Raw genomic sequence first — 57,671 nt, forward strand, 5'->3', positions numbered from 1 at the left:
CCGGGTATCGCCCAGTTCACAGTCCCCAAACATCTGTCGTGACCATTCCAGTGCGTCCTTGGGTATCATCGTAATCCATCGGTTTTTTGTTTCAGAGAATTTGAAACTACTTCTCAGTGGAAATGTGATCAAGAGACAGGCCCTCGCGGGGGAGGGTTAGGGTGGGGGGTGAGTTGAATGGGTTTTTGCGGTTGCTGTTAATCCCCGTGTGGCGCATTCCGAGCATCGGAGCTTTTGGCCTCGAGCGCGCAGGAGGCGCGCGTCTGGCTCAGTACAGGGATGTACTGTGCCAGACATAGTTAGTCGCCAAAAGTGAGAAGCGGAGGAAGGTTTTGCGCCACCCCGGGGGGTGCTTTCTTTTGGTTACTTTTCGGGTGCTGTACCGGGACGTACGAATGTCGCGAGCGCAGGATGCGCAGGAGCGACCACAAGCAAAGAAAAGTAACCCTGGGCGGCGGGGCGGAGCATCCCGCTGATGACATTTATTACCTCGACCGGCATCGCCCCTACGGGGCGATTCAACCTCTACTCCGGCTCATACCCCAAGTTCGACGATAACCAACGCTCGATCGTCGCTAACTCCATCCCTTTACGTCGGGCATAATCCTCGACTTGATCGCGCCCCAACTTGCCGACCGCGAAGTACTGCGAATCCGGGTGCGAAAAATAAAAACCGGAGACCGCCGCTGCCGGCCACATCGCATAACTTTCCGTCAGCTCGATACTGGTGTGGCGCGTTGCATCGAGCAACGCAAACAGCACGCCTTTCTCGGTATGCTCGGGGCACGCAGGATAACCGGGTGCCGGGCGAATGCCGGAATACGCTTCATGGATCAGCGCCTCGTTATCCAACTGCTCATCCGATGCATGCGCCCAAAACTCTTTGCGCACACGTTCGTGCAGGCGTTCGGTAAACGCCTCGGCTAAGCGATCGGCCAAGGCCTTTACCATGATGGCGTTGTAATCGTCGTGTTGGCGCTCGTACTCGCGGGCGATGTCGTCGGCGCCGAGGCCGGCGGTGACGGCGAAGGCGCCGATGTAATCGACCAGACCGCTGTACTTCGGCGCGATGAAATCGGCAAGCGCACGGTTCGGTTTGCCGGCCGGCTTCTCGTCTTGTTGGCGCAAGGTATGGAACGTAGTCAGCAGCGTTGCGCGCGATTCGTCGGTGTATACCTCGATATCGTCGTCAACGCTGTTCGCCGGGAACAAGCCGATCACAGCTTTGGCGCGCAAACGTTTTTCCTGAATAAGCTGGGCGAGCACGGCCTTGGCATCATGATAAAGCTTGGTCGCTTCGACGCCGACTTTGTCATCGGTCAAGATCGCCGGAAATTTTCCGCTGAGCTCCCAGGTTTGGAAGAACGGCGTCCAGTCGATGTAACGCGCGAGTTCGTCGAGCGGGTAATCGTCGAACGGCGTGATGCCGGGCCGCTTCGGTACCGGCGGCACATAGGACGACCAATCGATACGCGCTTTGTTGGCGCGCGCCCGTTCGAGCGGCAACATCGGCAGCGCCTGTTTATGTTGATGGCGGCTGCGAACTTCGTCGTATTCGGTTTTTATTTTTTCGATGAAACCGGCTTTGAGGTCGGTGCTGAGTAGATTGCTGGCAACGCCGACGGCGCGCGAGGCGTCTTTTACCCACAGCGTTGTACCTTGATAACCGGGGGCGATTTTGATCGCCGTATGCACGCGCGAGGTAGTAGCGCCGCCGATGAGCAGCGGTACGGTGAAGCCTTGCCGCTGCATTTCCTTGGCGACGTGCGCCATCTCTTCCAGCGATGGCGTAATCAAGCCGGATAGACCGATAATGTCCGCCTGCTTTTCGCGCGCGACCTCAAGAATCTTCGCCGCCGGCACCATCACGCCGAGATCGATCACTTCGTAATTGTTGCAAGCGAGCACGACGCCGACGATGTTCTTGCCGATGTCGTGGACGTCGCCTTTGACGGTGGCGGTGACGATGCGGCCCTTGGCGCGGGTGTGGCCGTCCTTCTGCGCTTCGATGAACGGAATCAGGTAAGCGACCGCTTTTTTCATCACGCGCGCGCTCTTGACCACCTGTGGCAGAAACATTTTGCCGGCACCGAACAAATCGCCGACGACGTTCATGCCGTCCATGAGCGGACCTTCGATGACATGAATCGGGCGCTCGGCTTGTTGGCGTGCTGCCTCCGTGTCCTGATCGATGTACTCGTCGATGCCATGCACCAGCGCGTGCGTCAAGCGCTGTGCCGCCGTTCCCTGGCGCCAGGAAAGATCCGGCGGTTTGGTTTGCTCGCCCTTGCCGGCGTATTTCGAGGCGATTTCGAGCAGGCGCTCGGTCGCATCCGGTCGCCGATTGAGCACCACGTCCTCGACGCGCTCGCGCAGCTCGGTAGGAATGTCCTCGTACACCGGCAGTACGCCGGCGTTGACGATCGCCATGGTCAAGCCGGCGCGGATCGCGTGATACAGGAACACCGAGTGGATTGCCTCGCGCACCGGATTGTTACCGCGGAACGCGAACGACACGTTCGATACACCGCCGGACGTGTGCGCCAACGGAAAGCGGCGTTTGAGCTCGCGGGTCGCGTCGATGAAGTCGACGGCGTAGTTGTTGTGCTCGGCGATGCCGGTAGCGATGGCGAAGATGTTCGAGTCGAAGATGATGTCTTGCGGTGGGAAACCGACGTTCTCGGTCAACAACCGGTAGGCGCGCTCGCAGATTTCAACCTTGCGGGCGAGACTATCGGCCTGACCTTGCTCGTCGAATGCCATGACGACAACGGCAGCGCCATAGCGGCGCACGGCGTGCGCCTGCTGCAGAAATTTTTCCTCACCTTCTTTGAGTGAGATCGAATTCACCACGCCTTTGCCTTGTACGCATTTGAGGCCGGCTTCAATCACGCTCCACTTCGACGAATCGACCATCACCGGGATACGGGTGATGTCGGGTTCGGAGGCGATGAGATTCAAGAACGTATGCATCGCCGCTTCACCGTCGAGCATGGCTTCGTCCATGTTCACGTCGATCAGCTGCGCGCCGTTCTCGACCTGTTGGCGGGCGACGTCGAGGCCCTTGCTGTAGTCGTTGTTGAGGATGAGCTTCTTGAACGCGGCCGAGCCGGTGACGTTGGTGCGCTCGCCGATGTTGACGAACAGCGTGTCGGCGCCGATGTTGATCGGCTCGAGGCCGGAAAGCCGTAACCGCGGCTCGATCTTCGCTTGCTTGCGCGGCGGCACGTTGGCGACGGCAGCGGCGATCGCCTTGATATGTGCCGGCGTCGTGCCGCAACAACCGCCGACTATATTGAGGAATCCGTGCTCGGCCCAATCGCGGATCTCCGCGGCCATGAATTCCGGTGATTCGTCGTAACCGCCGAAAGCATTCGGCAGGCCGGCGTTCGGATGACAACTCGTGCGCACGTCGGCGAAGGTTGCGACCTCTTCGACGTATTGCCGCAACTGTTTGGCACCGAGCGCGCAGTTCAGGCCGACGCTCAACGGCCGCGCATGCGCGATCGAATTCCAAAACGCTTCGGCGGTTTGGCCGGAGAGCACGCGGCCGGCGGCGTCGGTGATGGTGCCGGAGATCATCACCGGCAGGCGGAGGTGATGGCGCTCGAAGTAGTCTTCGACCGCGTAGATCGCCGCTTTGCAATTCAGCGTGTCGAATACCGTTTCGATCAGAAGAATATCGGCGCCGCCGTCGACCAGCCCGCGCGTCGCTTCGGTGTAGGCCGCGACCAGCTGGTCGAACGAGACATTGCGAAAGCCGGGATTGTTCACATCGGGCGAAATCGATGCGGTGCGATTGGTCGGTCCGAGCACGCCGGCGATATAGCGCGGTCGCGTCGGCTCGCGGCGCTCGAAGGCATCGGCGCAAGCACGGGCGAGCCGCGCCGCTTCGCGATTCAATTCGTACACCAACGATTCCAGCCGATAGTCGGCCATGGCGATCGAGGTGGAGTTGAAGGTGTTGGTTTCGAGGATATCGGCGCCGGCATCGAGATACGCCGAGTGGATGTCGCGGATGATTTGCGGCTGCGTCAGTACCAGCAGATCGTTGTTGCCTTTGAGGTCGGCCGGGTGGTCGGCGAAACGTTCACCGCGGTAATCGGCCTCGGTCAGGCTGTGCTGTTGGATCATCGTGCCCATGGCGCCGTCCAGGATCAGTAGGCGCTGGTCGAGCAGGGCAGGGAGCCGTTGCAGGCGCTGTGTGCGCCGGTCGGGGGTGCGGTCGGTCGTATCTAAGGGCATTGTTCGGCGGTTTCCTTTGCCACTTCACTAATTTCAATCGTCGTAATAGGAGCGAATTACGAGCTCCCAGCGAGCGGCCACCTTACCATCGGCCGTCAGGAGCGTCATACCGTGACAGCTGTGAGGGCACTGCTAAACTTTTGTATCCGCTCGAGATTGGTTGCGGCAAGCGCTTACAAATGGCAGTCGAGCCTACGTCGGTTAGCCGTTTGAGGCATGAATCTTGCGAGAAATACGTCGATTCGTCCACGAGGGGCGTTTTTGTATGTTGGGGTCCACGGAGAAGGGCAAACCCTTCGCCAGCAGCATCCGCCGGTCGAAGGGGCGATCGCTCAGTCGGCGGGTCGTCACTGCTATTTTATTATGCAGCACTGTTTTTGCGCTGATCGCGACCGGCGTACAGCTGCTATTGGATTACCGGCGCGACGTTTCCGAGATCGAAGTGCGCATGCTCAACATCGAGCGTTCCTATGTCGAGAGTGTCTCGGTTGCGTTATGGGACTTCGACATGCGGCAGATTCGTACGCAGATTGAAGGCATCCGTCGCTTGCCGGACATTCGCTTCGTGTTGTTGCGCGACGCCAGCGGCGACATCGTCGATCAGGTGGGTGCGCGGCCGGAAAAGTTCGACATTATCCATCGGGAAATGCCGGTGGTGTTCATCAAAGATAATGCGGCGCGGGATCACGTTCCGTTGGGTACGCTGATAATCGACGCCTCGCTCGACGATGTTTATCAACGTCTAGGCGACAAGGTCCTGGTCATTCTCGTCACGCAGACCATCAAGACATTCGTCGTTTCGCTATTCATCCTTTTTATTTTCAATCGACTCGTCAGTCAGCATTTGACGGTGATGGCGCGTTATGCCAGCCGGCTCGATATGAGTAATTTGGGCGAGCAGTTGGTGTTGCCGAGAAAAAAATTGCCACAGCCGGATGAGTTCGACGTGTTGGTATCGGCGATCAATAACATGAGCGCTTCGATTCGACACGATGTCGATGAGTTAACGCGCTATCGCGCGCATTTGGAAGAAGTGGTGACCGACCGCACTTCCGAGCTGGGACAGAAAGTCAGCGAGCTGAAGACAGTGGTGCACCGGCTCAATAATGAAATCAACGAGCGCGAGTTGGCCGAGCGCACGTTGCGTGAAGGTGAGGAACGCTATCGCCAATTGGTCGAGATGTCGCCCGACGCGATCATGATCGAGCGCGACAGTAGTATCGTTTTCGCCAACGGCGCGACGTTGCGTTTGCTCGGCGCAGCATCGGCCGAGCAAGTGCTGGGCCGGCCGACGTTGGAACTGGTGCCGCCGGAATGGCACACGGCGACGTGCGAGCAGATACAAAAGTTATTGCAGGGCGGACGCGAGTTGCGGTTGATGGAGGCGAAGATGCGCCGGGTCGACGGTACCGACATCGACGTCGAAGTGACGCGCGCGGCGTTTCAGTATGCCGGCCAAGCGGCGATTCAGACGGTGGTTCACGACATCACTCGCCACAAGCAATTCGAAGAGCAATTGCGTCATCAGGCGTTGTACGACGCCTTGACCGGTTTACCGAACCGCACATTGTTGATGGACCGGTTGCAACAGGCGATGATCTTGGCCGAACGGCAGCGCCGTCACATCACTGTTGTCTTCATCGATCTCGATCGCTTCAAGCTGGTCAACGATAGCCTCGGCCACGACGCCGGTGACGAGCTGCTGCGTACGGTTACGCGGCGGATGTCGGCGCATATACGCAAGAGCGATACGCTGGCGCGTTTGGGCGGCGACGAATTCATTCTGTTGTTAGCCGATGTCCTGGACGAAGCGGCGTTGTCGAATTTATTGCAGCGTTTCACCGGCGCCATTTCCAGCCCCATCATTCTGCATGGCCAAGAAATCACGCTGACCTGCAGCATCGGTTGCAGTACCTACCCGCAAGACGGTAACGACGCCGGTACCTTGCTCAAGCACGCTGATACCGCGATGTATAAGGCCAAGGAAAGCGGGCGCAACAACGTCAAATGTTATCGCGCCGACATGTATACGCGCGTCAGCGAGCAACTGGTCATGGAATCCGGCCTGCGCCGCGCGTTGGAGCGCGACGAGTTGTTACTGCATTATCAACCGCAACTCGATCTGCGCAGCGGTGCCGTCGTCGGTATCGAAGCGCTGATTCGCTGGCGCCATCCCGAGCTCGGTTTAGTCGCGCCCGGTCGGTTCATTCCACTGGCCGAAGAAACCGGCCTGATTGCGCCGATTGGCGAATGGGTCATTCGCACCGCCTGTGCGCAGGCGCGTGCCTGGCAACGAGCCGGCCTGGCGCCGATACGCATGGCGGTTAATCTGTCGATGCATCAGCTGGTACAGGCGAGCCTCGAGGCTCAAGTCGGGCGTGCGTTGGTCGATTCCGGTTTGGCGGCCGAATATTTGGAATTCGAAATCACCGAAAGCATGTCGATGAACGACCCCGAGCTCACGCTCCATATCCTGACGCGATTGAAGGCCATGGGCACCAGCATCGCCATCGATGATTTCGGTTGCGGCTACTCCAACTTGGGGTACTTGAAACGTTTTCCGGTCGATCGAATCAAGCTCGACCGCTCGTTCGTGTCCGATCTGGTACGCGAATCCGATGACGGTGCGATCGCCAAAGCCATTATCGGTATGGCTCACAGCCTACATCTGCCGGTTGTCGCCGAAGGCGTGGAGCATCGTGAGCAGCTAACATTGTTGTTGGCGTACGGTTGCGATGAAATGCAGGGCTATTATTACAGTCCACCGCTGCCGGCCGATGAATGTGCGAAGCTGCTGCGTTCGGGCAGAATACTCGATGTTTCGGTGGCCCGGCGTGGCATTCTTAAATGATGGAATGGAGAAACCCATGTTGACTCAGCGCTGTCGTTCGGTCGTTGCCTGTTTAGCGTTTTTTGCCGCAGTGCTATTCGCATTTCCGGCGTCGGCCGCGGATTCGCTGCGACTGGTTTCCACCGAATTTCCGCCCTATACCGGCAAGTCGTTAGCGCACGGTGGTATCGCCACCGAGATCGCCACCGAAGCGTTCAAACGTGCCGGCTATAGCGTGAAGGTGGAATTTCTTCCGTGGGCGCGTGCTTTGCAGGTGGGCCAGACCGGCAAGGTCGACGGCATCGTCGGTATCTGGCACAGCAAAGAGCGCGAACAATGGTTCGATTTTCGGGAACCGCTGTTGCCGAACTCCATCGGCTTTTACAAGCGCAGCGGTACCTCGGTGGCATACCAGTCAGTCGCCGATCTCGCGTCGTACAGCGTCGGCGTAGTCCGCAGCTACGCCAATCCAGAAGTGTTCAACAATGCCAAAAAATTGCGTGTGGAAGAGGTGGTCGATGACGAAACGAATCTGCGCAAGCTCGGCGCCGGTCGCATCGACCTGGTCTTGATCGACAAGGGGGTGGCGCGCTATCTGCTCGACACCTCGTTGCCCGACCTTAACGGCAAGATCGAATGGATCGGGCCGGCCGTTGCCGAAATGCCGCTGTATGTCGCCTTTTCAAAGAATGCCGCCGACCATGAAAAGAAATCGGCTGCCTTCGACCGCGGGTTTAAAGCGTTGCAGAAGGATGGAACGTTGAAGAAGCTGCTGAGCAAATACGGCTTATAGTTGCCGCGGCCGATCGTCGCCGGTCTTAAGCTTCCATTGTTGCCGGCCGGCTTGCCAGCCCGAACACCAGCAGCCGTTGAATAAATTCCTCGTAGCTCATACCGGCCTTGACGGCCGATAGCGTGCAGTCCTCATCGCGGGCGATGCCGGGGTTGGGGTTGGCCTCGAGCACGTTTAACTTGTCGTCCGGTGTCAGCCGTAGATCGATGCGGGCATAGCCGTTCAAGTCGAGCGCGCGGTAAATGCGCTTGCACAGTTGTGTGACTCTAGTGGCGATCGGCGGCGCCAAGCGTGCGAACTGGTATTCGATCTGCCAGCGCGAGCGATATTGTTCGTCCCACTTTACTTTATAAGTCGCAAGCTTCGGCACGCCTTGGCTGTTGTCGCCGAAGACCAGCTCGCGCACCGGCAGCACTTCGAGCTTGCGATTGCCGATTACGGTGACGTACAGCTCGCGCCCGTCGATGTACTGCTCGGCGATGGCGTCGCCCTTGAACTTCTCGTGGATCAATTGCACGCGCTCGCGCAGCTCGCTTTCGTTCTCGACGTACGACGCCTGGGCGATACCGACCGAGCCTTCCTCGAGTAGCGACTTGACGATCATCGGAAAGCGCAACCGGCGCATGCGACCGATGCGCTGGCCGTAGGGGAAGACAATGAAATCGGGTACGTTGACGCGATGGTAGGCAAGAATTTTTTTTGATAGCGCTTTATCGCGCGCCAGCAGTAGGCCGCGCGGATTACAACCGGTGTACGGCAGCTTCATCATCGCCAGATAACTGACGACGTAGTAATCGAATGCGCTATTGCCGGCGAAATCTTCGAGCAGGTTGAAGGCGATGTGCGGTTTCCATTCTTCGATGGTTTTGCGGATCGGCGTAAGGTCGTCGTATACGCCGACGACTTTTACCTCGTGTCCAAGCTTGAGCAACGCCTGCTTGACGTCGAACTCGGTGCGAAATTTCTCCATGCGCGGATCGTCCGCGTCCTTCAGATCTTCCGGCGGCACCAGCGAGTAGTGCACCAGCATCAGCACGCGCATCTTCTTCATAAGGTGACGCGAAAACCGCCGGTGTGTAGTTTGTTCATGACGACCGTCGTCAAGTAGACGGTAATATCGGGTTTCATAGCGGTATCGTCCTTGGCAACGCGCAATCCGAGTGCGTCGCAACGTGCGACCATCTCCCTAAGTACTTCGCTGATGCGGTAGTTATATTCCGATGTCCAGCGCGAGACGATGTCGATTATCTCCGAGCGGTTCCGGCGAATATAGTGCGACGCGCGCTCGTTGTGCTTGTGTTCATCGGTGGCGGAGAACAAGCGCGACAGGTCGGCGTCGAAGAATTCGGGTTGATCTCGGCGGTAGCGTTTTTGTTTGTCGGTGTAGTATTCGCGCAGCGTCATCTTCAGCTCGCGCAGCGGCAACACCAAGCGACGATTACTGAGTCGCGGTGTCTTCGTTTGAATTTCCGGCATCAAACGATCGACGTACTCGAGTTTTTTCAGCGCCGGCCAATCGCGATAGCGTTTGCGCCAATCGAGGTTGGGCGTGAGCCAGACGGCGAAGGTCTCGGCCCAATCTTCGTGCGGGTGACTTTGCGCGTACCAGTTCGGCAGGTGCGCGACGAAGCGTTTGCTGTGCGGTCGCGGAACGTAGGTGTCCGGGTACCGTTCGCTCGAGCGACCGAAGTGCTGCTGCCAGTCGCGCCGACGGTGCAATTCATAAGCGTTGAGCAGGGCGTGACCGGCCTCGTGGCGCAACAACTTCAGACAATCGTTGTGCGAACCGCCTTCGACTTCGAGCATGCGTTCTTGCTCGAGCCGTTTGAGCCGCGGGTGCGCGAGAAAAAACGGAATGGCGATGCCGGGCACGCCGTCCGGACTGAACCACTCGTCCGACAGCCAACAGTGCGGCCGAAACTTGAAGCCGCGGCGCTTGAGCTCGGCGTGCAAGCGACGGACGCGTCTGGACAGCTCGGTGCCTTCGATACGCAGCGGTAAATCTGCGATGCGCAGATCGAGCAGGCGCTCGATCGATAAGTCGGCCCATAGCCGCGGAACGCGACGCGCCCGGCGGACGACGCGCTTACGTGCACGCTTCGGCCGACGCTTGCTGACGCGGCGGCGGGTGGTGGTACGGCGTACCCGTTTGCGCGCACGCACGCGCTTGCGCGGACGGCGGCGCGTGCTGGGGCGGCGAGGGCGGCGCTTGCTGGCCACGCGGCGATTAGTAAACCATAGTGACGCGATAACCTTTGCGTTCGAGCAGCGCCAGCACACCGTCGGCGCCGCCGAGATGGGCGGCACCGATGGCGATGAAGGCGTTGCCTTCTTTGAGACGCGGTTCCATGCGCTCGACCATGCGCGGGTTGCGATCTTGCAGCAACCGTTTCATCAGCGCGTCGTGCATGTGCGCATCTTGCGGCCGGCTGTCGTTCATCAGCGCGGCTATGCCGGCGAGATCGCGTGCGAGGTAAGCGCGTGTCAGCTGTTCCATCTGTGGTTTGATGGTGGCGCGATCACGCACTGTTTCTTTCAGCAGTTGCACTTGGTCCGCCTCCGACAGTCCATCGAACACCGCCACTTGCTCGGCGATGGTCTCTAAACCGTACACCGGTTTACCGGCGGTTGTCGCCTGTTGTTGCAGCTGCAAATCGAGCGCGACACCGCTGGGTGTGAGGAACATCGTCGCTACGACCCAGGGTTTTTGTTTTTCGAGCAGCTCGGTCGACAACCCGAATTCTTGCATCGCCCGACGAGTCTCGGTATATAGCGCCTCGCCGAGCACCGACGGCAGGGTACGCTCGTCGAGATAAAGCATGCGCTCAGCCAGTGTCGTTATGGCGGCGGCATCGAGCAATGCTTCGATGGTCAAGCTGGTGGTCTGTGCCAGCGATTGCTGTACCGGTGCCGATAGATTGAGTACACGTTGATCGGCGCTGTGCAGCGTACCGAAAACGAAGCTGGGTTTACCGATCGGCGGTGTGATGCGCCAAAGCAGGCCCTGCTCGAAACGCTTGGCCGCTTCGACACGGGTCGTGGCGGTCGCCGTCGACGTCGCCAGCACCGGCATGCCGCTCGACATCCCTAAGAAGGTTGCGCTGAGCCACAGCAGCAGTGCGCGCGCGCGGGTGTTCATAACGACCGTCCCTTTTGGTTTATTAGCATTATAGGCAGGTGATACGTAACATGCGGAATATGCACAAAATAATCATTCGCTGTGGGTTGCTGTTGGTGGCGCTGTCGTCATTGGCCGCACACGGTGCCGAGCTGCCGCTGTGGGAGGCTGGACTCGGTGTTGCCGGTCTTAGCATTCCCGATTATCGCGGCTCGGACGAGCGCTCGCAGTTCCTGCTGCCGTTGCCTTATGTGGTCTATCGCGGTGAGAACTGGAAGGTCGACCGCGAAGGGCTGCGCGGCGACCTATTTCGTAGCAACCGGCTACGGCTCGACCTGAGCTTCAGCGCCGGGCCGCCGTCGAAAAGCGACGATGACGACGGCGCGCGTGCCGGTATGCCCGAACTCGACCCGACGTTCGAGGCCGGACCGGCGCTGCGCATCCAGCTCGACGATCGCGAGCAAGACGACCAGCGCTGGTCGCTGGTGCTGCCGGTGCGCTGGGTGGCGGCGAGCGATTTCCGGCATGCCGAATCGCTCGGCTGGGTATTCTCGCCGTACCTGCGTTATGCCCGGCGCGATCTGATTCCCGGTTGGACGCTCGATAGCTCGATCGGTTTTATGTACGCCGGCGAGCGTTACCATAATTATTATTATGATGTGACCGACGAATTCGCTACGCCGGCGCGCCCGGCCTACGACGCCGGCCGCGGATACAGCGGCAGCCGCGTGACTGCTGCTATCAGTAAACGCTTCGATCGTTTCTGGGTCGGCGGTTTCGTGCGTTACGACTATCTCGGCGGTGCGGTTTTCGACGATAGCCCATTGGTGCGTACCGATCATTCGTTGATGATCGGCGGCGGCATCGCTTGGATTTTCGCGCGTTCCGCCGAGACCGTACCGTCTCTGCAATAGCTTTGTTTCTGGTAACATCGACGTATGTCTGGCAATACCCACGGTAAACTCTTTACCGTCACCACCGCTGGCGAATCGCATGGCCCCGCTTATGTGGCCATCGTCGATGGTTGCCCGCCGGGGCTCGAGCTGTCGGAAGCCGATATTCAACCCGAGCTCGACCGGCGCAAGCCCGGCAAGTCGCGTCATGTCACACAGCGACGCGAGGAAGATAAGGTAAAGATTCTTTCTGGTGTCTACCAAGGCAAGACCACCGGCACGCCGATCGGTTTGCTGATCGAGAACACCGACCAGCGCTCGCAAGATTACTCGAAGATTGCCGAGCGTTTTCGTCCCGGGCACGCCGATTACACCTATCAACAGAAATACGGTATCCGCGATCCACGCGGCGGCGGCCGCGCGTCGGCGCGCGAGACGGCGATGCGCGTCGCTGCCGGTGCCATTGCCAAGAAATGGTTGCGTGTGCGCTACGGTACGGTGGTGCGTGGTTATCTGGCGCAGCTCGGGCCGATACATTGCGCGCTGAAAGATTGGGCGGCGGTCGAGCAGAACCCGTTCTTCTGCCCCGATCCGGCCAAGGTCGACGAGCTCGAAGCCTACATGGACGCGTTGCGCAAAGAAGGCGAGTCGATCGGCGCGCGCATCGATGTGATCGCGTCGAACGTGCCGGTGGGGCTCGGTGAACCGGTATTCGATCGGCTCGACGCCGACATCGCCTATGCAATGATGGGCATTAACGCCGTGAAGGGCGTCGAGGTCGGCGCCGGCTTTCGCGCGATCGAGCAGAAAGGGACGGTGCACCGCGACGAGATCACCCCGCAAGGTTTTCTATCGAACAACGCCGGCGGTATTCTCGGTGGCATCTCCACCGGTCAGGACGTGCTCGTCAGTATCGCGCTCAAGCCGACCTCGAGTATCCGTTTGCCCGGCCACACGATCGACGTGCATGGCACGCCGGTCGATGTCATCACTACCGGCCGTCATGATCCATGCGTTGGTGTTCGCGCAACGCCGATCGCCGAAGCGATGCTGGCGTTGGTGTTGATGGACCATGCATTACGGCATCGTGCGCAGAATGCCGACGTCGATTCTGTAACCCCGGTGGTCCCTGCACAAGTGCCCTCGAAGTAACGCCGTCGTTTACTTCAGTCTGGTAGTCGCAGTGCTGTATTTCATCGGAGATTGTGGTGCGCCTGCCAGGCTTGAATAAAACCTACCTACGGTTATCCAGCTTTTATCTCTTCTACTTCGCCGCACTGGGTGTGCTCGCGCCGTATTGGAGCCTTTATCTCCAGTCGCTCGGCTTCGGGCCGGTGGCGATCGGTCAACTGATGGCGGTTCTTATGTTCTCGCGCATCGTTGCACCGAACGTGTGGGGTTGGTTGGCGGATCATCGTGAGCGGCGCATGCAGGTGGTGCGTTGGTCGACGTTGTGCGCCTGGCTTTCGTTCGCCGCGATTTTTTTCGGCAGTGGTTTTTGGTGGATTGCGTTGGTCATGCTGGTGTTCAGTTTCTTCTGGCACGCGTCGTTACCGTTGCTGGAAGTGACGACGATGAATCAAGTCGGTCGATGCGCCGGCGCGTATGGACGCGTTCGCTTGTGGGGATCGCTCGGTTTCATCGTCACCGTCGTCGGGCTGGGCGTGGTGATCGATTACTACGGACCGACGTGGGTACCGCCGGCGCTGTTCGCATTGATGATCAGTATCTGGTTAACGAGCTTATCGCTGCCTGAAGCCGCCGCGCCGCCGGCGACGGAGGCGCCGACGCCGTTGCGGCAGGCGTTGCTACGGCCGGAAGTGCTCGCCTTTCTAATCGCTGGCGTGCTCATGCAGGTCAGTCATGGGCCGTACTACACGTTCTATTCGATTTATCTCACCGATTTCGGTTACGACGAAACGCTCGTCGGCGTCTTGTGGGCGTTGGGTGTGGTTTGCGAGATCGGCGTGTTTTTGCTGATGCAGCGTTTGTTACAGCGCGTCGAGCTGCGCGTCGTGTTGTTGGCGAGTTTTCTGCTGGCGACGTTGCGTTGGTTGTTGATCGGTTACTTTCCGCAGTGGCTCAGCGTGCTCGTTTTCGCGCAAACGCTGCATGCCGCGACCTTCGGCGCGTTTCACGCAACCGCTATTCAGTTCGTGCATCGCTTTTTTACCGGCCGTCATCAGCATCGCGGCCAAGCGTTGTACGGTAGTATCAGTTTCGGCTTGGGTGGGGCGGTCGGCAGTCTTTACAGCGGCTACGCTTGGGGCAGTGTCGGGCCGAGTGGTTCGTTTGCGATTGCCGCTGCCGCGGCATTGGCGGCATTCGTCGTGGCGTGGATCGGGCTTAAGCCCAAGTCTTGAGGCGGCGTTGCCGACGGAACGGCGCGAGCTCGATGATCTGGGCGTTAGTCGGCGGTACGTCTTCATCGGTGCGGTGCGGTGCGGCCGGGCCGAAACTGCGATCGACGATGACACACAGCTCGTTGATAAGACGAAATAGGTCGACATCGGTTTGCGGCGATTGCAACACCTGCAGCCGGATCGGGCCGATTGCTTCGAAGGTCACATTGTGTTCGATGTTGTCGCTGAGCCGGCGGCAACGATTGCCGCTGTAGATCGCCTGCGTCAATCGCATCATTAATTCATGATGCAATGGACTGCACTCGAAAAGATTTTTTAGGTTGGTGGCACCGGCATTGAGCGGGATCTGGTGATATCCCAGATGTGCTTCCAGTTGTTGCATGAGCTCGAAGAATTTCATCCCGCTTCTCGAATCATTTGCACCATGGCTTCGCCGGCATTCGACAACGTGCGCTTCGCGTGGGTAACGAGACCGAGCGTGCGTCGAATCCTCATGTTTTTAATCTGGACCACTTTTAGGCTCGCGTCAATCATTGTCCGCGGAAGTGCGCTCCAGCCGAGACCGATGGATGCGAGCATCTTCAACACTTCGAGATAGTTTGTCGTCATGCCCACACGAATCTTCGTGCGCGCCGGACCGAGTGCTTTCAGAATAATTTCGCGCGTGTAGGTGCCCGGCCCCGGTAGAATCGCCGGATGATCGATTAGCGCGCGCACGTTTACCTCGCGTAATGTTGCGAGCGGGTGATTCGATGCGACCACAATATCGAGCGCGTCTTCCCAAATACGTTCCACGCGCAATTGCGGCAACGGTGTCGGCGGTAGTGTGACGACGGCGAGCTCGAGCTCGCCGCGACTAACGCCGTTGCAAGCTTCCTCCGAATCCATGAAGCGCAGGTCGAGGTGAACGCTGGGATAGCGCGCATGAAACCGTTTGAGCGCTGCCGGGATGCGATGCAAGCCGATGTGATGGCTGGTGGCGAGCGATAGCTCGCCGCCGATTTTGCCGGAGAGATTGGCGAGCGAGCGTTTGGCGTCTTCGAGCTCGTTTAGGATAACGCGCGAGCGTTCGAGTAGGGCGCGGCCGGCTTCGGTCAGGTGGGCGCGACGGCCGATGCGATCGAACAAGCGGGTATTTAGCGCTTGTTCTAGCGCGGCGATGCGCTTGCTGACGGCCGGTTGGGTGAGGAATACGCGCTCGGCGGCTATGGAGAATGAGCCGGTTTCGGCGACCGCGCGGAAGACTTGGAGGGCGACAATATCCATTACCTAATGGAATATATCACATGATAAATATGAATTTGTGTTATCCATGGGGTCGTCCTAAGCTTTGCGCCTATGACTGACCAAACTCTCTATGACAAGCTTTGGGTGGCACACGTCGTTCGTAAAAACGATGACGGCACGTGCTTGATCTACATCGACCGTCACCTCGTGCACGAAGTGACGAGTCCGCAGGCATTCGAAGGGCTGAAGCTCGCCGGCCGCAAGCTCTGGCGCGTCGCTGCTAACCTGGCGACCGCTGACCACAACGTGCCGACGACCGAGCGCTCGCGCGGTATCGCCGATCCGGTATCGCGGCTGCAGGTCGAGACGCTCGACGACAACTGCCGCGACAATGGCATCGTCGAGTTCGGTATGAACGATCCGCGCCAGGGCATCGTCCACGTTATCGGCCCGGAGCAGGGCGCGACCCTGCCCGGCATGACCGTCGTTTGCGGCGACTCGCATACATCCACCCACGGCGCCTTCGGCGCACTGGCGTTCGGCATCGGTACATCCGAAGTCGAGCACGTGTTGGCGACGCAGTGTTTGATCCTGAAGAAAGCGAAGAACATGCGCGTGCGCGTCGACGGCGCGATTCCGCTGGGTGTGACCGCGAAAGACATTGTGCTCGCCATCATTGGTCATATTGGCACCGCCGGCGGCACCGGTTACGCAATCGAATTTGCCGGTAGCGCTATCGAGGCATTGACGGTCGAAGGTCGGATGACGGTATGCAATATGGCGATCGAAGCGGGCGCCCGCGCCGGTATGGTCGCGGTCGATGACAAGACCGTCGAGTATTTCCGCGGCCGACCGTATGCACCGCAAGGTGCACTGTGGGACAAAGCGGCGGCAGCGTGGCATCAACTCAAAACCGATGTCGGCGCCAAGTTCGATCGCGAGATCGTGTTGCCGGTGAGCGACATCAAGCCGCAGGTCACCTGGGGTACGTCGCCGGAAATGGTAGCGGCGATCGACGCAAGCGTGCCCGATCCTGAGAAGGAGTCGGACTCGACCAAGCGCATCGGTATGCAGAACGCGCTCAAGTACATGGCGTTAAAACCTGGCACACCGATCCGCGATATCGTTCTCGATAAGATCTTTATCGGTTCCTGTACCAACTCGCGCATCGAGGACTTGCGCGCGGCGGCCACGGTCGTGAAGGGCAAACACATTGCAAAGAACATCACGCTCGCGTTGGTCGTGCCCGGCTCCGGTTTAGTGAAGCGACAGGCGGAACAGGAAGGGCTCGACCGTATTTTCAAAGAGGCGGGCTTCGAATGGCGTGAGCCGGGTTGTTCGATGTGTTTGGCGATGAATGCCGATCGGCTCGAGTCGGGCGAGCGTTGTGCCTCAACGTCCAATCGCAACTTTGAAGGCCGGCAAGGCGCTGGCGGACGCACGCACCTGGTGTCGCCGGCGATGGCAGCGGCAGCGGCGATTGCCGGACACTTCGTGGATGTACGGGAGTTGAGCTAATGCAAAAGTTTGAAAAAATGACCGGCCTTACTGCGCCGATCGACCGGCCGAATGTCGATACCGACGCCATCATCCCGAAGCAGTATCTAAAGTCGATCAAGCGCACCGGTTTCGGTCCGACGTTGTTCGACGATTGGCGTTATCTCGATCCGGGTGAACCCGGCATGGATCACAGCAAACGGCGGATTAATCCTGAATTCGTGCTAAATCAGCCGCGTTACCAGGGAGCAGAGATTTTGCTGGCGCGCGATAACTTTGGTTGCGGCTCGTCGCGTGAGCATGCGCCATGGGCATTGCTCGATTATGGGTTCCGCGCGGTGATCGCTCCGAGCTACGCCGACATCTTCTACAACAACAGCTTCAAGAACGGCTTTCTGCCGATCGTGCTTGAAGGCGATGCGGTCGAGCGTTTGTTCCGTGAAACGCAGGCAACGCCGGGCTACCGGTTGACGATAGATCTCGCCGCGCAGAGCGTGGTGCTGGCGGATGGCACAGTTTATCACTTCGAGATCGATGCGTTCCGTAAGCATTGCCTGTTGCACGGCCTCGACGACATCGGCCTCACGCTCGAACATGTCGACGATATTCGTGCCTACGAGGCACGGCGTGCCAAAGAAGCACCGTGGCTCTTTAGCGAGAAATAATATGACTCAGAAGATTGCGATATTGCCGGGCGATGGGATTGGCCCGGAGGTAGTGGCGGAAGCGGTGAAAGTGCTGGAGCATCTACGGCGCGACGGCTTGTCGATCGAGCTCGAAACCGCGCCGGTCGGCGGAACGGCATACGATCTGCACCAATGCCCGTTACCCGAAGCGACGCTGAAACTGGCACAGCAGGCCGATGCGGTACTGCTCGGTGCCGTCGGTGGGCCGAAATACGACACCTTGCCACGTGACGTCCGACCGGAGCGGGCGCTACTCGCGCTTCGTTCGGAGCTCAAGCTGTTCGCCAATTTGCGGCCGGCGATTCTGTATCCGCAATTGGCGTCGGCGTCGTCGCTCAAACCCGAAATTGTCGCCGGGTTGGATATCCTGATCGTGCGCGAATTGACCGGTGATATTTATTTCGGTGAACCGCGTGGTGTGCGCACCCTCACCAACGGTGAGCGTCAGGGCTTCAATACCATGGTTTATGCCGAGCATGAGGTCGAGCGTGTCGCGCGGGTGGCGTTCGACGCCGCCCGCAAGCGTGGCAAGAAACTGTGTTCGGTGGAAAAGGCCAATGTGCTCGAAGCGTCGGGGTTGTGGCGTGAGGTGGTCGAGCGTGTTGCCCGGGATTATTCGGACATAGCCCTATCGCACATGTATGTCGACAATGCAGCGATGCAGCTAGTACGCGCGCCTAAGTCGTTCGATGTCATCGTCACCGGCAACTTGTTCGGCGACATTCTATCGGACGAGGCTGCCATGTTGACCGGCTCTATCGGTATGCTGCCATCGGCGTCGCTCGATGCTGCCAACAAGGGCATGTACGAGCCGATCCACGGTTCAGCGCCGGATATCGCCGGCAAAGGGATCGCCAACCCGTTGGCGACGATCTTGTCGGTAGCGATGATGTTGCGTTACACGTTGGGTCAGCCGGTGCTGGCCGAGCGCGTTGAGCGTGCCGTGTCGAAGGCGCTCGACCGCGGTTTGCGCACCGGCGACATTTACACCGACGGCATGCAGCGCGTCGGCGCGGCCCAAATGGGCGAGGCGGTAGTAGCCGGTCTTATGTAAATCGCATCAGCGAACTTGTTCTCCCTCTCCCTCTGGGAGAGGGAGGCGAGCCGAAGGCGCGCCCGACGCGCGCCACTTTATTTTATTATCGAGGGTCACATGAAGCGGGTAGGGTTAGTTGGTTGGCGCGGTATGGTCGGCTCGGTATTGATGGGCCGGATGCAGGCGGAGCGGGATTTCGATCATATCGAGCCGGTGTTCTTCACTACCTCACAGGTGGGCGCCAAGGGTCCGTCGATCGGTAAGGATGTGCCGCCGCTAAAAGACGCGAAAAGTATCGACGACCTGAAGGCGATGGACATCATCATTTCTTGCCAAGGCGGCGACTACACGACCGAGATCTTCCCGAAGTTGCGTGCCGCCGGCTGGAAAGGCTATTGGATCGATGCCGCCTCGACGTTGCGCATGGCCGATGACGCCGTGATTATCCTTGATCCGGTCAACCTCGATGTGATCCACAGCGCCATCAAGAGCGGCGTGAAGAACTACATCGGCGGTAACTGCACGGTGTCGTTAATGTTGATGGCGCTCGGCGGATTGTTCGAGCACGGGCTGATCGAATGGTTGACGTCGATGACTTACCAAGCCGCATCCGGCGCCGGCGCGCAAAACATGCGCGAGCTACTGCAGCAGATGGGCGAGGTGCATCTGGCGGCAAAGACGCTGTTGGACGACCCGAACTCGGCGATCCTCGATATCGACCGCGAAGTCGCCGGAACACTGCGTGACGATCGTTTTCCCACGGCCAATTTCGGCGTGCCGCTCGCCGGCAGCTTGATCCCGTGGATCGACAAAGACCTTGGTAACGGTCAGAGCCGCGAAGAATGGAAAGGCATGGCGGAGACCAACAAGATCCTCGGTAGCAAGCGCCCAATCGCCGTGGACGGCGTGTGTGTCCGCATCGGCGCCATGCGTTGTCACAGCCAAGCGCTGACGATTAAGCTCACCAGGGATGTGCCGCTCGACGAGATCAACGGTATGCTCGCCGCGGCGAACGATTGGGTGAAGGTCGTTCCGAACAAGCGCGACATCACCATCAAAGAACTAACCCCAGCCGCCGTTACCGGTACGCTCGCGGTACCGATCGGACGGCTGCGCAAACTGCCCATGGGCGGTGAATATCTCAGCGCCTTCACCGTCGGCGATCAGCTTCTCTGGGGCGCTGCCGAGCCATTGCGGCGTATGCTGCGTATACTGCTTCAGGGTTAATCCTTGACCCTCGTACCGCCGTGTTGATAGCGGCGCGAAGAACGACTATACGAAATAGGGTCGACGCCCGCGCCGCTGTGCGTGGGCGATCACCGTGACCCGCGGCGATATCGCGGGGCCACGATGGCTCTTTATTTTAATCTGTGGCGGGAGTACCGCCTTCTAAGTACCCCCTGTGCTATTTGCCCCTGTTCGGAGGCGGGGGGAGCGGGTAATTAGTGGTAGGTTTTGGTCAGCAGAAAAGCGACAATCTGTTCCGTTGGCCGAACTTAGTTGAGATTTATAAAGGCGCTTACTATTATTACTACGTAACTCCTAGTGCCTAAACACGAACAGGAGGCTTCGTCTGAACGCCGCCGGGGAAAATAGATGCGTTATTTAAAAGTAAAACGGCTCACCGGCCGGTTGGTGTTGGGAGCTTTCTTAGGACTATCTCCGCTGTCGAGCTTCGCCTTGGGATTGGGCAAGTTAAAAGTCCAATCTGCGCTCAACGAGCCGCTCAAAGCCGAAATCGATTTCACTACCATCGCCGACAATGAACGCCGTGGCCTGAACGTCACGCTCGCACCGCGCGCCGATTTTGAAGCCGCCGGCGCCGAGCGTTTACCATTTCTCTCCGCTATCAAGTTCGAGGTGGTGAAGCGCCCTGATGGGCACTACTTCCTCGAGCTCAAAACCGAGCAGCCGATCGAAGAACCATTCCTGCACTTACTGCTGCAACTGGAATGGCCGGGTGGGCGTTTGGTGCGCGAATACACCGCCTTGGTCGATCCACCGGCCTACATGGTCAACAAGCCGGCCGCGGTAGAGGTGCCGACTACACCAGCCGAACCGCCGGCGTCCGTAGAAACGGTACCGCCGCCCGAAACCGCGCCGGCACCAGCGGCAACAACCGAGACGCCAACTGCACCTCAACCGGAGCCGTCGGTGTCGACCGCAGCGCCTGCTGCCGAACCTACCGTCCAAGAAGTGCCGGCACCGGCCGCCCAAACCGAAGAGGCGGCGCCGCAACCGACGGATACCGGCGAAACGGTACCGTCCGAGACGCCGGCAGCGACCCCGGAATCGACGCCGACGACGGAAAGCTCGTCCGCGGAATCGACGGCTCCATCGGCCTCTGCCGGTCCGCATGAAGTGACGGTGCGGGCGGGCGATACGGTTTGGGCTATCGCTGAAAATGTCCGCGCCGACAAACAACTGACCGTTGAACAAGTCATCCTGGCGATCTTCAAGAACAATCCGGACGCGTTCTTCCGCAACAACGTCAACAATCTGCGCGCTGGCAAGGTTCTAAAGATACCTGAGCGCGAGGTTATCGAAGCGTTGGCAACGGTGCAGGCTCGCAGAGAGTTTCGTGCTCATTACGATTCCTGGCAGGAATACAAGCTGAAGCTCGCTGCCGGTAGCAACACGCTTAAGGTGAATGAAGAAAGTACCGCGGCGGCTTCGACCGCCGCACCGGCGGCCACCGAATCGGCGACAGTGGTGCCGGCGCCTGAGGGACAACCGAAGGCAGCTGACGATACGTTGAAGATCGTGCGCGGTGCTGCCGATAAGAACTCGGCGAAAGCCGGCGGTGCCGAAGCGGTGAAAGATGAACGTACCGCGCTGGCCGATCGAGCCTCGACCTTGGAGGAGTCGCTCGAGTCGAAGCAGCTCGAAAATCGCGAGTTGGCCGATAAAGTCGGTCAGGTACGCGAACAGATCAAGAATGAGAAACGTCTGATCGAACTAGACAATCAGGCGCTCGCTCAGCAGACGCAGAAGCCGGCCGAGACCAAAGCAGCTACTACCCCGGAGGTCGCAAAGACCGAACCGGTGCCGGCGCCAGTGGCTCCGGCACCCGAGCCGGCGAAGGCCGAAACGCTGGTTAAACCAGCGCCGGTCGTACCGAAGCCAGCGCCTGAACCGGTCGCCGAAAAAGGTTTCATGACATCGTTGCTGGAAGACGTGCTCGGTGGCTCGGCATTGCCGATTTTGGGCATCCTGTTTGTCGTATTGGGTGGCGGCTTGTTGATCGTCTACTTGCGTCGCCGCCAGCGTTCGATCGCTGAGTTCGAGGAAAGCATTCTCGCTTCCGATGCGATTGCCACAGAAACGCCGACCGGCAGTGGCGATACTACCGGCCAAGCGGTAACGACCGGCGATACGTCGTTCTTGAGCGACTTCAGCAAGGCTGGCATGGGCCACATGCAAACCGATGAAGTCGATCCGATCGCCGAAGCGGAGGTTTATCTCGCTTACGGTCGTGACGAGACGGCGGAAGAGATTTTGAAAGAGGCGATCGTCAAGAATCCAGATCGCCAAGAACTAAAGCAAAAGCTGCTTGAGATTTATCACCAGCGTAATGACGTCAACGGCTTCGAAACGCTGGCGGAAGAGCTTTATGCGTCTCTTGGTGGGCGCGGTGGCAAGATGTGGGAGAAGATCGAGGAGATGGGCCGCAAGCTCAACCCCGATAACCCGATGTTCCGTGGCGGCGCGCCGGATCGGCGCACTGCCGACAAGCCGGCGAGTACCGAGCCGGTTGCCGCAGCGGCGGATGAGACGGCCATCTTTATACCGGAAGCCGCCGCGTCAGCGGCAGTAGAATTTTCCGCCGCCAGTGCGCCGACACAACTGGTTGAGCCGACAGCCGCTGGCATCGATTTCGAAGCGCCGGCTGAGCCGGCTGATGCGAGTTTCGACTTTGACCTCGGTGAGAGCACCCCGGAAACGGTGCCGACGAATGAAGCGGCGGACGACCTCGGTGTGATGGATTTCAGCGCCGGTGGCGATAACGTTATTGATTTCGAGTCAGCCAAGTCGGAGCCAGTGGTAGCCGCCGCAAGTGCCGAGTTGGCGGTTCCCCATGCGAACGATGAAGAGATCAAATGGGAGCTCGATGCACCGATGCCGGAGACGGCAGTGGTGGAAACGGTCGAACCGAGTGCCAATGGTGCGGGCGAACAGGGTCAGGAAGCGCACTGGGATGAGACTGCCACCAAGCTTGATTTAGCCAAGGCCTACATCGACATGGGCGATGCCGACGGCGCGCGCAGTATCCTGGATGAGGTACTAGCCGAGGGCAACGAGCAGCAGAAAAAGCAGGCGGCCGAATTGGCAGCCCAGATTGCGTAACCGAGCCACTTAAAACATAAAACGCCGCCCGAAGTATAGGGCGGCGCCTCGGTGGTATCCGGTTTCGCCGACAACTCCGACGTATCCGTTTTCCTCCAATTGAAGCTCCAGTCCGACGAGCGCGCCAGCGGTTGCTGAACGCTTGAGCGTGCGCGTTTCGTTCTGTGTGCCGTGCAAGCGTTGCTCGCCGTCGACTACGCCGTAACGAGTACCGCCGTAGGCGCGCAGATTGCTGCTGAGTTCGGCTGTCACGCTAACGTAGGCGCTTGGCTCGTACCAAGCGAGCTCGACGGTTTGCTCGGTCTCTTCGTGCTTTACGCGTTGATAGAGATACGCAGTACCGACAGCCAACCGCAAGCGGTCGGTTGTCCATACGTCGATGTCGAGTGTCAAGCCGGCGTGATAGCCATTGGGATCGAGGCCGGCGGTTGCCGGATTGTTGGTTTGCGTGACATAGGTGTAACCGCCGAGCAGGCCGAACTGTAAGCGTTGCCCATAGCGCTCGCGCCAGGCGATGCCGAGCTGTTCAACGGTGGTATCGAAGGTAGTACTGCCGTCGCTTAGCGCGAGCGTGTGCCGGGCTAGGTTCAAGCGGAAATCGGTCGGGTGTTCGACGTACAGGTCGCTGGCACTGACGTTCGCGCCGAACAGCAACGTGCCGAAAATGGTCAGTTGTTTGATCACTTTGGACGCAACCGCTCAAGCGTTACGAAACTAAACGCGTGCGCGTGCTTCTCGTCAGCCGCGTGATATTCACGTGCAAGCTCGCGCCATTCACGCAAATCGAATTCGGGAAAGAAGGTATCACCGGGAACAACGGCGTGAACGAATGTCAGATAAAGCCGGTCGGCCTGTGCCAGTGTTTGTGCATAAACCTCGGCGCCGCCGACGATAAAGATCTCGCTCGTGCCGTTGGCGGCCGCGAGCGCAGCTTCTAGCGTATGCACCACGCGGCAACCGGGAGCGGAGTAGTCGGTGCGGCGGGTGATGACGATGTTGGTGCGTTCCGGCAGCGGTCGGCCGATCGATTCGTAGTTGCGTCGTCCGAGGATGATGGGATGGCCGACGGTCAGTCGGCGAAAATACTTAAGATCTGCCGGCAAGTGCCACGGTAGCGTGTTGCGCACACCGATAACACGGTTCTCGGCAATGGCGGCGATTAGGGATAGGCGAACCGATGTCACGCATTAGCTCCTAGACCGCGATCGGTGCGCGGATGGCGGGATGCGGATCGTAATCGACTAGCTCGAAGTCCTCATATACGAAATCGAACAGCGAGGTACGCGCTGGATTCAGGCGCATCGTCGGTAATTTTCGCGGTGGGCGCGTTAGCTGAAGCTCGGTTTGCTCCCGATGATTGAGATAAAGATGAGTATCGCCAAAGGTATGGACGAACTCCCCATACTTCAGGCCAGTTACTTGCGCCAGCATCATCGTTAACAATGCGTAGGACGCGATGTTGAACGGTACGCCGAGGAAGATATCGGCGCTGCGTTGGTACAGTTGGCACGATAACCGACCATCGGCGACATAGAACTGGAAGAACGTATGGCACGGTGGCAATGCCATTCGATCGATCTCGGCGACATTCCAGGCGCTAACGATTAACCGGCGTGAATCAGGATTGGCGCGGATCTGGTTTATCAGTTGCGTGATCTGATCGATCTTGCGGCCGTCGGGCGTGGGCCAGGAGCGCCATTGCGAGCCGTAGACGGGGCCCAGTTCGCCATCGGCGTTGGCCCATTCGTCCCAGATTGTGACACCGTGTTCTTGCAGATAGCGCACATTGGTCTCGCCGCGCAAGAACCAGAGAAGCTCATAAATAATTGAGCGCAGATGCAGTTTCTTGGTGGTGACCACCGGGAAACCGGCATTGAGATCGAACCGCATCTGGTAGCCAAACACGCTCAGCGTTCCGGTGCCGGTGCGATCGCTTTTTCGTGTGCCGTTGGCCAGCACGTGTCTTAGCAAATCAAGATACTGCTGCATGAGAGGCTAGAGCCGACGAATGGTAGCGTTGAACGCTGGGCAGAAAATGCATTTCGGATAGTATGGGCGGCGTCAAGACAACGCCATTAGTATATTCCTTCACCACAATAAGCACAGCCCGCCGGGGGCTACCAACATGGAAAAATTTTTGTTCATGCGACCAGTGCTTCGACTGATGTCGCAGGATCGATTCCTCTGTCGCGCGGTCGCCATAGCACTCAAGGTTACCGGCGTCATTCTTGTATTGCTCAGCATGACGACTTTTTTCATGGCTGGCAGGAAAATCTTTGATCTCTCCAATAACGCCATTCTTGGCGGTATGTTGTTCGAGTTGATTTTCGTCATTGCCGTCTATGCCGCCACCCATGTGCTTTTCATTCGCGCGCAACAGATCGAGAACGTTGCGTCGGGGCCGTTTATAGCACTGCGGTTCGCCCCGTTTTTGATTTGCGGTTTGGCGGAAGCTTATGCAGCGTTGGTGGGTCTGGTCGCTATCGGGGGTGGTATCTTCGTATGGTTCACTAACGTGGGCCTCGATGAAGTATTGAACCCGGCGATGCATCCGTTGTTCCCGAACGTGGGCGACGACCCAAGCTTTGTCGGCGGTATCGGCTTTTTATTGAGCGGCGTCGCTGTTGCCAGCGCGGTATTATTAATCGCTTATATGCTAGCCGAATTGGTTCAGTTGTTGATGCGTTCCGTCAAAGCTATCGAGCCGGTGCGGGCCTCGGCCGAGGAGCGCTTTCGCTCGCGTGTCGGTTGAAAGCTTGGGATGACTTTCACTAGTTTTTAGCGCGCCGGCAACCGTACTTGGCGGCGCTTGAATAGCGGGATTAGCGCCATACCGGCGATGAAACCACCGATGTGCGCGCCGAAAGCAACGCCGCCCGTTGCTTGATCCGCCAACGCTGAACTGACCAACTGCAGTACAAACCACAGTCCCAGCACTAGCATCGCCGGCAGATGTACCAGCTGCGAGAAGAATCCCAGTGGAATGAAAACCAGCACGTGTGCGCGCGGATGTAACAATAAGTAGGCCCCGAGCACACCGGAAATCGCGCCGCTGGCGCCGACCATGGGAATGGCAGAGCTGATATTCGCTGCCGATTGCACTAGCGCCGCCATTGTCCCGGTCAGTAAATAGAACACCAAGAACCGCAGATGGCCCATCGCGTCTTCTACGTTGTTACCGAAGATCCACAGATACAGCATATTGCCGAACAAATGCATCAAGCTGCCGTGCAGAAACATCGACGTAAAAATCGTTACTAGCGGCGGTACGACATAGAGTTCCGATGGCAAGCGTATGTCACCGAGCAGCGTCGCTGGAATCACACCGAGGTTGTAGACGACCACTTCAAAACCACGTTTGCCGAGCGACATCTGCCACAAGTACGCCAACGAGCAGGCAGCGATCAGCGCCCAAGTAATGAACGGCGTAGTGCGACAGGGGACATCATCACGCAACGGAATCATTCGCCATCTCCGAGCAATGCGTAAGGGTCCTGGCGGTAAAACTCGCTCAGCTGACAATACACGGCCGGAAAGTCGTGGTACACGATCGACGGTGCGGTGAAGAAAGTTTCGCTCAGTACGGCGAAGAATTCCGCCGGATCAACCGCGGCATAGGGATCGAGCGGGGTATTGTCGTCAATTTCGACGGCGCGGCAAAAGTGGTCGAAGCCGGTGCTAAAAACATCAGTCCACTGACGTGCCGCCATCGACGACGGCAAAGGTGGGAAGCCGTCGGCCGCTCCGTTCAAAATATCGAGCTTGTGTGCGCACTCATGTATCACGACGTCGCGGTCGATGGTATCGCGTTCGTCTTCGATGGCTTGCCAAGACAGCACGATGGGTCCCTGCGTTAATGCTTGTCCGCATAAGTCGCGTGCTTGCTGATGAACTACGCCGGCATCGTCCATATACTCTTCACGGACGCGGAAATCGGCGGGATAGATAATGATATCGCTCCATCCTCGGTAGTAATTCATACCGAGATTTAGAATCGGTACGCATGCCTTCAAGGCAACGATCGCGCGTGTCTGCGTTGTCATTTCGAAGCCGGCCGTGCCATCGATGTGCTTCGCGCTCAAAAAAGCGACGACAGTGTCACGCAGGCGTTTGCGATCCGATGTTGTCAGCGTTTGCGCATAGCGGCAGTGAGCGAGTGCGTGCGACCACAGAGATTGGTCAATCGTTTGCGGCCGCCGGCGCCAGGTTCGCCAAAACTGGGTCCTGCTCACGGGCTGACCGGCGGTTTTTAGGAAGCGTGGCGGACGCTCTGCAAGTTTTGCAGAGTTAATTGTTTGCCACTTTCAACGGCCGGTTGATCCAATGGGTTGATGCCGTAAAGCAGGCCGGCGTAAACGGTGACGCGTTGATACAAATCGATGAGTTGACCGAGCGTGTGCGCGCTCAATACCGGCAAGTGGATCGTGAGCAGAGGATGACCGTAGTCGGCGATGACTTGGCGCGTCGCCAAAAATTCGGCGGCGATGACCTCGTTCAGCGTTTTGCCGGCGAGGTAAGGAAATGCAGCGCGTTCCGTGTCCGTCAGCGGAATATGGACGTCGTGTGACCAGCGATCGAGCGCGAGGAATGCGAACACTTTGTCGCGGCGCGATTCCAGATACATCTGTAGTTGGCTGTGCTGATCTACCGCGCCCAGCGCCGTTACCGGCAATGTGCCGGCGGGTGTGTCATCGGCCCGTCGTTTACCAAGCGACTCCGCCCATAGTTGTCGGTACCAGTCGCCGAACAATCGCAGACTGTTGATGTAAGGCATGAGGATCGACAATCGCTTTTGCTTGGCGGTGTCTAACAAGAAATATAGCGCAGCGACTTCCAGTGCTGCATTTTGTTCGATGCGTGCCGACTGACAGCGTGCGGCGTTAACGCGGGCTCCGTCGAGCAATGCGCGTATGTCGACGCCGGCGGCGGCGAGCGGCAACAAGCCGACGGCAGTTAGCACTGAGTAACGTCCGCCGACTCTCGGTGGCACCGCTAGCGTGGGAAGGTTTTCAGCGCTTGCCAATTTGCGCAACCAGCCCTGTATCGGATCGGTCACGATCCATTGGCGTGTGCGCGCGTCAGTTTCTCCAAGCGCGTCGCGTAGCCACTGGCGCACGATCAGATATTGCGTCGCGGTTTCAATGGTGCCGCCGGATTTACTAATGGTGATGACGGCGGTGGTGTGCGCGGACAAGCTCGCCAACAGATCGCGCAGATAATCCGGATCGATATTGTCGATGAAGTGCAAACGAGGGCCGGTGCTTTTGCGGTTGCCGTAGCTCAATGCTTGCAACACCGCCATGGCACCGAGATTGCTGCCGCCGATACCGAGCACGAGGAGGTCGCCGAAGCCGCGCAACCGAGCGGCTTCGGCTTCGATCGCATCGACCTCGGGCGGCATTAGGGTATGTAAATTGAGGCAGGCGTATTCAGCGTCGAACTCGCCGCGGGTTCGCTCGGTGAGTTGGGAATGGACACGCTCGAGCTTAGGCGTGAGCGCCGTTAGCTCGGAGGAAGAAACGCCTTCTGCCCCCACGGCGTCGGCGTACAGTAATCGAGTATCGATGCGCAATTCCATTGCCTAACCATCTGCGTAGGTTGTTGGTTATGTAAGAAGTGAAACGTCGCTGCGCGAGCGGCGTTTCACGATGTTCAACGATGGTAACACAAAGAAGTGCGCCGCCAGGCGCGTCGCTATTAGCGTCCGGCTTGCTCGGCGGCTTCGAAGGTATTTAACAGTAGAGTGGCGACGGTCATGGGGCCGACCCCACCTGGGACGGGGGTAATCCACGCTGCACGCTCACGTGCGACTTCATATTCAACATCACCGACAACGGTACCGTCGGCATCGCGGTTAATGCCGACATCGATAACAATGGCGCCTGGCTTAATCCATCCCCCTTTTATCAGCGCCGGCTTGCCGACCGCCACGACCAAGATGTCGGCGCCAGCGACGTGCGCCGGCAAATCGCCCGTAAAGCGATGGCACATAGTTACCGTGCAACGAGCCATCAACAGCTCAAGGCCCATGGGTCGACCGACGTGGTTTGACGTGCCGACGACAACGGCATGGAGGCCCTGGAACGAAACGCCGGTCGATTCGAGCAGCCGCATCACGCCGCGCGGCGTGCACGGTCGTAGTACGGGTGCACGCAACAGCAGTCGACCGATGTTGTAGGGATGAAACCCGTCGATGTCTTTGCGTGGATCGATACGTTCGATAACCGTGTCTTGATCGATATGTTTCGGCAGCGGTAGCTGCACTAGAATGCCGTCGACCTCAGGATTGGCATTGAGCTGATCGATCAGTGTTATCAGGTCGGTCTCAGACGTAGCCGTCGGCAAATCGTACGAGAACGAGCGCATTCCGACCTCGGCGCACGCCCGGCGTTTGTTGCGCACGTACACTTCAGAGGCGGGGTCTTCGCCAACCATTACCACCGCCAATCCCGGGACCCGTTCCTTATTGGCGATGCGTTGCTTTACGCGTGCCTGCAGTTCAGCGAGCAAGGATTTGGCAATACTCTTTCCGTCGATCAAGCGGGCGGTCATATGGGGATTGGGCGTCTCAGTAGGCAGTTTCGAAGGGCGCGCATGATCGCACGCGATTTAAGCAGTGCCAAGCAGGGCAGTATTAAAGTCACCCCCTAATGCTAGTGGGCGCGTTGACGCTCATAAAGGGCGTGCGTATAGTTCCGCCCTCGCTGTGGCAGCCGGGGTATAGCGCAGCCTGGTAGCGCACCTGCTTTGGGAGCAGGGTGTCGGAGGTTCAAATCCTCTTACCCCGACCATCTTGCAAGCGACGGGCGGCTGAACGACGATTCAGTGCAGGCGCCCGTAGCTCAATCGGATAGAGCACCAGCCTTCTAAGCTGGGGGTTACAGGTTCGATTCCTGTCGGGCGCACCAAGTTTGGTGACGAAGCCGCTATCCTGAAGGACCGAGGTCGGCCTGGGTGGGTATATACTGCAGCGAGATGCGATATGGTGGGCGTAGCTCAGCTGGTTAGAGTCCCGGATTGTGATTCCGGTTGTCGTGGGTTCGAATCCCATCGCTCACCCCAATTTTGAGTTGACGCGGTGTAGTGGGCGCCGCGTTAGTGAAGCAAACTTAAGATAAGGCAGGATGCCATGTCGCCGAGGTGTCGCCAGACAAGCCGGCGGATAGTAGTTTCTTTAAGATACGGGCCGTTAGCTCAGTTGGTAGAGCAGCTGACTCTTAATCAGCGGGTCCCAGGTTCAAGCCCTGGACGGCCCACCATTCCTGGACGAGGATGTGGTGGTTTCCCACCGGTTTTTTCCCAATATAGCAATCGCGAATGTGGCGAAATTGGTATACGCGCTGGATTTAGGTTCCAGTGGGGCAACCCGTGGGAGTTCGAGTCTCCCCATTCGCACCAGATATTACAAAGCTCCCCTTGCCCCGTGCGGGAGAGGGGGCGGCATGGGCGTGCCGGAAGGCAACGGTTCGTTAGGCTGCTTCATCCTCGGCAACACGTGACCCGAGGCGAGCAAAAGCGGTAGGATCGCTCCCCGTAGCGTTAAAACCCCATTGATTTTAGAGACCAGAGAAGACATTCATGCAAGTTTCCGTCGAAACCATCGGCAATCTCGGGCGCCGTTTGACCATTGAAGTGCCGGCCGAACAGTTCGAGCAAGCCTTCGCCAGTCGTCTGCAACGGTTGTCGCGTCAGGTCAAGATGCCTGGCTTCCGCCCAGGTAAGGTACCCGCAAAGGTGGTCGAGGCCCGCTACCGCGGGCAATTGCTCGAAGAGGCGGCCGGTGAGCTCATTGAGCGCACGCTGCGTGAAGCGCTCGGCACACAGAATTTGCGTTTAGCTGGCGGCACGCGGATTGAACACAAGCCGCTCGCGCGCGGACAAGGTTTGCAGTACACCGCTGAATTCGAAGTTTATCCGGAAATCAAACAGCTCGATCTCGCCGGTGTCGAGGTGGAGCGGCCGGTAGCGGAAATCAGCGATGCCGATGTTGACCGCACGCTCGAAACTTTACGGCGGCAGCGTATTACCTGGAACGCCGTTGAACGTTCAGCGCAAAAAGATGATCAAGTTGTTATCGACTTCGTCGGACGGTTAGACGGCGTTGAATTCGACGGCGGCAAAGCGCAAGGCTACCCATTGGTGCTCGGGTCTGGAACCTTGCTTGAAGAAATGGAGCAGGGTTTGATCGGCGCCAAACGTGACGAGACGCGCAATGTTGCCGTTAAATTTCCTGACGACTATCGCAACCAGATGCTGGCAGGCAAGGCAGCGGATTTTGAGATTCGCGTGAATCTGGTGAACGAGCCGGCGTTGCCGGAAGTGAACGACGAGTTTGCGAAACTATTGGGCGTTGCCGAAGGCGGCGTCGAAAAATTACGTGCCGAAGTGCGCGCCAACCTCGAGCGCGAAGCCGGTAGTCGAGCACGTGCTGTGTTGCGGCGCAATGTGCTGAAGGCATTACGTGATGCGAATACGTTCGATACGCCGGAAAGTTTGGTCACCGCCGAGATTGAGCGCATGCAACGCATTGCTCAATCGATGAGCGCGCGCAGTGGGACGCCGATGCCAAATGGTGACGGCTCGTTTTTCCGTCAGCGGGCGACTGGGCGCGTAGCGCTCGGGCTCATTCTGGCCGAGGTCGTGCATGCTCGCGCTATCAAGGCGGATCCGGCGCGCATACGGGCGCGGGTAGAAGATATGGCCAAGGACTACGAGGCGCCGGAACGGTTCGTCGAGTGGTACTACTCGAATCCAGAACGTTTAGGCGAAGTGGAATCAACGGTATTGGAAGAGCGTATCGTCGAAGAATTACTTGGCACTTCTAAAGTCCGTGATCAGACCGTGCCGTTGACGGACCTTTTAGCGATGGATGTTTCCATTGAGTGACGTGTGTATAGTGATCCCTTATCTTATAAATAAGGTATGGATATTAAGGTGATGGACATGATGGATAAATATTCAGGCGGCGCCTTGCAACCGCAAGGGTTAGGCCTGGTGCCGATGGTGATCGAAACCACCGGCCGCGGCGAGCGCGCGTATGACATTTACTCGCGCATGCTCAAGGAGCGAGTCATATTTTTGGTCGGTCAAGTTGAAGACCATATGTCGAATTTGATAGTCGCGCAGTTGCTGTTTCTGGAGTCGGAAAATCCCGACAAGGACATACACCTATATATAAATTCGCCCGGTGGTGCGGTTACCGCGGGTTTGGCCATCTATGACACGATGCAGTTCATCAAGCCGGATGTCAGCACCGTATGTATCGGTCAAGCGGCGAGCATGGGCGCCTTGATTTTGGCCGGCGGCGCTAAGAACAAACGTTTTTCCCTGCCACATGCACGCATGATGGTTCACCAGCCTATGGGCGGTTTCCAGGGGCAAGCGACTGATATCGATATCCATGCCCGCGAGATTTTACGCGTGCGCGAACGCCTTAATCAGATCCTGGTCAAACATACTAGCCGTACCCTTGAACAAATCCGTGAAAATACCGAACGTGACTATTTCATGGAAGGTTCGGAGGCGGTCAAATTTGGCTTAATTGATAGCGTCATCGACAAGCGCAGCTAACAAATTACGGCAGCGGGTCTCTATATGCTATATAGAGATTATTCAACGACGATGCGGACTTGCCCGATTCTGAGAAGCGGCATCTTTCATGCATAGTCCTTCGTGAGGTTCTGAGGATGGCAGACGACAATCACTCCGGTAGGGGCGACGGCAAGGGCGAGAAGCTCTTGTATTGCTCTTTCTGCGGCAAGAGTCAGCACGAAGTTCGCAAGCTAATTGCCGGCCCGTCGGTATTCGTTTGTGACGAGTGCGTCGAGCTGTGCAACGACATCATTCGTGAAGAAGTTCAGGAAGAGAAGAACGCTGCGCAGGCGAAGAAAAAATTTCCGACGCCGCGCGAGATCTACCAAATTCTCGACGAGTACGTGATCGGCCAATCCGACGCTAAGAAGATTTTGTCGGTTGCTGTTTACAACCACTACAAGCGTATCGAGCACGAACCGCGTACCGGTGATGTTGAGCTCTCGAAGAGCAACATCTTGATGATCGGTCCGACGGGCTCCGGCAAAACCTTGCTGGCGGAGACGTTAGCGCGTTTGCTTAACGTGCCGTTCACGATCGCCGACGCAACGACGTTGACCGAAGCGGGTTACGTCGGTGAAGACGTCGAGAACATCATTCAAAAGTTACTGCAGAAGTGCGAATACGACGTCGATAAAGCGCAGAAGGGTATCGTTTACATCGATGAGATCGACAAGATCTCACGCAAGAGCGAGAACCCGTCGATCACGCGTGATGTTTCCGGCGAAGGCGTGCAACAGGCATTGCTCAAACTAATCGAAGGCACTGTTGCCTCGGTACCGCCGCAAGGTGGACGCAAGCATCCGCAGCAGGAATTTTTGCAGGTAGACACGAGCAATATTCTGTTCATCTGCGGTGGCGCATTTTCGGGTCTCGATAAAGTGATTCAGGCGCGCTCGGAAAAGGGCGGCATTGGTTTCGGCGCCGAGATCAAGAGCAAGGCGAACACCAAGAAAGTGGGTGACGTCCTACGCTCGGTTGAGCCGGAAGATTTGATCAAATACGGTTTGATTCCGGAGTTCGTCGGACGCTTGCCGGTTATCGCTGTGCTCGACGAGCTCGACGAAGTGGCATTGATGCAGATTTTGACCGAACCGAAAAACGCGCTTGCCAAGCAGTATCATCGTTTGTTCAAGTTCGAAGGTGTTGAGCTTGAGATTCGCGATGATGCGTTGGTTGCGGTTGCCAAACGCGCCATGGAGCGCAAGACCGGTGCCCGTGGATTGCGTTCGATCCTCGAGCGGTGCCTGCTCGAAATCATGTTCGAACTGCCGTCGCTTGAAGGTGTTAAGAAGGTAGTGATCGAAGAGAGCGTGATTTCAGAAGGTGCTAAGCCGTTGCTTATTTATGCCGAAGGCGAAGAGCAGGGCAAGAAGCGGGCGTCGGTAAGTCCCTGAACTAATAGCTCTGCATCACGAACCCCGCCGCAGGCGGGGTTTTTTTTGCCAAGCAAATCGTCGCGTCTGTCGCGTGCGCCAACCCGTTTATCTCCTCTTGAAATGAGGTTGCATTGACCTCACTTTGGTTCCAAACTTTGAGGTAAGTACGTCTTTCACTTACCTAAGTGTGACTTCCCAATTTACTTCGCCCTCATGAGGGAACCGAGCGACCGATGACGCAGAAACCCCAGGAAAAGGTTCCACCTAAGATTGTACCGGGCTCCGATATCACGCTTCCGGTATTGCCGTTGCGTGACGTTGTAGTCTTTCCCCACATGGTGATCCCGCTATTCGTCGGGCGGCGCAAATCGATCCGCGCCCTCGAGATCGCCATGGAATCCGGCAAGCAGATCATGTTAGTCGCGCAAAAGAGCGCATCCGATGATGATCCGACCGTGGAAGCGATCCATACGATCGGCACAGTCGCGAGTATTCTGCAGCTTCTGAAGTTGCCCGATGGTACTGTTAAGGTGTTGGTCGAAGGTGAACGCCGCGCGGTTATTCAGCACTATCTCGAGACCGACGATCACTTCTCGGCGCTGACAGCGCAACTGGAGATGGACCCGATTGCCGATCGCGAAGGTGAAGCGTTAACGCGTTCGGTGCTCACCGAGTTCGACCAGTACGTCAAACTCAACATGAAAATCCCGCCGGAGATTCTGACGTCGCTGGCTGGCATCGATGATCCAGGCCGCTTGGCCGACACCATCGCCGCGCACTTGTCGTTGAAGATCGAAGAGAAGCAGCAGATCCTCGAAGTTCAGAGCGTGCGTGATCGGTTGGAGCGCATCCTGGGCGTGATGGAGACGGAAATCGATTTGTTGCAGGTGGAAAAGCGCATTCGTGGTCGCGTCAAGCGGCAGATGGAAAAGAGTCAGCGCGAGTACTACCTGAACGAACAAATGAAGGCGATTCAGAAAGAGTTGGGTGAGCTTGATGAAGGCCCGAACGAGGCCGAAGAGCTAACCAACAAGATCGCCAAGGCCGGCATGCCGAAAGAAGCGCGCGAGAAGGCCGAGTCAGAGCTCAAAAAGCTCAAGATGATGTCGCCGATGTCAGCTGAAGCGACGGTCGTGCGTAATTATATCGACTGGTTGGTCAATGTGCCGTGGAAGAAGCGCACGAAGATTCAGAAGGATCTAAAGCGTGCCGCCGACATCCTCGACCAAGATCACTTCGGTTTAGAGAAAGTCAAAGACCGCATTCTTGAGTATCTCGCAGTACAGCAACGCGTGAATCAGCTTAAAGGTCCGATCTTGTGCCTCGTCGGTCCGCCGGGTGTCGGCAAGACCTCGCTTGGGCAATCGATTGCACGTGCCACTGGGCGTAAGTTCGTGCGCATGTCGCTCGGCGGCGTGCGCGATGAGGCGGAGATCCGCGGCCATCGACGCACCTACATCGGTTCGTTACCCGGCAAGATTATTCAGAACATGTCGAAGGTGAAGGTGCGTAACCCGCTCTTCATGCTGGATGAAGTCGACAAGATGGCGATGGACTTTCGCGGTGATCCGAGCTCGGCGTTGCTCGAAGTGCTCGATCCGGAACAGAACCACGCTTTTAGCGATCACTATCTCGAGGTCGATTACGATTTGTCCGACGTGATGTTCCTGGCAACGGCGAATACCTTGAATATCCCGGGACCGTTGCTCGATCGTATGGAAGTCATTCGGCTCTCGGGTTATACCGAGGACGAGAAGGTCAATATCGCGATTCGTTACCTCGTACCGAAGCAGCTGAAGAATAATGGGCTTAAAGACACCGAACTGACGATTACCGAGAACGCCATTCGCGATGTCGTGCGTTATTACACGCGTGAGGCGGGGGTGCGTAGTCTCGAGCGCGAAATCTCTAAGATCTGCCGTAAGGTCGCCAAGGATTTGTTGCTACAGAAAGACGAGGAGCAGAGTGTCACGGTATCGCCGCGGCGTCTGGACAAATATCTCGGTGTGCGGCGTTTCCGTTATGGTATGGCGGAAGAGGCTAACCAAGTCGGGCAGGTTACCGGCCTTGCTTGGACCGAAGTCGGCGGCGAACTGCTGACGATTGAAGCAGTCATTCTTCCCGGTAAAGGGCGACTGACGATTACCGGTAAACTCGGTGATGTTATGCAGGAGTCCATTCAGGCCGCCATGAGCGTGGTGCGCGCTCGTGCCGCCAAACTTGGATTGCCGGCCGATTTTTATCAAAAGCATGACTTCCATCTACACGTGCCGGAAGGCGCGACGCCGAAGGATGGTCCGAGCGCCGGTATTGCCATGTGTACGGCGATGGTATCGGCGCTTACCAAAATCCCGGTACGCGCGGATGTCGCGATGACCGGTGAGATCACTTTGCGCGGTGAAGTATTGCCAATCGGTGGGCTCAAGGAAAAGTTACTGGCGGCCCATCGTGGAAACATTAAGACCGTCATGATTCCCGAGGAAAATCGTAAGGACTTGGCCGATATTCCGAAGAACATCCGCGATCGACTCGAGATTAAACCCGTACGCTGGATCGATCAGGTGCTCGAGACGGCGCTTGAGCGGTTGCCCGAGCCGATTGAAGAAAAGCCGGCCGAAGAACAGCCGGCAGCGGAAGCAGATTCGGCAGAAGAAGTGGCTAATCCTGTTACTACCCATTAACGCGGGTAGCTTGCAGTGCGCATCATAGGTTGCTAAAAAATCCTTCCATGGAGTTCTTTTGCTAGGCTCGTTATAGATCACCACACGCCCTAAAAGGCGTATGGTGATCTGATCGGCCGATTCGTTTGTATCCCACCACACCTTGGAGGACTCGAACGTGAATAAAACCGACCTGATTCAACAAGTGGCGCAAAGTGCAGAGTTGTCTCAAACATCCGCTTCGAAGGCGATCGATGCGCTGTTCAGCGTGATCGCAAATTCGCTACGCAACGGCGAGCAAGTACAGTTGACCGGATTTGGAACCTTCTCGGTTGCCGAGCGTGCGGCCCGCAACGGCCGCAATCCGCGTACCGGTGAAACAATTACCATCGCGGCATCGCGAAATCCCAAGTTCAAGGCTGGCAAAGGTCTGAAGGATGCCTTAAACTAGCGGCCCTTTCGGGGGTGCTGTTGCAGGGTGCTTAGCTCAGCTGGTAGAGCGTCGCCCTTACAAGGCGAATGTCGGGGGTTCGATCCCCTCAGCACCCACCATTTAGCAGTTAGCCTTTCCTCCGAAATAGGTGGGGAAGGGTGTGTCACTTAGGAGCGGTAGTTCAGTTGGTTAGAATACCGGCCTGTCACGCCGGGGGTCGCGGGTTCGAGTCCCGTCCGCTCCGCCAAACTGGCAGCTCGCTGAAGTTCAACGGGCTGCGAGCGCCACAGGGAAGTGTCGCTCAAATGGCGACCAGAATTTTTGTCCCCATTGGTATATGTAGGTCGATGTAAGTCCTTTAGGCACAAATCCCTTCATTGCCAGAGTAACCGCGGATGCTTACCAAGATTCGAGAAAAAACTCAGGGCATCATTGCGACCCTGATTCTTTCATTCCTCACGATACCGTTCATTCTTTGGGGTATTAGCTCCTACTTTGATAGCGGCTCCGCGGTCGCTGTCGCCGAGGTCAACGGCGTCGAGATCGATCAGCAGCAGTATCACAATGCGCTCGCGCAGGTGCCTGGTCTCGAGCAACGCCCCGAGAGCCGCGCCATCAAGGAAATGATCCTCAAGAATTTAATCGACCAAACGTTGCTCGTTAAGGAAGCGGAGCAACGCGGTTATCGATTAAGTGACGCCCGCCTCGCTGAAACTATTCGTACCCTCCCTTACTTCCATCGCGACGGTAAATTCGAGCCGGAAATCTATGAGGCTGTCCTGCGCCAGCAAGGTATGCGCACAAGCGATTTCGAGGCTCGTCTGCGGCGAGATAGCGTCGCTAATCAGGTACAGCAGGGCTTAAGCGAAAGTGCATTTGTCACCGAAGGTGATGTGGCGTCGATGGTTCGCTTAATGCGGCAAGAGCGCCAAGTAACGCATGCTGTAATCCAGCCCGACGGTTTTTTGCCGAAAGTGGCGGTCAGCGCGGCGGAAATCGAAGAACATTATCAATCCAACCAGGACGCATTTCGTACGCCGGAAGCGGTGCGTGTGGAGTATGTAACCCTCTCGGCGAGCGAAATCGCCAAGCAGATTCAGCCGACCGATACCGAACTACACCAGGCCTATGAAACCGACGTCGCTCGCTATGCCACTCCTGAGAAGCGTCGCGTCAGCCATATTCTGATCAGTGTGCCGGCTAACGCCAACGATGCAATCGTTAAAGCCGCACAGGCTCGTGCCGACGACGTAGCGAAACAGGCGCGCGCCGGCGCTAATTTCGCCACTCTCGCTACGAAGTATTCGGATGATAAGGAAACCGGTGCAAAGGGCGGCGATCTCGGCGAGGTTGCACGTCACATGTTGCCGTCGGCTGAACTCGAGACGGCAGTTTACGGAATTAAGCCGAAAGAAATCGTCGGCCCCATCCGTTCGCAATTCGGATTTCATGTCGCCACTGTTACCGCGCTGACGCCGGAGCAGCGGCGTTCGTTCGAATCGGCCAAACACGATTTAACGGAACAGGTGCGTAAACAAAAAGCCGAAGAGCGGTTCTACGAGCTCTCGGAGCGTTTGCGTAACTTGGCCTATGAGCATCCCGACGGCGTACGGTCAGTGGCGAAAGAGCTCGACTTGCCGCTGCAAACCAGTGATTGGTTTACCCGCACCGGTGGCGCTGGTGTCGCTGCCCAGCCGCGCGTTGTCACCGCCGCTTTCGAATCGGAAGTGCTGAGCCAGGTACGTAACAGCGACATCATTGAGCTCAAAGGGAATGAGTTATTGGCGTTACACGTTATAGCTCGCCGGCCGTCAACCGTGCGACCGCTTACTGAAGTACGGGCGACGATCGAACGCGTTCTTAAAGAGAAACATGCGCGTGAACAGGCGCAGGCAGCCGCGGCGGAATGGATTAAGAAGCTCGAACAGGGTGGAACGCTGGCCGAGCTCGCGCGTACCACCCATGCAACGCTGCAGCCGTCGAAGACGATGACTCGCGAACAAGCGACCGGCATCGATCCGCGGTTGTTGAATGCCGTCTTCGCTGCGCCACGGCCGCAGGGCAAGCCGGTATATGGACAGGTCGATTTAGGTAGCCAAGGATTTGTGGTCTACGCTCTGGAAGCCGTGCGTGATATTGAGCCGTCTAAGGTAGACGTCGCGTCAAAAGATAAATTGCGCCAGCAACTGCTGCAGCGTCGTGGCAGCGATTACTACGCGAGTTATCGTGAGGGTCTACGGCGAGACGCCGATGTGAAGATCCACGCTAATCAGCTGTAACGAAAAAAGCCCGGACAACCAAGTTGCCCGGGCTTTTTATTGCTAGCGGTCGAGGGCGAAAGCGGCGATGTTGAAGCCGGCGTCGACGTAAGTAATTTCGCCGGTGATGCCGGAGGCAAGATCGGAGCACAGAAATGCAGCAGCGTTTCCGACCTCGTCGATCGTTACGCCGCGACCGAGTGGGGCAACACGGTCGTTGACGTCCAGCAGCTTGCGAAAGTCGGCAATTCCGGCCGCCGCCAATGTCTTAATTGGGCCCGCCGAAATCGCATTCACTCTGATCCCATCCCGGCCGAGCGCCAGCGCCAGGTAGCGTACATTCGCTTCCAGGCTAGCCTTGGCTAACCCCATGACGTTGTAGTTCGGTATCGCCCGTTCGGCGCCGATATAGGTCAGCGTAATGAGCGCGCCGTTACGGCCCTGCATCATCGGCCGGCCGGCCTTAGCCAGCGCTGCCAGACTGTAGGAGCTGATATCGTGGGCGAGGCGGAAGCCTTCGCGCGTCACCGTGTCGACGAACGAACCGGACAGCTCTTCGCGCAGAGCGAATGCGACCGAATGAACGATGATGTCGAGCCCGTCCCAATGCTCGCGCAGACGCGCGAATGCACTATCGATCTGTTCGTCGCTGGCAACATCTAGCGGCAGTGCGATATTGGAACCAAGCTCGGTGGCAACCTCTTCGACGCGCGCCTTGAGCTTGTCGTTCTGGTAAGTGAAGGCCAGCTCGGCGCCTTCGCGGCGCATCGCCTTGGCGATACCCCAGGCGATCGAGCGTTCGCCGGCGACGCCGACGATCAATGCACGCTTTCCGGCGAGAAAACCCATAGCAGTTTGTGTTCCCCTTGTAAGAGTACGATTGGCGCGCCGCGTAATGGCCGGCGGTTCGCGAGATGGGTCGTTACAGTAACGAAAATCGCCCGGACCGGGAAGAGGGCGCAGTTTAATTGATCTGATATAGTTGCGCAGACCGCGAAGGTAGTTAAACACCGAGGGATGATGCATCAGTCCAAGCGAGAGTCGTGGTGGCGTCGTTGTTTGGGGTTGCTCCTGTTGGCGCTTACGCTGCCGGTCCATGCCGCCCCGTCCGCCGCGCTCGGTTACACTCCTAAATATCCCGCCGGTTTCTCGCATTTCGACTATGTGCGCGCGGACGCGCCCAAGGGCGGTAATCTCACGCTTGCCGGTCAAGGCAGTTTCGATTCGTTCAATCCGTTCATCTTAAAAAGCCGTCCTGCCGCCGGCCTCGACTTACTCGTATTCGAGCCACTGATGGTGTCGAGCCTCGACGAACCGTTCAGCAAATATGGCTTGTTGGCGGAGGACATCAGTCTTGCCGCCGATAAATTATCGGTAACGTTCCGGTTAAATCCGCTCGCGAAGTTTTCGAACGGCAAACCGGTATTGGCGCGAGACGTCAAATTTTCGTTCGATACGTTGAAAAGTAACGCCGCCCATCCGCAATACCGCTACTACTGGGTAGATATTAAGCGTGCGGTTGTGGTCGACGCGCGCACGATCCGTTTCGAATTTGCCCGCGTTAATCCGGAGCTGTATCTCATCGCCACCGAGATCCCGGTGTTCTCGCGCGATTGGGTAGGCGACAAACCATTTAATAAGGTTGCCACCGAAGTTCCGATCGGCAGCGGCCCGTACATTGTTCAAAGCTTCGATCTCGGTAAGCACATCAGCTTCGTGCGTAATCCCAATTATTGGGGACGTGACTTGCCGACGCGCCGTGGCGTTTTTAATTTCGATCGTATTACTTATAAATACTATAAAGACGACACGATTCAACGCGAGGCGTTCAAAGCCGGCGAATATGATTTTCATATCGAGTACAGCTCGAAGGCTTGGGCACGTGACTTTGTCGGGCCAGCATTCAATGACGGCGGCATCGTCAAAAAAGAGTTGGTACACCGTAATAATGCCGGCATGCAAGGTCTGGTGTTCAATACCCGCCGCGCAATTTTTAAGGACAAGCGCGTGCGTAAGGCGATCGGTTTGGCGTTCGATTTTGAATGGTCAAACGAACACTTGTTTTATAAGCAATATACGCGCTGCAACAGTTACTTCAGTAATTCGGAAATGGCGTCTTCCGGTTTGCCGCAGGGTGACGAGCTAAAACTGTTAGAGCCATATCGCGCGCAGCTGTCGCCGGAAGTATTCACGACGGTGTGGCAGCCGCCGATGACCCTGCCGCCGCATTCGTTACGCGAAAACCTGAGGCAGGCGCGTGATCTATTGAAGCAGGCGGGATGGATTCTTCGCGATGGCGTGTTGCGCAACGCCAACGGCGAGCCGCTCGAGTTCGAAGTGTTGGGCGATTCCGTCCAAGGCAGGACGTTCGAGCGTATCCTCGGTCCATTTGCGCAGAACCTTAAGAAACTTGGCATCGTCATGAACTACCGTACGGTCGACGTTGCGTTGTGGCAGCGACGCACCGATGTTTTCGATTTCGACATGGTGACCGCGGTATACGGCGAGAGCCAATCGCCCGGCAATGAGCTGTACCGGCGTTGGTATTCAAAGAGCGCCGATGAGGAAGGATCGGAGAATCTGATGGGCGTCAAAGATCCGGTAATAGACGCACTGATCGACAAGGTGGTGCAGGCACCGGATCGCAAGCATTTGGTGACGGCCCTTAAGGCGCTGGACCGCGTCATGCTGCATGGCGAGTACCTGGTACCGAACTGGTACAACAAGGTGCATCGGATCGCTTATCGGAACAAATTCGACATGCCATCGTCGTTGCCGCTGTACTATGCGGCCGAGGGGTGGATGATCGAGACGAGCTGGAGCAAATAACGCATGGCCGGCTACATTCTTAAGCGGTTGCTCCTCATGATCCCTACCCTGATCGGTGTGATGCTGATCACGTTCACAGTGACGCAGTTCGTGCCCGGCGGGCCGGTCGAGCAGTTGGTTCATCAATTGCAACACCGCAGCGCCGAAGGCGAGGCCAGCGCCGGTAGTTCCGGCGGTCTATACCGGGGCTCCGCCGGCTTGGATGCCGAGCGTCTTAAGGAATTGCAGGCGTTATATGGTTTCGATCGGCCGGCGCCAGAACGCTTCTTGCGCATGATGAAGAGCTATCTCACGTTCGATCTGGGTCAGAGCTACTATCGTCATCAATCGGTCTTCCAACTCGTCGTATCGAAGTTGCCGGTATCCATCAGCATCGGCCTGTGGACATTTTTTATCGTTTATCTGACGTGTATACCGCTCGGTGTTGCGAAGGCGGTGCGTGATGGTTCTCGTTTCGACGTCGTCACCAGCACCATCATTCTCGTCGGCTATGCCATTCCTGGATTCGTGCTGGGTCTCGCTCTGCTGGTGTTGTTTGGCGGCGGTTCGTTTTGGCACATCTTTCCGTTGCGCGGTTTGGTGTCGGACTATTGGTCGGAGTTGCCGTGGTATTCGAAAGTGCTCGATTACCTATGGCACATGGCGCTGCCAATCACCGCCTCTGTTGTCGGTAGCCTGGCGGTTGAGACGATGCTGACGAAGAACAGCATGCTCGAAGAAATCCGCAAGCAATACGTGCTCACCGCCCGTGCCAAAGGACTGAGTGCTAACGTCGTGCTGTACCGGCATGTCTTCCGCAACGCCATGATCCCGCTGATTACGGGTTTCCCGGCCGCCTTTATCGGCGCGTTCTTTACCGGCAGTTTGTTGATCGAGACATTGTTCTCACTCGACGGTCTTGGCTTACTGTCGTACGAATCGGTGGTGCAACGCGACTATCCAGTTGTCCTCGGTACGCTCTATTTGTTCACGTTGCTCGGGTTGTTTGCAAAGCTTCTGTCAGATTTGTGTTATGTGCTGATCGATCCGCGGATCCAATTTGAGTCCGTCGACCGATGACAAACATTCGTCCATCAGCGTCGGCAGCGGATGCACAGCTCGTCGGCCATCGGCCACCGGAAGCGGATCGACCGATAAATCTGTCGCCGAATGCCCGTGCCTGGCGGCGTTTCAAGGCCAATCGTCGCGGTTATCTCAGCCTGTGGATCTTTGGTGTGTTATTCGTATTGAGCTTGTTCGCCAATGTATTGAGCAACGATCGGCCGCTGATCGTTCACTACCAAGGCCAGCTTTATTTCCCGATTTTGAAGCACTATCCGGAAACAACGTTCGGCGGCGATTTCGAGACCGAGGCTGATTACCACGATCCGTATATACGCGAGCTGCTGACCCGCGGCGGCAACTGGGTGGTGTACGCGCCCAATCCACACCGGTTCGATTCCATCAATTATTACGCTGACTTGGCGAACCCGGCACCGCCATCGGCCGATAACTTTCTCGGCACCGACGATCGTGGTCGTGACGTTTTAGCTCGGCTCATCTACGGCTTTCGCCTGTCGGTGTTATTCGCGTTTGCGCTGACGATCGTCGGTACTATCACTGGTGTCCTGCTCGGTGCGTTACAGGGTTATTTTGGTGGCCGCTTCGATCTATTGTTCCAGCGCTTCATCGAAATTTGGGGCTCGATGCCCGAGCTCTATCTCTTAATCATCTTCTCGTCGTTGTTCCAGCCGAGCGTGTTGTTGCTGTTGATCCTATTGTCGTTGTTCGGTTGGATGGGCCTCGCCGATTACGTACGTGCCGAGTTCCTGCGTGGCCGAAACATGGATTACGTAAAGGCAGCGCGTGCGCTCGGTGTCTCCAATCGCGTCATCATGTGGCGGCACTTGCTGCCGAATGGATTAACGCCGGTGATCACGTTTTTACCGTTTCGTATCAGCGGCGCCATCCTGGCGCTGACGAGCCTCGATTTCCTCGGTCTCGGAGTGCCGCCAAGCACCCCGAGCCTAGGCGAATTGTTGGCGCAGGGTAAGGCGAACATTGAAGCATGGTGGTTGTCGATTACCACTTTCGGTGTGCTAGTTGGCACGCTCGTGTTATTGATCTTCATCGGCGAAGCCTTGCGCGAGGCCATGGATATTCGCCGTGGCTAAGCCTAGCAATAACTTGTTGACCGTCGATGGCTTGAGTGTGCGGCTCGGCCGTGCCGGTGCGCGCACAGAGGTCGTGCACGATGTCAGCTTCACTGTCGCTGCCGGCGAAAAGTTGGTGGTAGTCGGGGAGTCCGGTTCCGGTAAAACGGTAACGGCGTTGTCCATTTTGAAGCTGCATGAAACGGCGTTGGTTGATTATCATCGTGGCGCAGTAAATTTCGCCGGCCGCAATTTACTGGCACTGAGCGAAGACGAGCTACGCCGAGTTCGCGGCCGCGAAGTGGCAATGATCTTCCAGGAGCCGATGACAGCGCTCAATCCGGTCTATCCGATCGGCGAGCAATTAATCGAGCCGCTGATGGTGCACGAAGGCATGGAGCGGGCGGCGGCGCGGCGACGCATGATCGACCTGCTCGCACGTACCGGTATCTCTGAACCTGAGCGGCGTATGGAGTCGTACCCGCACATGCTGTCCGGCGGTCAGCGCCAACGCGTCATGATCGCCATGGCCTTAGCCTGCTCACCGAAGTTATTGATCGCCGACGAACCGACCACAGCACTCGATGTAACGGTCCAGATCCAGATTTTGCAGCTGCTGGAAGAGCTACAGAAAGAGTTCGGTATGGCGTTATTGCTGATTACGCACGATCTTAATCTAGTGCGACGCTTCGCCGATCGTGTCTGTGTGATGCAACACGGTCGGGTGGTCGAGCAGGGCGGTGTGCAACAGATCTTCACCCAGCCACAGCACGCCTATACACGCCATTTAATGAACAGCCGGCCGGAGCGGCTGGTGGACGCCGGCGAAGCCCAGGCATTAGCTGCACGGCCGCTACTGGCGGAGCTTGAGCACATTCGCTGTCACTTCCCCATTAAATCCGGCTTTTTCCGGCGCGAGATAGGACGCATCCGCGCGGTCGATGACGTCAGCGTTGCTGTCCATGAGGGCGAGACCGTTGGCATCGTCGGCGAGTCCGGTTCAGGTAAAACGACACTTGGACTTTGTTTGCTGCGCCTTCAAGCCTGCCAAGGTGAGATTCGCTTGGACGGTAAGCGGCTCGATTCTTTGTCGCAACGCGAGCTGCGGCCGCTACGGCGAGATTTACAAATCGTGTTCCAGGATCCGTACTCGTCGCTTTCGCCGCGCATGACCGTCGAGGATATCGTCGGCGAAGGGTTGCGCATCCACTTTCCGCAGTTCAATGCCGCCGAGCGCCGCGTCAAGATTATCAAGGTGCTGCAAGAGGTTGGCCTAGATGAGTCGATGCTATGGCGCTATCCGCACGAGTTTTCCGGCGGTCAGCGCCAGCGTATCGCCATCGCCCGGGTCATCGTGCTCGAACCGAAGTTGGTGTTATTGGATGAGCCGACCAGCGCGCTCGATGTTTCTGTTCAAAAACAGGTACTGCAGTTGCTGCGTGAGCTACAACGCCGCCATCGCTTGAGTTATGTCTTCATCTCGCATGACTTGGGCGTGATCCGCTCGATGGCACACCGGGTCGTCGTCATGCGCAACGGTCAAGTGGTCGAATCGGGCGAAACCGAGGTGTTATTTTCCCAACCGCAGGCGGACTACACCCGTACGTTGTTGCAGGCGTCGTTGGTTAACTAAAGGAATGAACAGAGGGGGGTAGGGAGCAGGGTAAAACGCTACCCGCGTATTGCGCAGGTAGCGGATGGATACTACGCCGAAGGCGATTCGTGACCGAAGATCTTGAGCCGCTGGCCCATCCGCAGTACTTCGCCCGGCTTGAGCGAATTCCAGTCCGCCAGCTGGCGCACCATCACGTTATAGCGCCGGGCAATGCTGCTCAGTGTTTCGCCGGGACGCACGCGATGCAGCGTCGGGCGGTTGGTCGATTTGGCAACCGTGCGTATCGGCTTTGCTGGCGCAGCTGCTGCCGGCGGTAGCACGGCGTTCGCCGATATGGGTAGTAGCAAGCTTTGACCGGTGCGTAACACGCCGCTGGTGAGCTTGTTGGCCGCCTTGATGGCTTCGACCGTCATGCGATAACTGCGAGCGATGCTGTGCAGCGTGTCGCCGTGACGAACTTCATGATGTTGCCATTGCACGCGCTCGCTTTGCGGCAGATTGCTTAAGCCAGCGACCAGCGCGTCGCGCTTATCGACCGGCACCAGCACCTGGTGCGGGCCGTTAGGGTCGGTGGCCCAGCGGGTGTAGCCAGGATTGATGTGATACAGGTCGGTCGGCTCCATGCCGGTCAAGCGGGCAACGACGCCGAGGTCAACCTGTGAAGTTGTGTCGACGCTGGCGAAGTAGGGCTCGTTTGGAATCTCGGGCAAGGCAACGCCATAGGCCCTGGGATTGGTGACGATGTTCACCATCGCCATCAGTTTCGGTACGTACTGCCGAGTTTCTTGCTTCAGCTGACGTAGGCTGACGTAATTGGTGCCCAGGCCCTTGCGACGATTTTGCTCGATGGCACGCCCAACCCGGCCTTCGCCGGCGTTATAGGCAGCGAGCGCGAGCTGCCAGTCGCCGTCGAAATCATCGCGCAGCTTTTCCAGGTAATCGAGCGCCGCACGGGTAGAGGCGATGACGTCACGACGGCCGTCGTACCACCAGTTGTTTTTCAAACCGTATAGGCGACCGGTAGACGGGATGAATTGCCATAGGCCGCTCGCGCGCGCACGCGAGTAAGCGTAAGGCTTGTATGCACTTTCGATGGCCGGCAACAGTGCGATTTCCATCGGTAGGCCGCGCTTCTCGACCTCTTCGACGATGTAATAGAGATAGAGCTTCGAACGCTCGAACATCGCCTCGCGGAACTCGGCGTTTTCGACGAACCAGCGTTCATGCGGGCCAGTAAGATCCGCATCCATCTTCGGCATTTTGAGGCCGGCACGGATGCGCGCCCAGACGCTATTTTCCGGAATATCGGCGAAACGGTTGTCATCGGCCGAGACTTCCGCCGGCTCCGTCGCCGCCGGCACGGTCGCGCCGATTACATTTAACTCCCGCGATTCCCGATTCGAAACGCTAGAAACGATCGGCGATTCGACGGTGTTGTTAGTCGCAGGGACCGCCGGCGCTTTTACCTGAGAAAGTTTGGCCGCTTCCGCTTCGCGAATCGACTGAGTGGTAACGGTTGGTTCCGAAAGCGTACCGCACCCGCAGAGTATGGCGGGGATGGTGAGCTGAATGAGGAACTGGATGAGGTGACGCTTGTTACTTATCGGATTGCCCATGCTGTTGAATACTAGGCAGAAGCGGCAGAGGCGTCAATTATAAACCCCGGGTTTTAGCCTCGGACTATCCGCGGAAGTGGTCCTTCCATCGGCGTAGAGCCGCGAAAACCGCGACATCGTCATTTAATCGTTCGTTCGCGTGTTTTTCGGCCGTTTCGCGCACTGTCGGCACTGTCGTACGCAGGAACGGATTCACCTGTCGTTCGCGACCGATGGTCGACGGCAGGGTGGGTTGGCCCTGTTCTTGCCGTTGTTCCGCCTGACGGTAATACGTCGTCGTCTCGGTATTGTTCGGTTCGACGGTCATCGCAAAGCGAAGGTTGGCGAGGGTGTATTCATGACCGCAATAAACGGCGGTAGTGTCGGGCAATGCCGCGAGGCAACTGAGCGAACGATACATTTGTTCGGCAGTGCCTTCGAACAATCGACCACAACCGGCGGAGAACAATGTGTCACCGCAGAACAGCTTGTCGTCGCCGACGTAGGCTATGTGACCGCGGGTGTGGCCCGGGATATCGATGACGTTTAATGTCAGCGAAAGTGCCGGTAGCGTTACGCGATCGCCCTCGCGCAGCGGATGTGTTATCGCGTCGATCGGTTCGGTTGCCGGGCCGTACACGGGTAGAGAATATTTATCCGCCAATGCCTGCGCGCCACCAACATGATCATCGTGGTGGTGTGTACACAACACCGCTACCGGAATCAGTTGCTCGTGTTGCAAGTAATTTAATACTGGCGCGGCATCACCCGGATCGACGATCGCAACTGCCGGTCGTGTGTCGGCGCGGATCAGCCAGATGTAGTTGTCCTGAAAGGCCCGGACGTGTAAAACAGTTGTCATGGCGTTCAGTTTGAAAGGCTCTGACGAAACCGTCAACGAGCATCCTACATGCATTGCGGATATGCGCGCACAACTTCTGTGCTGGTTCGATAGCCCGCTCGGGCGATCGTTACAGGCCGTCGAGGCGCATCGTCTTCGGACGATATTACCGTCGCTCTATGGCACCATTGCCTTGCAGCTCGGCCGCATCGGTAAGCTCGATCTGCTCGATGCGTCGGTCGCACCGACGCGCATCATGCTCGATCAAGACGGTCCGCAGCAGTATAAAAATTGTCCGGTCGAACAGATGTTAACCGGATCGCGTACGAGCCTGGTGTTGGGCGAGACCGACGCGCTGCCGCTCGACGAGCGCAGTATCGACTTGGCGTTGCTGCCGCATACGCTTGATTTTTGCGACGATCCGCATCCGGTGTTGCGCGAAGTCAGCCGCGTATTACGTCCGGAAGGGCATGTCGTTATTCTCGGTTTCAATAACATGAGTTTGTGGGGCGTGCGCCGATTGTTGGCGCGCCGACCCAAGTCGGCGCCGTGGTGCGGTCATTTCTTTTCGCTGGCGCGCGTCAAAGATTGGTTGGGATTACTCGATTTCGAATGTACGCACGGCAGTATGCTGTACTACCGTCCGCCGTTAAGACGCGAAAGTGCGCGCGATCGGCTGTACTTCCTAGAGAAAGCTGGCGATCGCTGGTGGCCGATGATGGCGGCGGTGTATATGGTCGTTGCCAAGAAGCGCGCATTCGGTATGACGCCGTTGCCGGTATCATGGAAAAAGCGTAAAGCCTTGGGTCTGGTCGGTGTTGAGCCGGCGGTGCGCGGCGCATTGACCGGTAGCTATCAGCGGAAAACCCGACGGCATGGCTAAAGTGGTGATCTACACCGACGGGGCCTGTCGCGGTAATCCAGGTCCCGGGGGTTGGGGCGCGATTCTTCGTTTCGGCGATACCGAAAAAGAGTTGTACGGCAGCGAACGTCTGACGACCAACAATCGCATGGAGCTGATGGCGGCGATTCAAGCGCTGGAGGCATTGAAGCGTCCGTGCGAAGTAACGCTGACGACCGACTCGCAATATGTCCGCCGTGGTATCACCGAATGGTTGCCGCAGTGGAAGCGGCGCGGCTGGAAGACGGCCGCTAAGCAGCCGGTCAAGAATCAAGATTTATGGGAGCGGTTGGAGCGAGCGATCGCGAGTCATCGCGTCGAGTGGGAATGGATCAAGGGTCATAGCGGTCATATCGAAAACGAACGTGCCGACCAACTCGCCAACCGCGGCATCGACGAGTTACTGAGTTAAATCCTTCAGACCAACCCAGCGAGTCATTCACGCATGCGTCAAGTCGTGCTCGATACAGAAACCACCGGCCTCGATCCCGCGCAAGGTCATCGCATCATTGAAATCGGTTGCGTCGAGGTGGTCAACCGTCGCCTCACCGGCAATACATTTCACCATTACATCAATCCCAACCGCGAAATCGACGCCGGCGCGATCGAGGTGCACGGTATCACCAACGAGTTTTTGGCCGACAAGCCGCGATTCGCCGATATTGCCGAGGCGTTTCTCGACTTCGTTAACGGCGCCGAGATCATCATCCACAACGCTCCGTTCGACGTCGGCTTTATTAACCACGAGTTGTTGCGTCTGGCGGAAGAGGGCAGCGCTGGCATTGCCAACGTCGGCGCCCCGTTGAAAATCGAGACGCTGGCGACAATCACCGATTCGCTGACGCTCGCGCGCAGCTTGCACCCGGGGCAGAAGAACGATTTGGATACGCTATGTCGACGCTATAGCGTCGACAATACCCAGCGCACGTTCCACGGCGCGTTGCTCGACGCCGAGATATTAGCGGATGTTTTTCTGACGATGACCGGCGGCCAAGCCGGTCTGTTCGAAGACAACCGCGGCCCGGCGGCAGCGGTTGCAGTGTTGGTCGAGCATGAGATCCGGCGCATTACCGCGCAGCAACCGTTGTTGGTGGTTGCCGCCAGCAGCGACGAATTGGCGGCACATCAAGCGTGGCTGGAAGAGATCGACAAGAAATCCGGCGGCAAGTGCGTCTGGAAGACGTTGAGTATTTAGCGACTCCGAAAAAATTCTCTCCCTCGCACGAGGGAGAGAATTATTGTCGATAGTTTAATTCCGCACCATCTTGTGACCTTTGAACGTGACACTGGAACCGGGCTGCATGATCCGGTAAGCGACGCCGATTCGTTCCAGCTCCTCGGCAAAAATTCTCGGGTCCTGCGTTAACACCGGAAACGTGCCGTAGTGATGCGGAATGACGATCTTGGCCTGCACCGCTTTAGCGGCACGCGCCGCCATTATCGGTTCCATGCCGAAGTGACCGCCGATGTTGATCAGCGCCACGTCCGGGTCGTATTGCTCACCGATGAGCGACATGTCTTTAAAGAAGGCGGTATCGCCGCTGTGATAGATCGTCGGGCCGTCTTTGATACGCACGACGATACCGGCGGCGCTGCCGCCGTATACCACATCCGGATCCTTCTCGCCGGCGAACGGGTCGGTCAGACCGCTCGAATGTATCGCCGGCGTCAACGCCACCATGACTTCGCCGTCAGCGATGGTGATTTCGCCGCCGATGTTCAGCAACGTATCGACTCCCATCTGATCTTTTGGATAGCCGTGCAGCTTGGCTAAATTGGTGGCGAGCTCGGGATTGGTGATTAACCGCGCTTTGGTTTTTTTAGCGATCGCGACGGCGTCGCCGACGTGATCGAAGTGCCCGTGTGTGATGAGGATGTAGTCGACCTTGGTGATCGCCGCCAACGGATCTTTGCCGCTTTTGGCGTTTGGATTGACCGGGTTCTTGATCCACGGATCGATCATCAGCACTTTGCCTTTCGGTGTGACGATTTCGAACGCTGAATGACCGTGCCAGGTAAGCGTGGTGTCGGCCGTCCAAGCGGCGCCGCTCCACATGGCGAGCAATAACCCAATGCCCAGTAACGTACGTCGTATCATAGCTATTAAATCCCCATCGTCATTGAATGCCGGGATAATGTAACACAGCACCTAGAACACTCGGCTGACAAACCCGAGGCGCTACGCTACCCATGCGACGCATGCGTAATGGTGCTGCGTTATGGCCCGGGTGCCGAGGGCATGGCCTGGTTCGTCGTGTTCGCGTTGCAACCGATCTCTGGCGTTTATTACCCGATCGAGATTTTGCCGGCCTGGCTGCAGAAGCTCACCTTGTTGTTGCCGTCGACCTACGTTTTCGAAGGCATGCGTGCGGTATTGTTCGATCACATGTTCCGTACCGATCTGTTAGTGCGCGCGGTCGCTCTCAACGTGGTTTACCTTGCGATCGGTACCGGCGTATTCCTGCTGTACTTCCACATCGCTCGCGTCCGCGGCCAGCTGCTGCACGTCGGCGAGTAATTGCACTAACTCAGCGCATCCCGCATCACGGCTCCCTGCAACTGTGCAGGCGCCGGCTGTTCGTCCAGCGATAGTGGCTGAATTCCTCAGATAGTTCGGTGGCACGGCGCTTGCTCTAGGCGTTTACGCGCTCTGTCAGATGAGGTCAGCGATGAAACAAAAGCTTGTACTCGTCGGTAACGGTATGGCCGGCGTTCGTGCGCTTGAGGAGTTGTTAGCGTTGGCGCCGGACTTATATGAGATCACGGTGTTCGGCGCCGAGCCGTACGGTAATTACAACCGCATCCTGTTGTCGCCAGTGTTGGCCGGCGAGAAGACGTTGCCGGAGATCATGCTGAACGATCTCGCCTGGTATCGTCAGCACGGTATTCGTATGCACTTCGGCAAGACCGTCGTCGAGATCGATCGCCGCCGCCGGCGTGTCATCGCCGACGATGGCACGCTGGAAACTTACGATCGGCTGCTGCTCGCTACCGGTTCTAGCCCCATTCTGTTGCCGTTGCCCGGAAAAGATTTGCCCGGTGTCGTCACGTTCCGTGACATCCATGACGTTGATCGTATGTTAGCCGCCGCGCGCGACGGCGGCCGCCATGCGATCGTCATCGGCGGTGGTTTGCTGGGTCTCGAAGCGGCCAACGGCTTGGCCAAGCAGGGCATGCAGGTGTCGGTGGTGCATCTGTTGGATACGTTGATGGAGCGCCAGCTCGATGCGCCGGCCGCCGGCTTGCTCAGGGCGGCGCTCGAGCAACGCGGGCTGAGTTTCTTGCTGCAACATCAGACCGAGGCAATTCTCGGCGATAGCCATGTTCGTTCGATTCGATTCAAGAATGGCGTCGAGCTGCCGGCCGACTTGGTGGTGATGGCAGTCGGTATTCGTCCCAATATCGAGCTAGCAAAGCAGACCGGGTTGCACTGCGAGCGCGGTATCGTCGTCAACGACACGATGCAGACTTACGATCCGCGCGTTTATGCCGTCGGCGAATGTGTGCAGCATCGCGGCCAGACATATGGCTTGGTCGCACCGTTGTTCGAACAGGCGAAAGTGTGCGCCAATCATTTGGCCCGCGCCGGCGTTGCCCGTTACACCGGTTCGCTCACCGCCACCAAGCTCAAGGTCACCGGCATCGAGGTGTACTCCGCCGGCGACTTCAAAGGTAACGAGCACACCGAATCGCTGGTATTCCAAGACACCGCGCGCGGCGTGTACAAGAAATTGGTATTGCGCGACAACCGCATCTGCGGCGGCGTTTTGATCGGCGATACCGTCGACGGTCCTTGGTACTTTCAATTGTTGCGCGACAGTACCGACGTTTCGAATTTGCGCGAACATTTATTGTTCGGCCAAGCGCACGTCGGCGATTCCGGCCACGGTGCCGGCAGTGCGACAAAAGTCGCGGCGTTGCCGGACGACGCCGAGATCTGCGGTTGCAACGGCGTGTGCAAGGGCACGATCGTGCGCGCGATTACCGAGAAGGGTTTGTTCTCGCTCGACGAGGTGCGCGCCCATACCAAGGCATCGAGCTCGTGCGGTTCTTGCACTGGTCTGGTCGAGCAGTTGCTGGCATCGACCGTCGGTGATGTGTCGCCGACGCAGAAGCACAAGCCGATGTGCCCGTGCACGACCTACACTCACGATGAGGTACGGCAGGCGATTCGCGCCAACGCGTTGAAGAGCATTCCGGCGGTGACACGTTTCCTCGAATGGAAAAGCGCCGACGGCTGTCAGAAGTGTCGGCCGGCATTGAACTACTACTTGATCTGCACCTGGCCCGGCGAATATGCCGACGACAGCCGCTCGCGTTTTATCAACGAGCGCGCCCACGCCAATATTCAAAAAGACGGTACCTATTCCGTTGTCCCGCGTATGTGGGGCGGCGTTACCACGCCGAAAGAATTGCGCGCCATCGCCGATGTCGCCGAGCGTTATCAAGTGCCGACGGTCAAGGTTACCGGCGGCCAACGCATCGATTTGCTGGGCGTGAAAAAGGAAGACCTGCCGCAGGTGTGGCGCGATCTCAATGCCGCCGGCCTGGTGTCGGGTCATGCTTACGGCAAGGCATTGCGAACCGTGAAGACCTGCGTCGGTTCGGAATGGTGCCGCTTCGGTACGCAAGACTCGACCGGTATGGGCGTCCAAATGGAGAAGATGACGTGGGGCTCGTGGACGCCGCACAAGGTCAAGATGGCGGTGTCGGGTTGCCCGCGCAATTGTGCCGAGGCGACGATCAAGGACTTCGGTGTCGTCGCCGTCGATTCCGGTTGGGAAATTCATGTCGGCGGTAACGGTGGCGTGAAGGTGCGCGTTACCGATCTGCTGTGCAAGGTGCGGACGATGGACGAGGTGCTGGAGTACTGCGCCGGCTTCATGCAGCTGTATCGCGAACAGGCGCGTTACCTCGAGCGCACCGCGCCATGGATCGAGCGTGTCGGCCTCGCCTATTTGACCAAGCGTTTGGTGGAGGATGCTGAAAGTCGGCGAGTACTGGCGGCACGTTTTCTGGAATCACAGAAAAGTGCACAGATCGATCCATGGGCCGAGCGCGCCGCCGGCCACGATCAAACTGAGTTCCGTTCGATCTCGTTAAATGTGTAATAGATGAACCCAGGGCAGGCCGCTGCGTCGCCCTAAAGGAGAGCCTATGTCGCAAACCTGGATCAAGGTCGGTGCGCTCGACGATATTCCGCGTCTCGGCGCACGGGTGATCCGCGGCCCGCGGGTCAATATCGCTGTTTTTCGCACTGGCAACGACGAAGTGTTCGCGCTCGAAGATCGTTGCCCGCATAAAGGCGGGCCGTTGTCGCAAGGTATCGTCTTCGGTCGGCGGGTCGCGTGCCCGCTGCATGAATGGGTGCTGGAGCTGAAGACCGGCGATGCCGTTGCGCCCGATATCGGTTGTACGCGCGCCTATCCGGTGCGTATCGATGACGGCATCATCTGGTTGTCGTTGGTCGCGCAACGTCGTAGCGCCGCCGATTGTGTGTCTGCCGTGTCGGCATGACGAGTGTCGCCACGACTTGTCCGTATTGCGGTGTTGGCTGCGGATTGCGCGTGACCCGTGCGCCTGACGACACCATTCAGGTTGCCGGCGATCCGAACCATCCGGCAAACGCCGGCCGCCTGTGTTCCAAGGGCGCCGCCTTGGCTGACACGCTCGGTCCGGAGGATCGGTTGCTTTACCCGGAGATCGGCAGTCAGCGCGTATCGTGGGACATGGCGCTGGCGATCGTCGCCGACAGCTTGCGCCGTACGGTAGAGCGGCACGGTCCCGGTGCGATTGCGTTTTATGTCTCTGGTCAGTTGCTCACGGAAGACTATTACGTCGCCAATAAGCTGATTAAAGGATTCCTCGGCAGTTCGAATATCGATACCAATTCGCGCCTGTGCATGGCGTCGGCCGTTGCCGGCTATCAGCGTGCCTTCGGCGAAGACTTGGTGCCGAACAGTTACGAAGACTTGGATATCGCCGATCTGGTCGTGATTGTCGGCGCCAACAGCGCGTGGTGCCACCCGGTCGTATTCCAGCGTCTGCAACGCGCCAAGGAAGCGCGACCGCAATTACAAATCGTCAACATCGATCCACGACGCACCGCGACGAGCGAGCTCGCCGACTTGCAGTTATCGCTTCGGCCAGGTACCGATGCAGTGTTGTTCAACGGCTTGCTCAATTATTTGCGCCTGGCCGATCGGCTCGATCTGGAATACATGGAGCAGCATGTCGACGGTTATGGCGCCGCGTTGACCGCCGCACGCAATGCGGCGCCGTCGATTCCAGCGGTCGCTGCCGCTTGTGGATTAGCCGAAGTCGACGTGGCGCGCTTTTATCAAGGGTTCGCCGGCACCGAACGTGTGGTCACGTTGTTCTCGCAAGGTATCAATCAATCGTCGAACGGCACCGACCGTGTCAACAGCATCATCAATTGCCATCTCGCGAGCGGTCGCATCGGTCGGCCGGGCATGGGACCGTTCTCGCTCACCGGGCAACCGAACGCGATGGGCGGCCGCGAAGTCGGTGGGCTCGCCAACCAGCTGGCGGCACACATGGGTTTCACACCGACAACGACCGATCGGTTGGCGCGGTTCTGGGGCTCGACTCGTGTCGCTACCCAGCCTGGATTGAAGGCGGTCGATATGTTTCGGGCGATCGAACGCGGCGAGATCAAAGCGGTTTGGATAATGGCGACCAATCCGGCGGTCAGCATGCCCGATGCCGACCGTGTGCGTGCGGCGCTTAAGCAGTGCGAACTCGTGATCGTTTCCGATTGCGTACGTCAGACCGATACGGTTGATTGCGCACATATCGTATTGCCGGCCGCCGGCTGGGGCGAAAAGGATGGGACGGTCACGAACTCCGAGCGCCGCATTTCGCGCCAGCGGCGCTTTATGGCACCGCCGGGCGAGGCGCGACCGGACTGGTGGATTATCACGCAAGTCGCGCAGCGGCTCGGTTGGGCGGCGCAATTTCCGTATGCGCAGCCGGCCGATATTTTTCGCGAGCATGCACGGCTCTCGGGTTTCGAAAACGACGGCGCGCGCGTGTTCGATATCAGCGCGCTCGCCGATATCACGAACCTAGCGTACGACGCGTTGACGCCGGTGCAGTGGCCAGTGACCACTCAGGCGCCGACCGGTACGGCAAGATTGTTCGATCAAGGCCGGTTTCCAACATCGTCGGGTCGGGCGCAAATGATCGCGATCGCGGTGCGCGGGCCGGCGCAACCACCGACCGACGACTATCCGCTGATACTGAACACCGGTCGCATCCGCGATCAGTGGCATACGATGACGCGGACCGCGCGTGCGCCGCGGCTCAATGCGCATATCAGCGAGCCCTACATCGAGATCCATCCGGATGATGCTGTCCGTGCCGAGCTGGTGGCCGATGATTTGGCGCGGGTGACGACGCCGTATGGAGAAATGTTGGCACGAGTGCAAGTGAGCGAACGGCAACGACGCGGCTCGATCTTCGTGCCGTTTCATTGGAGCGATTCGGTTGCGCGTTTGGCGAAGGCTGACGCGTTGGTCAATCCGGTGACCGATCCGATTTCCGGCCAGCCGGAATTCAAACACACGCCAGCGCGGGTAGCGCCGTATAGACCGTTGTGGCACGGCTTCTTGCTGATACGTGAGCCGCTGCGCTTGGATGGTTGTCAGTATCGCGTGCAAGTGAAAGGGCAGGGTTACTGGCGTTACGAGATTGCCGGCGAGCAGCTGCCGCCATCGTGGCGCCAACAAGCGCGTGCTTGGTTCGGTGCCGATGGCGAATGGCTCGAGCTCGAGGACGTCACCGCCGGTCGTTATCGAGCGGCGCGCATTGATCGGCAACAACTGACCGGGTGTTTGTTTATAGGGCCGTCGGCTAGGCTACCGGCGCGTGCCTGGCTCGAATCGTTGATGGCGAGCAACAGCCTTGGCGCTGACCAACGGCTGGGCTTGTTGTCCGGCCGGGCGCCGCTCGGTACGCGGACCGAGGGCAGCATTATCTGTGCCTGTTTCGGCGTCGGCCGTGCGCGCATTCTCGATGCCATTCGCAGCGGCTGTGCCACGTCGCAAGCCGTGGGCGTGCGAGTGCAGGCGGGAACGAATTGCGGCTCGTGCCTGCCGGAAATTAGGGCGCTAATCGCTGCTGTTGCCGCACCTGCTTATACCACGTAAATAATGTGGTATTTAAGGTCGGGAATATCCTGAAAGAAAAGTGGAGGGCACGTAGTCTATGCTTCTTTAATACAGTGATTCGTCGCGCGCTTTTTTTGTCTTCGGCAAACGCATCATGGAGGATGAGCCGATGCGTAAACAAGTGCTTCTTCCAAGCTGGACCCCGATTGCGGCGTTGACGCTGCTTTACGTCGTCGTCGGCGTTGGTGGTTACACCACCAACGCGGCGCT

General features: G+C 58.0%; 46 protein-coding genes and 7 tRNA genes (1 of these 53 running past the window's edge). 36 read left to right on the forward strand and 17 right to left on the reverse strand.

What is annotated here, in order from left to right; translation table 11 throughout:
- Positions 1 to 525: 525 nt before the first annotated feature.
- The gene (gene metH / locus HY308_13795) at positions 526 to 4,245 is read right to left on the reverse strand and encodes a methionine synthase (protein ID MBI3899353.1); all 3,720 of its coding nucleotides are present in this window, start codon (positions 4,243 to 4,245) and stop codon (positions 526 to 528) included.
- 265 nt (positions 4,246 to 4,510) lie between these two features.
- On the opposite strand from metH, the gene HY308_13800 reads away from it, so the two are divergent.
- Together HY308_13800 and HY308_13805 are read left to right on the forward strand one after the other, a co-directional pair.
- Positions 4,511 to 7,096, forward strand: a complete 2,586-nt coding sequence (locus tag HY308_13800) for an EAL domain-containing protein (protein ID MBI3899354.1) — start codon at positions 4,511 to 4,513, stop codon at positions 7,094 to 7,096.
- Between the two features lie 16 nt (positions 7,097 to 7,112).
- Positions 7,113 to 7,868: a transporter substrate-binding domain-containing protein gene (locus tag HY308_13805; protein MBI3899355.1), complete on the forward strand. Its 756-nt coding sequence runs from the start codon at positions 7,113 to 7,115 to the stop codon at positions 7,866 to 7,868.
- A gap of 25 nt (positions 7,869 to 7,893) precedes the next feature.
- Here the strand turns inward: HY308_13805 and HY308_13810 are convergent, their stop codons facing one another.
- The 3 genes from HY308_13810 to HY308_13820 form a co-directional block, all read right to left on the reverse strand.
- Positions 7,894 to 8,919, reverse strand: coding sequence for an ATP-grasp domain-containing protein (locus tag HY308_13810; GenBank protein MBI3899356.1), 1,026 nt, complete (start codon positions 8,917 to 8,919; stop codon positions 7,894 to 7,896).
- The gene (locus HY308_13815) at positions 8,916 to 10,031 is read right to left on the reverse strand and encodes a putative zinc-binding metallopeptidase (GenBank protein ID MBI3899357.1); all 1,116 of its coding nucleotides are present in this window, start codon (positions 10,029 to 10,031) and stop codon (positions 8,916 to 8,918) included. Before HY308_13815 ends, HY308_13810 begins: the two co-directional genes overlap by 4 nt.
- A gap of 64 nt (positions 10,032 to 10,095) precedes the next feature.
- A complete protein-coding gene (locus HY308_13820) occupies positions 10,096 to 11,007 on the reverse strand; it encodes a TraB/GumN family protein (protein MBI3899358.1) in 912 nt (303 codons plus the stop codon).
- A gap of 59 nt (positions 11,008 to 11,066) precedes the next feature.
- Between HY308_13820 and HY308_13825 the strand changes: the two genes are divergently transcribed.
- The 3 genes from HY308_13825 to HY308_13835 all read left to right on the forward strand — a co-directional run bounded on the left by HY308_13825 (position 11,067) and on the right by HY308_13835 (position 14,242).
- Entirely contained in the window at positions 11,067 to 11,900 is an 834-nt protein-coding gene (locus HY308_13825) for a MipA/OmpV family protein (protein MBI3899359.1), read from the forward strand.
- A gap of 24 nt (positions 11,901 to 11,924) precedes the next feature.
- Positions 11,925 to 13,031: a chorismate synthase gene (gene aroC, locus HY308_13830; GenBank protein MBI3899360.1), complete on the forward strand. Its 1,107-nt coding sequence runs from the start codon at positions 11,925 to 11,927 to the stop codon at positions 13,029 to 13,031.
- 71 nt (positions 13,032 to 13,102) lie between these two features.
- Complete coding sequence (locus HY308_13835) at positions 13,103 to 14,242, forward strand: MFS transporter (GenBank protein ID MBI3899361.1); 1,140 nt, start codon at positions 13,103 to 13,105, stop codon at positions 14,240 to 14,242.
- Here the strand turns inward: HY308_13835 and HY308_13840 are convergent.
- Both HY308_13840 and HY308_13845 read right to left on the reverse strand, forming a co-directional pair.
- Entirely contained in the window at positions 14,226 to 14,642 is a 417-nt protein-coding gene (locus HY308_13840; protein MBI3899362.1) for a hypothetical protein, read from the reverse strand. The two genes, HY308_13835 and HY308_13840, sit on opposite strands and share 17 nt — an antisense overlap.
- Positions 14,639 to 15,508, reverse strand: coding sequence for a LysR family transcriptional regulator (locus HY308_13845; protein MBI3899363.1), 870 nt, complete (start codon positions 15,506 to 15,508; stop codon positions 14,639 to 14,641). Before HY308_13845 ends, HY308_13840 begins: the two co-directional genes overlap by 4 nt.
- A gap of 72 nt (positions 15,509 to 15,580) precedes the next feature.
- Between HY308_13845 and leuC the strand changes: the two genes are divergently transcribed.
- The 5 genes from leuC to HY308_13870 all read left to right on the forward strand — a co-directional run bounded on the left by leuC (position 15,581) and on the right by HY308_13870 (position 23,035).
- Positions 15,581 to 16,987: a 3-isopropylmalate dehydratase large subunit gene (leuC, locus tag HY308_13850; GenBank protein ID MBI3899364.1), complete on the forward strand. Its 1,407-nt coding sequence runs from the start codon at positions 15,581 to 15,583 to the stop codon at positions 16,985 to 16,987.
- Complete coding sequence (gene leuD, locus HY308_13855) at positions 16,987 to 17,631, forward strand: 3-isopropylmalate dehydratase small subunit (protein MBI3899365.1); 645 nt, start codon at positions 16,987 to 16,989, stop codon at positions 17,629 to 17,631. The genes leuC and leuD overlap by 1 nt, the downstream gene beginning before the upstream one ends.
- A gap of 1 nt (position 17,632) precedes the next feature.
- Positions 17,633 to 18,706, forward strand: a complete 1,074-nt coding sequence (gene leuB / locus HY308_13860; GenBank protein ID MBI3899366.1) for a 3-isopropylmalate dehydrogenase — start codon at positions 17,633 to 17,635, stop codon at positions 18,704 to 18,706.
- 99 nt (positions 18,707 to 18,805) lie between these two features.
- Positions 18,806 to 19,915: an aspartate-semialdehyde dehydrogenase gene (gene asd / locus HY308_13865; protein MBI3899367.1), complete on the forward strand. Its 1,110-nt coding sequence runs from the start codon at positions 18,806 to 18,808 to the stop codon at positions 19,913 to 19,915.
- Positions 19,916 to 20,284: 369 nt separating this feature from the next.
- On the forward strand, positions 20,285 to 23,035 hold the full coding sequence (locus HY308_13870) for a FimV family protein (GenBank protein ID MBI3899368.1): 2,751 nt from the start codon (positions 20,285 to 20,287) through the stop codon (positions 23,033 to 23,035).
- 9 nt (positions 23,036 to 23,044) lie between these two features.
- Here HY308_13870 and HY308_13875 read toward each other — a convergent pair whose 3' ends face one another.
- From HY308_13875 to HY308_13885, 3 genes are read right to left on the reverse strand one after another with little or no spacing between them, the layout of a single operon-like run.
- On the reverse strand, positions 23,045 to 23,719 hold the full coding sequence (locus tag HY308_13875) for a hypothetical protein (GenBank protein MBI3899369.1): 675 nt from the start codon (positions 23,717 to 23,719) through the stop codon (positions 23,045 to 23,047).
- A complete protein-coding gene (folA, locus tag HY308_13880) occupies positions 23,716 to 24,195 on the reverse strand; it encodes a type 3 dihydrofolate reductase (protein MBI3899370.1) in 480 nt (159 codons plus the stop codon). The genes HY308_13875 and folA overlap by 4 nt, the downstream gene beginning before the upstream one ends.
- A gap of 34 nt (positions 24,196 to 24,229) precedes the next feature.
- Complete coding sequence (locus HY308_13885) at positions 24,230 to 25,024, reverse strand: thymidylate synthase (protein ID MBI3899371.1); 795 nt, start codon at positions 25,022 to 25,024, stop codon at positions 24,230 to 24,232.
- A 136-nt stretch (positions 25,025 to 25,160) separates the two neighbouring features.
- On the opposite strand from HY308_13885, the gene HY308_13890 reads away from it, so the two are divergent.
- Positions 25,161 to 25,787, forward strand: coding sequence for a hypothetical protein (locus tag HY308_13890; GenBank protein MBI3899372.1), 627 nt, complete (start codon positions 25,161 to 25,163; stop codon positions 25,785 to 25,787).
- A 26-nt stretch (positions 25,788 to 25,813) separates the two neighbouring features.
- On the opposite strand, the gene HY308_13895 is transcribed toward HY308_13890, so the two are convergent.
- From HY308_13895 to folD, 4 genes are all read right to left on the reverse strand, one after another.
- Positions 25,814 to 26,500 carry a rhomboid family intramembrane serine protease gene (locus HY308_13895; protein ID MBI3899373.1) on the reverse strand — a complete coding sequence of 229 codons (687 nt, stop codon included), beginning with the start codon at positions 26,498 to 26,500 and terminating at the stop codon, positions 25,814 to 25,816.
- Complete coding sequence (locus HY308_13900) at positions 26,497 to 27,267, reverse strand: zinc-dependent peptidase (GenBank protein MBI3899374.1); 771 nt, start codon at positions 27,265 to 27,267, stop codon at positions 26,497 to 26,499. Before HY308_13900 ends, HY308_13895 begins: the two co-directional genes overlap by 4 nt.
- A gap of 17 nt (positions 27,268 to 27,284) precedes the next feature.
- Positions 27,285 to 28,613, reverse strand: coding sequence for a glucose-6-phosphate isomerase (locus tag HY308_13905; GenBank protein ID MBI3899375.1), 1,329 nt, complete (start codon positions 28,611 to 28,613; stop codon positions 27,285 to 27,287).
- Positions 28,614 to 28,732: 119 nt separating this feature from the next.
- Positions 28,733 to 29,587 (reverse strand): bifunctional methylenetetrahydrofolate dehydrogenase/methenyltetrahydrofolate cyclohydrolase FolD, encoded by an 855-nt coding sequence (folD, locus tag HY308_13910; GenBank protein ID MBI3899376.1) that lies wholly within the window; start codon positions 29,585 to 29,587, stop codon positions 28,733 to 28,735.
- A gap of 162 nt (positions 29,588 to 29,749) precedes the next feature.
- Here folD and HY308_13915 point away from each other — a divergent pair.
- The 13 genes from HY308_13915 to HY308_13975 all read left to right on the forward strand — a co-directional run bounded on the left by HY308_13915 (position 29,750) and on the right by HY308_13975 (position 39,377).
- Positions 29,750 to 29,826: transfer RNA gene (locus HY308_13915), tRNA-Pro, on the forward strand.
- 40 nt (positions 29,827 to 29,866) lie between these two features.
- Positions 29,867 to 29,943, forward strand: a tRNA-Arg gene (locus tag HY308_13920).
- Between the two features lie 77 nt (positions 29,944 to 30,020).
- A tRNA-His gene (locus HY308_13925) sits at positions 30,021 to 30,097 on the forward strand.
- A gap of 121 nt (positions 30,098 to 30,218) precedes the next feature.
- Positions 30,219 to 30,294, forward strand: a tRNA-Lys gene (locus HY308_13930).
- Between the two features lie 54 nt (positions 30,295 to 30,348).
- Positions 30,349 to 30,433 (forward strand) — tRNA-Leu (locus HY308_13935).
- Positions 30,434 to 30,613: 180 nt separating this feature from the next.
- Entirely contained in the window at positions 30,614 to 31,921 is a 1,308-nt protein-coding gene (locus HY308_13940; GenBank protein ID MBI3899377.1) for a trigger factor, read from the forward strand.
- Positions 31,922 to 32,026: 105 nt separating this feature from the next.
- Positions 32,027 to 32,605: an ATP-dependent Clp endopeptidase proteolytic subunit ClpP gene (gene clpP, locus HY308_13945; protein MBI3899378.1), complete on the forward strand. Its 579-nt coding sequence runs from the start codon at positions 32,027 to 32,029 to the stop codon at positions 32,603 to 32,605.
- 116 nt (positions 32,606 to 32,721) lie between these two features.
- A complete protein-coding gene (clpX, locus tag HY308_13950; GenBank protein ID MBI3899379.1) occupies positions 32,722 to 34,023 on the forward strand; it encodes an ATP-dependent Clp protease ATP-binding subunit ClpX in 1,302 nt (433 codons plus the stop codon).
- 215 nt (positions 34,024 to 34,238) lie between these two features.
- The gene (lon, locus tag HY308_13955) at positions 34,239 to 36,686 is read left to right on the forward strand and encodes an endopeptidase La (protein ID MBI3899380.1); all 2,448 of its coding nucleotides are present in this window, start codon (positions 34,239 to 34,241) and stop codon (positions 36,684 to 36,686) included.
- A 157-nt stretch (positions 36,687 to 36,843) separates the two neighbouring features.
- The gene (locus HY308_13960) at positions 36,844 to 37,116 is read left to right on the forward strand and encodes an HU family DNA-binding protein (GenBank protein ID MBI3899381.1); all 273 of its coding nucleotides are present in this window, start codon (positions 36,844 to 36,846) and stop codon (positions 37,114 to 37,116) included.
- A 25-nt stretch (positions 37,117 to 37,141) separates the two neighbouring features.
- A tRNA-Val gene (locus HY308_13965) sits at positions 37,142 to 37,217 on the forward strand.
- A 51-nt stretch (positions 37,218 to 37,268) separates the two neighbouring features.
- A tRNA-Asp gene (locus tag HY308_13970) sits at positions 37,269 to 37,345 on the forward strand.
- A gap of 148 nt (positions 37,346 to 37,493) precedes the next feature.
- On the forward strand, positions 37,494 to 39,377 hold the full coding sequence (locus tag HY308_13975; GenBank protein MBI3899382.1) for a SurA N-terminal domain-containing protein: 1,884 nt from the start codon (positions 37,494 to 37,496) through the stop codon (positions 39,375 to 39,377).
- A gap of 42 nt (positions 39,378 to 39,419) precedes the next feature.
- Here HY308_13975 and HY308_13980 read toward each other — a convergent pair whose 3' ends face one another.
- Positions 39,420 to 40,205: an enoyl-ACP reductase gene (locus HY308_13980; GenBank protein MBI3899383.1), complete on the reverse strand. Its 786-nt coding sequence runs from the start codon at positions 40,203 to 40,205 to the stop codon at positions 39,420 to 39,422.
- Positions 40,206 to 40,376: 171 nt separating this feature from the next.
- Here HY308_13980 and HY308_13985 point away from each other — a divergent pair, with 171 nt between their 5' ends.
- From HY308_13985 to HY308_14000, 4 genes are read left to right on the forward strand one after another with little or no spacing between them, the layout of a single operon-like run.
- Positions 40,377 to 42,185 carry an ABC transporter substrate-binding protein gene (locus tag HY308_13985; protein ID MBI3899384.1) on the forward strand — a complete coding sequence of 603 codons (1,809 nt, stop codon included), beginning with the start codon at positions 40,377 to 40,379 and terminating at the stop codon, positions 42,183 to 42,185.
- Between the two features lie 3 nt (positions 42,186 to 42,188).
- Complete coding sequence (yejB, locus tag HY308_13990) at positions 42,189 to 43,244, forward strand: microcin C ABC transporter permease YejB (GenBank protein MBI3899385.1); 1,056 nt, start codon at positions 42,189 to 42,191, stop codon at positions 43,242 to 43,244.
- Positions 43,241 to 44,338 carry an ABC transporter permease gene (locus tag HY308_13995; protein MBI3899386.1) on the forward strand — a complete coding sequence of 366 codons (1,098 nt, stop codon included), beginning with the start codon at positions 43,241 to 43,243 and terminating at the stop codon, positions 44,336 to 44,338. The genes yejB and HY308_13995 overlap by 4 nt, the downstream gene beginning before the upstream one ends.
- Complete coding sequence (locus HY308_14000; GenBank protein MBI3899387.1) at positions 44,331 to 45,950, forward strand: ABC transporter ATP-binding protein; 1,620 nt, start codon at positions 44,331 to 44,333, stop codon at positions 45,948 to 45,950. Before HY308_13995 ends, HY308_14000 begins: the two co-directional genes overlap by 8 nt.
- 71 nt (positions 45,951 to 46,021) lie before the next feature.
- Here the strand turns inward: HY308_14000 and HY308_14005 are convergent, their stop codons facing one another.
- Both HY308_14005 and gloB read right to left on the reverse strand, forming a co-directional pair.
- Positions 46,022 to 47,548: a transglycosylase SLT domain-containing protein gene (locus HY308_14005; protein MBI3899388.1), complete on the reverse strand. Its 1,527-nt coding sequence runs from the start codon at positions 47,546 to 47,548 to the stop codon at positions 46,022 to 46,024.
- 64 nt (positions 47,549 to 47,612) lie between these two features.
- Positions 47,613 to 48,389 (reverse strand): hydroxyacylglutathione hydrolase, encoded by a 777-nt coding sequence (gene gloB / locus HY308_14010; protein MBI3899389.1) that lies wholly within the window; start codon positions 48,387 to 48,389, stop codon positions 47,613 to 47,615.
- A gap of 61 nt (positions 48,390 to 48,450) precedes the next feature.
- Here gloB and HY308_14015 point away from each other — a divergent pair, with 61 nt between their 5' ends.
- From HY308_14015 to dnaQ, 3 genes are read left to right on the forward strand one after another with little or no spacing between them, the layout of a single operon-like run.
- Entirely contained in the window at positions 48,451 to 49,251 is an 801-nt protein-coding gene (locus HY308_14015) for a methyltransferase domain-containing protein (protein MBI3899390.1), read from the forward strand.
- On the forward strand, positions 49,244 to 49,681 hold the full coding sequence (gene rnhA, locus HY308_14020; GenBank protein ID MBI3899391.1) for a ribonuclease HI: 438 nt from the start codon (positions 49,244 to 49,246) through the stop codon (positions 49,679 to 49,681). The genes HY308_14015 and rnhA overlap by 8 nt, the downstream gene beginning before the upstream one ends.
- Positions 49,682 to 49,714: 33 nt before the next feature.
- Positions 49,715 to 50,464, forward strand: a complete 750-nt coding sequence (dnaQ, locus tag HY308_14025) for a DNA polymerase III subunit epsilon (GenBank protein ID MBI3899392.1) — start codon at positions 49,715 to 49,717, stop codon at positions 50,462 to 50,464.
- Between the two features lie 54 nt (positions 50,465 to 50,518).
- Here the strand turns inward: dnaQ and HY308_14030 are convergent, their stop codons facing one another.
- Positions 50,519 to 51,367, reverse strand: coding sequence for a metal-dependent hydrolase (locus tag HY308_14030; protein ID MBI3899393.1), 849 nt, complete (start codon positions 51,365 to 51,367; stop codon positions 50,519 to 50,521).
- A 108-nt stretch (positions 51,368 to 51,475) separates the two neighbouring features.
- Between HY308_14030 and HY308_14035 the strand changes: the two genes are divergently transcribed.
- The 5 genes from HY308_14035 to HY308_14055 form a co-directional block, all read left to right on the forward strand.
- Positions 51,476 to 51,787, forward strand: a complete 312-nt coding sequence (locus HY308_14035; GenBank protein MBI3899394.1) for an ABC transporter permease — start codon at positions 51,476 to 51,478, stop codon at positions 51,785 to 51,787.
- Positions 51,788 to 51,926: 139 nt separating this feature from the next.
- Positions 51,927 to 54,380 carry an NAD(P)/FAD-dependent oxidoreductase gene (locus HY308_14040; GenBank protein MBI3899395.1) on the forward strand — a complete coding sequence of 818 codons (2,454 nt, stop codon included), beginning with the start codon at positions 51,927 to 51,929 and terminating at the stop codon, positions 54,378 to 54,380.
- 46 nt (positions 54,381 to 54,426) lie between these two features.
- On the forward strand, positions 54,427 to 54,786 hold the full coding sequence (gene nirD, locus HY308_14045) for a nitrite reductase small subunit NirD (protein ID MBI3899396.1): 360 nt from the start codon (positions 54,427 to 54,429) through the stop codon (positions 54,784 to 54,786).
- On the forward strand, positions 54,783 to 57,440 hold the full coding sequence (locus tag HY308_14050; GenBank protein MBI3899397.1) for a molybdopterin-dependent oxidoreductase: 2,658 nt from the start codon (positions 54,783 to 54,785) through the stop codon (positions 57,438 to 57,440). Before nirD ends, HY308_14050 begins: the two co-directional genes overlap by 4 nt.
- Before the next feature lie 130 nt (positions 57,441 to 57,570).
- A protein-coding gene (locus HY308_14055; protein MBI3899398.1) for an EAL domain-containing protein crosses the window boundary here: on the forward strand, positions 57,571 to 57,671 show its start. The gene runs 1,816 nt beyond the window's last position; 101 of the gene's 1,917 nt are visible here — the first part of the coding sequence; its start codon is at positions 57,571 to 57,573; its stop codon lies off the right edge, out of view.

It is taken from the genome of Gammaproteobacteria bacterium, assembly GCA_016199745.1.
Taxonomy (GTDB): domain Bacteria; phylum Pseudomonadota; class Gammaproteobacteria; order Acidiferrobacterales; family Sulfurifustaceae; genus JACQFZ01.

Excerpts from the sequence above, each read along its gene's own strand:
- metH (MBI3899353.1), bottom strand. The coding sequence starts at position 4,245 with ATGCCCTTAGATACGACCGACCGCACCCCCGACCGGCGCACACAGCGC.
- HY308_13800 (MBI3899354.1), top strand. The coding sequence starts at position 4,511 with ATGTTGGGGTCCACGGAGAAGGGCAAACCCTTCGCCAGCAGCATCCGC.
- HY308_13805 (MBI3899355.1), top strand. The coding sequence starts at position 7,113 with ATGTTGACTCAGCGCTGTCGTTCGGTCGTTGCCTGTTTAGCGTTTTTT.
- HY308_13810 (MBI3899356.1), bottom strand. The coding sequence starts at position 8,919 with ATGAAGAAGATGCGCGTGCTGATGCTGGTGCACTACTCGCTGGTGCCG.
- HY308_13820 (MBI3899358.1), bottom strand. The coding sequence starts at position 11,007 with ATGAACACCCGCGCGCGCGCACTGCTGCTGTGGCTCAGCGCAACCTTC.
- HY308_13825 (MBI3899359.1), top strand. The coding sequence starts at position 11,067 with ATGCACAAAATAATCATTCGCTGTGGGTTGCTGTTGGTGGCGCTGTCG.
- aroC (MBI3899360.1), top strand. The coding sequence starts at position 11,925 with ATGTCTGGCAATACCCACGGTAAACTCTTTACCGTCACCACCGCTGGC.
- HY308_13840 (MBI3899362.1), bottom strand. The coding sequence starts at position 14,642 with ATGAAATTCTTCGAGCTCATGCAACAACTGGAAGCACATCTGGGATAT.
- HY308_13845 (MBI3899363.1), bottom strand. The coding sequence starts at position 15,508 with ATGGATATTGTCGCCCTCCAAGTCTTCCGCGCGGTCGCCGAAACCGGC.
- leuC (MBI3899364.1), top strand. The coding sequence starts at position 15,581 with ATGACTGACCAAACTCTCTATGACAAGCTTTGGGTGGCACACGTCGTT.
- leuD (MBI3899365.1), top strand. The coding sequence starts at position 16,987 with ATGCAAAAGTTTGAAAAAATGACCGGCCTTACTGCGCCGATCGACCGG.
- leuB (MBI3899366.1), top strand. The coding sequence starts at position 17,633 with ATGACTCAGAAGATTGCGATATTGCCGGGCGATGGGATTGGCCCGGAG.
- asd (MBI3899367.1), top strand. The coding sequence starts at position 18,806 with ATGAAGCGGGTAGGGTTAGTTGGTTGGCGCGGTATGGTCGGCTCGGTA.
- HY308_13870 (MBI3899368.1), top strand. The coding sequence starts at position 20,285 with ATGCGTTATTTAAAAGTAAAACGGCTCACCGGCCGGTTGGTGTTGGGA.
- HY308_13885 (MBI3899371.1), bottom strand. The coding sequence starts at position 25,024 with ATGCAGCAGTATCTTGATTTGCTAAGACACGTGCTGGCCAACGGCACA.
- HY308_13890 (MBI3899372.1), top strand. The coding sequence starts at position 25,161 with ATGGAAAAATTTTTGTTCATGCGACCAGTGCTTCGACTGATGTCGCAG.
- HY308_13895 (MBI3899373.1), bottom strand. The coding sequence starts at position 26,500 with ATGATTCCGTTGCGTGATGATGTCCCCTGTCGCACTACGCCGTTCATT.
- HY308_13905 (MBI3899375.1), bottom strand. The coding sequence starts at position 28,613 with ATGGAATTGCGCATCGATACTCGATTACTGTACGCCGACGCCGTGGGG.
- folD (MBI3899376.1), bottom strand. The coding sequence starts at position 29,587 with ATGACCGCCCGCTTGATCGACGGAAAGAGTATTGCCAAATCCTTGCTC.
- HY308_13940 (MBI3899377.1), top strand. The coding sequence starts at position 30,614 with ATGCAAGTTTCCGTCGAAACCATCGGCAATCTCGGGCGCCGTTTGACC.
- clpX (MBI3899379.1), top strand. The coding sequence starts at position 32,722 with ATGGCAGACGACAATCACTCCGGTAGGGGCGACGGCAAGGGCGAGAAG.
- lon (MBI3899380.1), top strand. The coding sequence starts at position 34,239 with ATGACGCAGAAACCCCAGGAAAAGGTTCCACCTAAGATTGTACCGGGC.
- HY308_13975 (MBI3899382.1), top strand. The coding sequence starts at position 37,494 with ATGCTTACCAAGATTCGAGAAAAAACTCAGGGCATCATTGCGACCCTG.
- HY308_13980 (MBI3899383.1), bottom strand. The coding sequence starts at position 40,205 with ATGGGTTTTCTCGCCGGAAAGCGTGCATTGATCGTCGGCGTCGCCGGC.
- HY308_13985 (MBI3899384.1), top strand. The coding sequence starts at position 40,377 with ATGCATCAGTCCAAGCGAGAGTCGTGGTGGCGTCGTTGTTTGGGGTTG.
- yejB (MBI3899385.1), top strand. The coding sequence starts at position 42,189 with ATGGCCGGCTACATTCTTAAGCGGTTGCTCCTCATGATCCCTACCCTG.
- HY308_13995 (MBI3899386.1), top strand. The coding sequence starts at position 43,241 with ATGACAAACATTCGTCCATCAGCGTCGGCAGCGGATGCACAGCTCGTC.
- HY308_14005 (MBI3899388.1), bottom strand. The coding sequence starts at position 47,548 with ATGGGCAATCCGATAAGTAACAAGCGTCACCTCATCCAGTTCCTCATT.
- gloB (MBI3899389.1), bottom strand. The coding sequence starts at position 48,389 with ATGACAACTGTTTTACACGTCCGGGCCTTTCAGGACAACTACATCTGG.
- HY308_14015 (MBI3899390.1), top strand. The coding sequence starts at position 48,451 with ATGCGCGCACAACTTCTGTGCTGGTTCGATAGCCCGCTCGGGCGATCG.
- rnhA (MBI3899391.1), top strand. The coding sequence starts at position 49,244 with ATGGCTAAAGTGGTGATCTACACCGACGGGGCCTGTCGCGGTAATCCA.
- dnaQ (MBI3899392.1), top strand. The coding sequence starts at position 49,715 with ATGCGTCAAGTCGTGCTCGATACAGAAACCACCGGCCTCGATCCCGCG.
- HY308_14030 (MBI3899393.1), bottom strand. The coding sequence starts at position 51,367 with ATGATACGACGTACGTTACTGGGCATTGGGTTATTGCTCGCCATGTGG.
- HY308_14035 (MBI3899394.1), top strand. The coding sequence starts at position 51,476 with ATGGTGCTGCGTTATGGCCCGGGTGCCGAGGGCATGGCCTGGTTCGTC.
- HY308_14040 (MBI3899395.1), top strand. The coding sequence starts at position 51,927 with ATGAGGTCAGCGATGAAACAAAAGCTTGTACTCGTCGGTAACGGTATG.
- nirD (MBI3899396.1), top strand. The coding sequence starts at position 54,427 with ATGTCGCAAACCTGGATCAAGGTCGGTGCGCTCGACGATATTCCGCGT.
- HY308_14050 (MBI3899397.1), top strand. The coding sequence starts at position 54,783 with ATGACGAGTGTCGCCACGACTTGTCCGTATTGCGGTGTTGGCTGCGGA.